Raw genomic sequence first — 57,207 nt, 5'->3', positions numbered from 1 at the left:
GCGGCAGCTCCCGGGCCGCGCCGGTGACGACCTTCTCCACGGCCAGGCCGGTGCCGCGCACGTTGTCGAGCAGCCGGTCGACGTCGGCGAGGGTGGGCTGGGGGGCGTCGGGGGCCTCGTAGTCCTCCGCCCGGACCACGCCGAGGACGCGGCGCAGCTCGGTCAGGGCGATCACCGCGTTCTCGCGGATCGTCGCGAAGGCCTGCTCCAGCTCCGGCGGCGGGTTCTCCACCCGGTACGGGGCGGCCTCCGCCTGGATCGCGACCACCGACATGTGGTGGGCGACCACGTCGTGCAGCTCGCGGGCGATGTTCGTGCGCTCCTCCAGGAGCGTGCGCCGGTCCCGCTCCACGGCGGTGACGGTGCGCTCCGCCACGACCTCGCGGCGGGTGTTGGAGTTCACGGCGATCAGGCTGACCAGGGCGACCGCGACGCCGCTGACCACGGCGAGGGCCCCGCTGTTGGAGGCGTAGTGCGACCCGCCGGCGTCCGCGACGAACGAGTACACGGTCGTGAGGATCCACATCCAGGCCGCCGTGCGGGGGCGGGTGCGGGCCGCGACCACCATCATCACCATCGTGTGCCCCGCGAAGGAGCCCGGCGACCAGGGATAGTCGACACCGCCGCCCACGGCCACGAGGAACGGGGTCACCGCCAGGGACAGCCACCACGCCAGGACCGGGCGCACCAGCGTCAGGGCCACCGTGGTCGCCGGGACCAGCGACGCGAGGACCTCGATCAGGTCGTTGCCGCCGTAGCCTCCGGACATCCCCGCGTACGTGATCATCACCGTGAACGCGGCCATCGCCAGGACCACGCCGTGCGGGAACCACACGGCGAACCTGCGTATCCGCCCCGGCAGCCACTGCACCAGCGCGGCGTCCGGGCTCAGCGGGGGCAGGGGGCGGTAGGCGAAGGCGTCGTGGAAGAGGTCCGTGCGCAGGCCCTGGAGGGCGTTCTGCGCGAGGTGGAACTCCGGGCTGCGCGTTTTCTCGGTCACGCTTCAGACGGTACGGGGCGGGGGGCACCCCGGGCGTCCCCTCCGGGACGGGTTCGGGGAGGTCCGTCGCAGGTACTACGCGGGGGTGGGCCGGGCTCCCTGCCGGGGGCGCCCATGCCGCAGACTTGTCCCATGGCCATTCACGAGAACCTGCTCGGGGGACCGCCCCCGACCCACCTGCCCGACGACCCGGAGCCGCGCGAACTGCTCGCGGGCGGCACCCCGGCCACGGAGGTGGCGGCGAAGTACCCGACGTCGTCCCTCGCCTGGGCCCGCCTCGCCGACGAGGCGTACGAGGCAGGCCGCGTCGTCGAGTCGTACGCGTACGCCCGTACGGGATACCACCGCGGCCTTGACTCCCTGCGCCGCAGCGGCTGGAAGGGCCACGGCCCGGTCCCCTGGGAGCACGAGCCGAACCGCGGCTTCCTGCGCGCCCTGCACGCCCTGGCCCGCGCCGCGGGCTCGATCGGCGAGCAGGCGGAGTACGAGCGCTGCTCGACGTTCCTGCGTGACTCCTCGCCCACGGCGGCGGACACGCTTGGCTAGCGTCCCGGCCCGGCCACCGCACCCCCGGGCCGGGCACGGCCTGCCTGGACACCCGGTGTGACCAGGCAGGTCTTGCCGTTTCCGGGGATGTTGCGGAGGATGCGGGTGGGGACCGGGGCCCCCGTGCCGGTACCGGCAGGGGCGGACCGCTACCCGGAGTACGCATCTAGGAGACAGCGATGTCCCACGAGGCGCACGCGGCGCACGAGTCCCGGCCGCAGTCCGCAGTGACGGACGACGAGAGCCCGGACAGCCCGAACCTCGACTTCGCAGGCACCACCCCTTACGAGGACTACGTCCAGGCGGACGTCCTCACCCACCTCCAGCACCTGCGGTCCGACGACCCCGGCGAGATGGTCTTCCTCGTCACCACTCAGGTGATGGAGCTGTGGTTCACCGTCATCGTCCACGAGTGGGAGACCGCCGCGCACGCCCTGCGCGAGGACGACGTGCCGGTGGCCGTCGCCGCGCTGAAGCGCTCGGTGCGGGAGCTGGAGGCCCTGAACCACTCGTGGAAGCCGCTCGGCCAGCTCACCCCCGCCCAGTTCAACTCCTACCGGGGCGCGCTCGGCGAGGGCTCCGGCTTCCAGTCGGCGATGTACCGGCGCATGGAGTTCCTGCTCGGTGAGAAGTCCGCGTCCATGCTGGTGCCGCACCGGGGCGCGCCGCGCGTCCACGCGGAGCTGGAGAAGGCGCTGCAGGAGCCGAGCCTGTACGACGAGGTGCTGCGGCTCCTCGCCCGCCGCGGGCACCCGATACCGGCCGCCGTCCTCGACCGCGACATCTCCCGCAGGTACGAACCCTCGCCCGAGGTCGAGGCCGTGTGGACGGCCCTGTACGCCGGGGACGAGGGCGCCGAACTCGCCCGGCTCGGCGAGGCGTTGACCGACGTCGGCGAGCTGGTCTGGCGATGGCGCAACGACCACCTGGTCGCCACCCGCCGCGCCATGGGCTCCAAGACCGGCACGGGCGGCTCCGCCGGGGTGGCCTGGCTGGAGAAACGGGCCACGAAGAACGTGTTCCCCGAGCTGTGGACGGCGCGCAGCCATGTCTGAGACACGGAGGTCGGAGATGGCAGAGGTGTCCGAGGTGGCCCCGGAGGCGGAGCGCGCGCGGCTCGTCGGCGCCGCCGCAGCACTGGACGGCAAGGACGAACTGGCCTACAAACGGGCCGAGTTCGTACTTGATGACACTGTTTACCTGGACGGGAACTCACTGGGCGCGCTGCCCCGGGGCGTCGAGGCCCGCGTCGTCGACGTCATCACCCGCGAGTGGGGGCAGATGCGCATCCGCTCCTGGGAGGAGAGCGGCTGGTGGACCGCGCCGGAGCGGATCGGCGACCGGCTCGCCCCGCTGATCGGCGCCGCCCCCGGCCAGGTCGTCGTCGCCGACTCGACGAGCGTCAACATCTTCAAGGCCCTCGTGGCGGCCGTGCGCATCGTGCGTCAGCGGGACGGGGACGCGACCACCCCGGATGAGGGGCGCGACGAACTCCTCGTTGACGCCACAACCTTCCCCACGGACGGGTACATCGCCGCGTCCGCCGCCCGCCTCACCGGCTGCCGCCTGGTCCCGGTGGCCCCGGCGGACGTCCCCGGCGCACTCGGTCCGCGTACCGCCGCCGTGCTGCTCAACCACGCCGACTACCAGTCGGGGCGCCTGCACGACCTGCCGGGACTGACCGAGGCCGTGCACGCGGCCGGTGCCCTCGTCGTGTGGGACCTGTGCCACACGGCGGGCGCGCTGCCCATCGCCCTCGACGAGCAGGGCGTGGACCTGGCCGTCGGCTGCACCTACAAGTACCTGAACGGCGGCCCCGGTTCGCCCGCGTACCTGTACGTGCGCCGGGAGCACCAGCCGCACTTCGACTCGCCGCTGCCCGGCTGGAACTCGCACGTCGAGCCCTTCGGGATGCGGTCCGCGTACGAACCGGCGCCCGACGCCGTACGCGGCCGCGTCGGCACCCCCGACATCCTGTCGCTGCTCGCCTTCGACGCCGCGCTCGACGTGTGGGAGGGCGTGTCGATGGCGGCCGTGCGCGCCAAGTCCCTCGCCCTGACGGACTTCTTCCTGGAGTGCGTCGCCGCGTACGTGCCCGCGGGTCGCGTCGAGTCGGTCACGCCCGCGGCGCACGCCGAGCGGGGCAGCCAGATCGCGCTGCGCTGCCCGGACGCCGCCGACGTCATGAAGCGGCTCATCGAGCGGGGCGTGGTCGGCGACTTCCGCGCGCCGGACGTGCTGCGCTTCGGGTTCACGCCGCTGTACGTGTCGTTCGCCGACGCGGAGCGGGCCGCGTGGGTCCTCGCGCGGACGCTGGCGGAGGCGCCCGGGGCGGTGTCGTAGCCCGGGGCGCCCTCCGCGTGCGTACCGTGGGGTCGCTGGATGGGGCGGTGCGGCGGGCCCTGCGGCGCGCCCCCCGGCCGGATCCTGATACCGTCCGGCAAATCTGGATCATGGTACGAACGCCCGTCGGCCGCCGGACAGTTGCCGCCGGTGGCCGACGGGCGGCCGCTGGCCGAGTTTGAGAGGGTTGCCGCATGCCGGACGACGCCGCCGTGGCCCGCGATGCCGCCGAGCAGGATTCCGCGTTCGCACATCCCGCGGTCCGGCCCGACGCCACCGCCGCGTACGGCGAGCACGCGGACCAGGTCGTGGACTTCTACGCCCCGCGCGGCGCCGCCGACCGGGCCGCGCCGCTCGTCGTGGTGCTGCACGGCGGCGCGTGGCGGGCTCCGTACGACCGCGCGCACGTGTCACCCTTCGCGGACTTCCTGTCCCGACGCGGCTTCGCCGTCGCGAGCGTCGAGTACCGACGGGGGGCTTCGGGGGGCCTGGTCCCGGTGCAGGGCGGCCCTGTTCCCGCGGAGGGTGGCGTCGGCTCCGCGGAAGGTGGCCCTGGCTCCGCGCAGGGGGGTCTCGGCTCCGCGGAAGGTGGCCCTGGCTCCGCGCAGGGGGGGCTCGGCTCCGCGGAAGGTGGCCCTGGCTCCGCGCAGGGGGGTGCCGGGCCCGTTGCCGGGCGCTGGCCCGACACCCTCGACGACGTGGCCGCCGCGCTCGACGCGCTGCCCGGGCTGGTCCGCACGGCCCTGCCCGCGGCCGACCCGCACCGGATCGTGCTGACCGGGCACTCGGCCGGGGGCCACCTCGCGCTGTGGGCGGCGGCCCGGCACGTCCTGCCGGAGAGCTCGCCGTGGCACCGGGAGCGGCCCGCCCCGCTGCGCGGCGTGGTGGCGCTGGCGCCGATCGGTGACCTGCGGGTGGCCGACGAGCTGGGGGTGTGTTCCGGTGCGGTGCGCCAGTTCCTCGGCGTCACCGGTCCCGGCGGGGACGCGGGCGACGCCGACGCGCTCTTCGAGGAGCGGCGCGCGCACGCGGATCCGGCGGTGCTGCTGCCCACCGGGATCGCCACCACCGTCGTCCAGGGGCGCACGGACATCGTCGTGCCGCAGGCCGTCTCCGAGGCGTACGCGGACGCGGCGGCCAAGGCCGGTGAGGTGGTCGGGCTCACGCTCCTTGAGGACGTCGGGCACTTTCCGTTGATCGATCCGGCGGCGGATGCGTGCGCGGTGGTCGCGGAGGAGATCGCACAGCTGGCGTTCTGAGCCGGGGGCGCCCCCGTTATCGGCGCTCCGCGCCTCGTCCTCAGTCGCCGGACGGGCTTTCTCCCACCCACCCGCCCAAACTTGCACCAGCAGACCAACAGCCCGGCACCTTCATCCCGCCCCGGCGAAGTTTCCAGCCCGTCCGGCGTTTGAGGACGAGGCGCGGAGCGCCGATTCGGCGGAGGACCGTCCCACCCGCACGGGACACCCACCCCCTGGGGTCCAGGGGCGAAGCCCCGGTTTCGGGAAAGGGGCGGGATTGGGGAAGGCCCCGCCAGGGCTCAGCCCCGGACCGCCCGAACGCCCCGCACCAGCGCCTCCACGCCCACCTCGACCTTCCCCCTGGGACACCCCACGTTCAGCCGCACGAACCCGGGCGCCCCATACGTCCCCCCGGCCATGACAGCCACCCCCTGCCGCTCCACCAGCTCCCGCTGAAGCACCTCGTCCCCGACACCGCCGAGGACACCCCGCAGATCGATCCAGGCGAGATACCCCGCCTGCGGGGGCACCCACCCCAGCCCGGGGAAGGCCTCGTTCAGCCGCTCCCCGACGTACCGCAGATTCGCGTACGTATAGGCACGCACGGCGTCCAACCACTCCGCCCCCTCCCGGTAGGCGGCGATGTGCGCGGTCAGGGAGAGCACCGCGGGCGAGGCGAGCCCCTCCCCCGTGTCCATCCGCCGCACGAAGGCGGCATGGTCGTCGGGATCCCCGACGAAGCCGTAACTCCCGCTGAGAGAGGGGAAGTTGAAGGCCTTCGTGCCGGAGGTGACGAGGGCCCACCGCCCCCGCGCGTACCGGGTCCACGGCAGATGCGTGGAGCCGTCGTGCGTGAGGTCGGCGTGGATCTCGTCGCTGATGACGGCGACCCCGTGGCGCTCGCAGAGCGCGGCCATCCCGGCGAGCTCGGCGTCGCTCCACACCCGCCCGGTGGGATTGTGCGGCGAACAGAGGAGAAGCACGCGCACGCCGGGCCGGGCCAACTCGGCTTCGAGGAGGGCGAGTCCGGGATCGTCGACGGGCACGGTCCGCAGCTCGCGGCCGAGCCCGCCGACCGCCTTACGGAACCCGTCGTAGGTGGGCGTGTGCACCACCACCCCGTCGCCGGGCTCCGTCCACATCCGCAGGAGCTGGGATATCTGGTTGAGCACGGACGGGGCGTAGACGAGCGAGCCGGGGTCGACGTCGGTGTCGTGGCGCTGCTTGAACCAGTCGCGTACGGCACCCCGGAAGTCGTCGTTGCGCCAGTCCGTGTAGCCGAAGACGCCGTGCGCGACCCGCCGCTGGAGCGCGTCGAGGACGGCGGGAGCGCAGGCGAAGTCCATGTCGGAGATGGTGAAGGGGAGCAGGTCGGGGACCGGGAACCGGTCGGCGACGCCGTCCCATTGGACGCACCAGGTGCCGTGCCGGTCGACGGGGGTGTCGAAGTCGTAGGGGGCTGTGGTCACGGGCGGATCCCTCCGGGCATGCCGGGGGCCCGGCACTCGCGCGCTGTGGCGGAGTGCCGGGCCCGGCCGGACGGTGTGGGTGGCGTTACTTGAGCTTCGTGCCGGTGGAGCGCAGGTTCGCGCAGGCCTCGGTGACGCGCTTGGCCATGCCGGCCTCGGCGGACTTGCCCCAGGTGCGCGGGTCGTAGGTCTTCTTGGAGCCGACCTCGCCGTCGACCTTCAGGACGCCGTCGTAGTTCTTGAACATGTGGTCGGCGACGGGACGCGTGAAGGCGTACTGCGTGTCCGTGTCGAGGTTCATCTTCACGACGCCGTTCTCCAGCGCCGTGGCGATCTCCTGCTCGGTGGAGCCGGAGCCGCCGTGGAACACGAAGTCGAAGGGGGACTGCTTGCCGTACTTGGCGCCGACGCCCTCCTGGAGGTCCTTCAGGAGCTCGGGGCGGAGCACGACGTTGCCCGGCTTGTAGACGCCGTGGACGTTGCCGAAGGAGGCGGCGAGCAGGTAGCGGCCCTTCTCGCCCAGGCCCAGGGCCTCGGCGGTGCGGATCGCGTCGTCGACCGTGGTGTACAGCTCGTCGTTGATCTCGTGGGTGACGCCGTCCTCCTCGCCGCCGGTCGGGGTGATCTCGACCTCGAGGATGATCTTCGCGGCGGCGGCCTGGGCGAGCAGCTCCTGGCCGATGGACAGGTTGTCGGCGAGGGTCTCGGCGGAGCCGTCCCACATGTGGGACTGGAAGAGGGGGTCGCGACCGGCCGCGACGCGCTCGGCGGAGACGGCCAGGAGCGGGCGGACGTAGCCGTCGAGCTTGTCCTTCGGGCAGTGGTCGGTGTGCAGCGCGACCGTGATGTCGTACTTCGCCGCGACGATGTGCGCGAACTCGGCGAGGGCCACCGCGCCCGTCACCATGTCCTTGCTGTACTGGCCGCCCAGGAACTCCGCGCCACCCGTGGAGATCTGGATGATGCCGTCGCTCTCCGCCTCCGCGAAGCCGCGCAGGGCAGCGTGCAGGGTCTGCGAGGACGTCACGTTGATGGCCGGGTAGGCGAACTTGCCTGCCTTCGCCCGGTCCAGCATCTCGTTGTAGACGTCGGGGGTTGCGATGGGCATGTGTCCGCTCCTTGTGATGTGCGGGGTGCTGACTGACCGGGGGGCGACGTCGTCGTCGCCCCCATCTTTCCAGACTCGCCGGATTGCTCCAGCCGTACGTCATGTACCGATCAGTCGAGGCCCAGCTCGTCCTTCGAGTACGCGAAGAGGTACGGGACCCCCGCGCCCTCGGTGATCTTCACGTCGGCGCCGGTGGCGCGGTCCACGATCGTCGCGACGCCCACGACCTCGGCGCCGGCCTCGCGGACCGCCTCCACGGCGGTCAGCGGGGAGCCGCCGGTGGTGGACGTGTCCTCCACCACGAGCACCCGGCGGCCCTTGATGTCCGGGCCCTCCACGCGGCGCTGCAGGCCGTGCGCCTTCGCGGCCTTGCGGACCACGAAGGCGTCCAGGCGGCGGCCCCGGCCCGCGGCGGCGTGCAGCATCGCGGCGGCCACCGGGTCGGCGCCCATCGTCAGGCCGCCCACGGCGTCGAACTCCAGGTCGGCGGTCAGGTCGAGGAGGACCTCGCCGACCAGCGGGGCGGCCTCGCCGTCGAGGGTCACGCGGCGCAGGTCGACGTAGTAGTCGGCCTCGATGCCCGAGGAGAGCGTCACCTTGCCGTGCACGACGGCCTTGTCCTTGATCTGCTGCAGCAGGTCGCCGCGTACGTCGTTCGTCATGGCTACGAGCTTAAAGGCGCCGCCAGGTCCACGTGGTCGACGTCTCCAGGGGCTCCAGCGGGGTGACGAGGCGCGGCAGGGTGTTCAGGCCGTTCGGCGGGCCCGTCTGCGGCTCCACGCACACCGCCTCCGCGGGCTCGTCGTACACCACGACCCACTGCTCGCGGCTCGCCACCTTCACCTCAAGGCGGCCCGGCCAGGTCAGGGTCACGTCCACGCCGTCGGGCATGCCGAAGCAGTCGTCCCAGGGGCCGGGGGTGGGGTCGACGCGGGTACCCGTGGGGAGGTGGTCGTCGCCTCGCAGCTCCTGCCAGGCGGCGTCGAAGCGCACCTGTACGCCCTCGGCGTCCGTGGGGTCGTCCGCCAGGTGGCGGTTGAACCAGGGGTGCCAGCCCGCCTGCGCCGGGAACGAGTCCTCGTACGTCTCGATCGCCATCCTCAGCGTCAGGGCGTCCTCGGTCAGCTCCACGATCTGCGTGACCCTGCCCGGGTACGGCCAGGGGTCCGTCAGGTCGTACGTGAACACCGCCTCGCGGTCGCTCACCCGGGCCGTCTTCCACTCGGCGTCGCGGGCGGTGCCGTGGATGGCGTGCGGTGGGGAGTTCACCGGGAGCTGGTGCAGAACGTCGCCGTTCCTGAACTTCCCCTCCCTCGTCCGCCCGCACCACGGCACCATCGGGAAGCTTCCGTACCGCTCGCCCTGCCGCAGCAGCTCGACTCCGTCGACCCGCAGGCTCCCCACCCGACAGCCGTTCCCCGGCCACACCGTCACATCCGCGCCACCCGCGGCCAGCCTGATCTCGTCGCTACTCACGAAGTCGACCTTACGACCCCGCTGCTCGCCGAGGGCTCCCCAATCCCACCCCTTCTCCGATCCCGGGGCTCCGCCCCTGGACCCCAGGGGTGGGTGTCCCCTTCGGGTGGGACGGTCCGCCCCCGAATCGGCGCTCCGCGCCTCGTCCTCAAACGCCGGACGGGCTGAGAAAACAACTTCACCGAGGCGGGCTGAAGGTGCCGGGCTGTCGGCCAGGCCGGTGCAAGTTCGGGCGGGCGGGTGGGAGAAAGCCTGTCCGGCGCTTGAGGACGAGGCGCGGAGCGCCGAAACGGGGGCCACCCCGGCACAGCCGGTCCGGGCGCCCCGCCAGGCTCAGCGCCGACGCCGCAGCACCCGCCCCACCACGATCGCCGAAGCCAACACCACCGCAGCGGCAGGCGCAGCCCACCGCAGCGTGGCGACCCCGCCAGACATCGCCTCGGGCACCGGCACGGGCGCGTACCGCCCCCGGGGCGGAGCGTGGTCGACCTCCTCCGCGCTGCGCCCGATCATCGTCCGCCGAGCGTGCGCGGCCTCCGCCGCGGTCCCGCCCCCGACGTCCAACGGCCGGTCGAAGTCATCGGCCAACGGGTCCAAGGACGGAGGCGGCACCTCGGCCTCGTAGATCCCCCCGACCTCATTGGCGGAGCCGTCGGGAGCGTCGGAGCCGTCGGCGGCACCGGACGCGTCGGAGGTGCCGGAGGCGTCGGAGGCGTCGGAGGCGTCAGAGGCGTCGGAGCCGTCCGCACCCGGCCCCCGGCCAGAACCCGCAGCGGCCCCCACCCCCAACCCCTCCCCGAACCGCCCGAGCAGCCTCCGTGCCGCCGCCTCCACAGCCTGTGGAGAACTTTCGGCGATCTCGGCGAGCCGCCCGTCGCCGGAGCCCGTGCCGGTGAAGGTGAGGCTGGTGCCGCCCTCGGCGGCGGGGGCGAGGCGCAGGGTGAGGGAGAACTTCACGGAGCCGCTGCCGCGCACCTCCGTGCCCTCGCCGTCGAGGGAGTAGGCACCCCCGGCCCGCGGGGCGAGCCGCAGGACGCCGCGGTAGGTGATCGTGTGGCCACCGACCCGCACCCGCAACCGCCCGGACAGGGGCGGCGACTGCGCGTCGGCATCACGCTGCCACCCCGGCACGGCACCGGCGACCCGCTCGGGGTCGGCCAGCGCTTCGCGGAGCGGCTCTTCCGGGACCGGTACGAACACCTCATGCTCCATGACAGTCGAGCGTACCGACGCCCACCGCGTGATGTACGCCACTTGCCCGCGCCAAGGGTCCGACGACCCGTCAGTCGGCGTACCGCGGATGCACGAGGGTGGACGGGGCCATGGGGTGCGGGGCGTCGGGACGGACGCGCTGGGCGGCGCGCGCGCCGGACCGCAGGATGGCGGAGTCCGCGGCGCCGACCAGGCCTTCGGGGCCGCGGGCGGCGAGGACGAAGCCCCAGTCGCGGGTCTTGACGGTGCTGTCGGCGGTCCGGTCGGGCCCGGCGGCGAAGCCGGAGTGACGGCCCGTCACGCGGTAGGGCGTGGTGGCGAGCCCGGCGGCGCGCACGGTGGCGTCGACGGTCCAGTAGGTGTGGGGGCGGGAGACGACGGGTCCGGCGTGCACGGCGAGGCGGCCGCCGTCGGTGAGGGCGCGGGCGACGAGGCCGTAGAACTCCTGGGAGTAGAGCTTGGTGCTCGCGGTGATGCCGGGGTCGGGCAGGTCGGCGACGACGACGTCGTAGGGGAGGCGGCGGCCGTGCGGCCCGCGCAGCCAGTGGAAGGCGTCGGCGTGCACGACCCGCACCCGCCGGTCGCGGTAGACGTGGCCGTTGAGCTCGCTGAGCGCGGGATCGCTGCGGGCGAGCTTCACTACGCCGGGGTCGATCTCGACGATGTCGACGCGGCGCACCCCGGAGTGGCGAAGGACCTCGCGGGCGGCGAGCCCGTCGCCGCCGCCGAGGACGAGGACGCGGGCGTGCGGCCCGCCGCGCATGGCGGGCTGGACGAGCGCCTGGTGGTAGCGGTGTTCGTCGCGGCCGCTGACGCGGAGCCTGCCGTCGAGGAAGAGGTCGAGGGACTCGCGGTGGCCGCCGGTGAGGACGACCTCCTGGACGCCGGTCTGGACGGCGACGCGGATGTCGGAGCCGTAGACGGCGCGGCGGGCGGCGCGCTCGAAGTCGTCGACGAGGACGGCGGCGGAGGCGAGGACGGCGAGGACGGTGACGTTGGTGGTGAGGAGTATCCAGCGGCCGCGGCCGCTCAGGTCGCGGCCGAACAGGCCGAAGACGAGGGCCCCGCCGGCGAGGACGTTGACGGCGCCGGTGAGCAGCGCCCCGGTGAGCTGTCCGAACCAGGGCAGCAGCAGGAAGGGGAAGGCGAGTCCGCCGACGAGCGCGCCGACGTAGTCCGCGGCGAACAGGTCGGCCACCGCGCCGCCCGCGTCCTGCCGCCGGACGCGCTGGATCAGCACCATCAGGAGGGGGACTTCGGCGCCGATGAGGACGCCGATGGCGAGCGAGAACACCACGAAGAGGTAGCGCGAGCCGCTGGCCCACATCTCGCCGCGGTCCCCGGCCCAGGCGAAGGCCGCGTACAGCGTCATGGCGCTGCACCCGCCGACGAGGGCGAGGGCGGCCTCGATGAGGCCGAACCCGGCGGCGGCCCGGCAGCGCAGCCGCTTGGCGAGCAGCGAGCCGATGCCCATCGCGAACACCATCACGGACAGGACGACGGAGGCCTGGGTGACGGAGTCGCCGATCAAGTACGAGGCGAGGGCGACGAGTTCGAGTTCGTACACGAGTCCGCAGGCGGCACAGACGAACACGCCCGCGAGGACGAGGAACCGGCCTGTCCGGGGCGTGACGGGCAGACGCTCGGGCGGCTCGATCACGCTGCGAACGCTACGTCACCGAACGCTTACGCCAAGTCCCCCACAAGGGTGGAGGTGCCCGTGTGGACGTGTAGGACGCACAAAGGCCCGCAGAGCGCGTCTTCGTGACACCCGTGCCGCGCCCGCGCACACGGGTCCGCCGTCACCTCGGGCGTCCCACCCACCACCGGGCGGGCGCAGGGGAGTTCCCGCACGTCACAGCGGTGCGGGCATCCGCACGCCGACCCGGGTCCTGGTCGCCACCAGCTGCCCGTCCTGCGGATAGGCGTGCCAGGTGCGCCACATGACCGAGCCTTCGTGACGCTGGGCGAGCATCGCGGTGAAGGCGTGCGGGATGCCGGGGAAGACTCCGGCGAGGCCGTGCGGGTGCTCGGTGACCAGGGCGAGCAACTCCTGGGCACGGCCCGCGAACTGACCTCGCGACAGGGTTTCGACGCAGGCCGCGAACTCGTACTCCCACTCGCCCACCCGCTTGGACACGCCGAGCGGCAGCGGGGTGCTGCTGCCGGGGATGCAGGCCACCGTCTCGGAGCAGCTGCCGCCGCGCTCCTCCTCCAGGAGCACTTGGTGGGACGCCCCGAGCAGTCTCAACTGCACGGTGGCGCCTGACAGTTCGAGGTCGAGCGTGGCAAGGGCGGGCAACGGCTCGCGGCCGAGGGCCCAGGCCAGGTCCCCGGCGCGCGTGTCGGTATAGACAGTCTTCAGGGTCGTGAGCATGGGTCGGCTCCGCTAAGCACGCAATGGAGGTGGGGCCGGCGCACCCGGTCGGACACCGGGTGGTCGGAATGCCGGCTCGTGCCCACGGAGAAGTCTCGATCGTTGATTGAACTGAGAACGTCCGAGGGCGGTGTGACGGTTAAGAGGGAATCATGAACTGCGACACTGCCACAGCGTTTTTACCCAACTTCGTAGGGTTTCCATCCCCTAGAGGGCCGAACAGTTCATCTGTTCACGTTTCTGCAAACTCAGACGATCCAGAAGAGTCCCGGTACGGTCGCCAATAGACCCATTTGGCCCCTGTCGCCCCGCGACGACCCGCTGCGCTGCGGTTTCTCCGCGCCGCGCGTCAACATGCGTCCACACGCCCCGACAACGACGAAGCGCCCGCCGGGAGTTGACTCCCGACGGACGCTCCGCCCAGTGGACCAGCTGCCCCGTGTCAGCTGCCTCCGCCGCATCCACCCCCGCCACCGCCACCGCAGGACGAACCGCCGCCGCAGGACGAGGAGCCACCGCCGCAGCTGGAACCGCCGCCGCAGGACGTCGCGCCGCTGTGGTTGCTGCCGCTGCTCGCACCGCCGGACGCCCACCAGCTGCCGCCGCCGGCCCCGGACGCCGTACGCCGTCCGCGGCCCCGCACGCGGGCGGCCCCGATCGTGAGCCCAGCGATCATCAGCACCACAAGCCCAAGGAAGAGGACGACAAGAATCATGTCCCTCACTCACCTTTCCGTTCCCCCGATGCGCCGACCGCTCCGTGTTCCCCCGGACCCACGAAGCGGCTTGCGCCCTGCGGTCGTTGTCCCGCGTCGTTGCGTGACAAGGGGATGCCCCCGGCCATTCGCGGCCAAAGCAGAGTTGAGGAAGTCCAGAGGTTCGGCGCAGGATGACGGCCATGACGTCCTCTTCCGGCTCAACCGGCACCACTTCCGGCTCATCCGGCACCACGGGCACCACCGGCGCCCCGGGCGCCTCGGCGAGCGGCCGCCCGCTGCTCAACCGCCGCCTGGCCGAGTTCGGCACGACGATCTTCGCCGAGATGTCCGCCCTCGCCGTGCGGACGGGGGCGATCAACCTGGGCCAGGGCTTCCCCGACACGGACGGCCCCGACGAGGTGCGGGAGGCGGCCGTGCGGGCGCTGCGCGACGGGCGCGGCAACCAGTATCCGCCGGGCCCCGGCGTGCCCGAGCTGCGCACGGCGATCGCGGAGCACCAGGCGCGGGTCTACGGCCTGGCCTACGACCCCGACCGGGAGGTCCTGGTCACGGCCGGCGCCACCGAGGCCATCGCGGCCTCGCTGCTCGCCCTGGTCGAGCCGGGCGACGAGGTCATCGCCCTGGAGCCGTACTACGACTCGTATGCCGCCTCGATCGCGCTCGCGGGCGGCACCCGGGTGCCCGTCACCCTGCGCCCCCGTGAGGGACCCCGCGGCGGAGCCGCTAATCGACGCTTCGTCCTCGACCTGGACGAGCTGCGCGACGCCGTCACCCCGCGCACCCGGCTGCTGCTCCTCAACACCCCGCACAACCCGACGGGCACCGTCCTCACCCGTGCGGAGCTGGCCGCGATCGCGGAGCTCGCCGTCGAGCGGGACCTGCTCGTGGTCACCGACGAGGTCTACGAACACCTGGTCTTCGCCGACGCCCCGGAACCCGACGGCTCCGGCTCGCCCGCGCACATCCCGCTGGCGTCCTTCCCCGGCATGCGGGAGCGGACCGTCACCATCGGCTCGGCGGGCAAGACGTTCTCGTTCACGGGCTGGAAGGTCGGCTGGGTGACGTCCACGCCGGAGCTGGTCACGGCGGTGCGCTCGGCGAAGCAGTATCTGACGTTCGTGGCGTCGGGCCCCTTCCAGTACGCCGTCGCGGAGGCCCTCGCGCTGCCCGACGCGTACTTCACGGGCATCCGCGAGGACCTGCGCGCCAAGCGGGACCTGCTGTCGGCGGGCCTGACGGCGGCGGGCTTCGAGGTCTACCAGCCGCAGGGCACGTACTTCATCACCACCGACATCCGCCCGCTCGGCGCGGACCGTTCGCACGGCGGCGACGGCTTCGCCTTCTGCCGTGCCCTGCCCGAGCGCGCCGGTGTCGTCGCCATCCCGAACGCCGTCTTCTACGACCACCGGGAGGCGGGCGCGCCCTTCGTGCGGTTCGCGTTCTGCAAGCGCACGGAGGTCCTCGCGGACGCGGTGGAGCGGCTCAAGGCGCTGTAGGTCGACGGCACCCACCCGCACCCACCCACACGGACCCACCCGGCTCGCGCCCGCCGCCACGACCCCGGAGGGTTCGGGTGTGACCCACCCGAGCCCCACCGTCCCGGCCCCGCTCACCAAACCGCCCCGCACCCGCTGCCTCGCCCTGGAACCGAAGGGGCCGACGGCGGTGCGCGCCCTCGGCGTGTTCGCCGCCGCCCGCCTCACCGGGCTGCTCGCGGTGACGGCCGTGGCGCACGCCACCGGGCAGGACACCTTCCGGCTCCTCGGCCGCTCCTGGGACTCGCGCTGGTACACCGGCATCGCCGCGCACGGCTACGGCCGCACCCTGCACTTCGAGCCCACCGTCATCCAGAGCGACCTGGCGTTCTTCCCGCTGTACCCGGGCCTGATCCGCGCGGTCACCACCGTCACGCCGCTGTCCCACGGGGCGGCCGGGCTGCTCGTCTCCTGGCTCGCCGCCGGGGCCGCCGCGCTCGGCATCTACGCGATCGCGGCCCGCCTGTACGACCGCCGCACCGCGACCGTCCTCGTGCTCCTGTGGGGTCTCATGCCCCACTCCGTCATCCTGTCGATGGCGTACACCGAGCCGGTCCTCACCGCCCTGGCCGCCTGGTCCCTGTACGCGCTGCTCACCGGGCGCTGGCTGTGGGCGGGCACGCTCGCGGCGCTCGCGGGCCTGGCCCGGCCGAACGGCTTCGCGGTGGCGGCCGCGGTCCTCGTCACCGCGGGCTGCGAGATCGTCCGGCGGCGCGGGCGCGGGGTTCCCCACAGGCTGTGGACGGGCGCGCTGCTCGCGCCGCTCGGCTGGGGGGCGTACGTCCTGTGGGTCGGGGCCCGTCGGGGCGACGTGCTCGGCGGCTACTTCGCGGTGCAGCGCGGCTGGGGCTCGCGCTTCGACTTCGGCGCGGGCTCGCTCGCCTTCGTCAAGCACCTGCTGCTCGACGGCGACAAGCTGGTCTTCTCCATGACGCTGGTGATCGTCGCGGTGGCCGTGCTCCTGTACGCGCTCCTGGTGGCCGAGCGGGCGCCGCTGCCGCTGCTCGTCTACGCCGGCGTGCTGCTCCTGATCACGGTCGGCGGCTCCGGCTTCTTCGAGTCCAAGCCGCGTTTCCTGCTGCCCGCCTTCCCGCTGCTCATCCCGCTCGCGTGCGCGGTCCTGCGGACGGCGAGAGCCCGGCCGCGGGCCGCCTTCCTGGTGGTCGGCGCCCTGGCCGGGCTCTCGGTGGCGTACGGGACGTATCTGGTGACGATCGCCCGCATGCCGTTGTAGTCACCGCCGCGCGGCGGGCCCTCAGGCCTCGTCGTCGGGCTTCTCCTCGCCCTCGGCGGAGTCGACGGCCTGCTCCAGGCCCAGCTGCTCGACGAGCCAGCGGTCGAACTCGATCGCGGCGCGCACCCAGCTGACGGTCGACGAGACGAAGTGCTCCAGGGAGACACCCGTGCCGATCAGCATCTGGGCCTCGCCGATGAGGCGGACCGTGCCGTCGTCGTGGGTGTGGCTGTAGACCTTCGGCCACAGCGTGCGGCGGTTCCAGTCGTCGATGGACTCCAGGAGCTGGAGCTTCTCCTCGATGCCGTGGGGCCGGTCGTAGAACGTCCGCACCGAGAAGACCGCCTGGTCGTCCTCGCCACGGAACATGAAGTACGTACGGAACTCCTCCCACGGCGCCGCGAGGTCACCCTCGTCGTCGACGACGTACTTGAGTTCCATCTGGTCCAGGAGCTGCTTGACCAGGTCCTGGTCAGGGACGACGGGGCCCGCCGGTCCTGCGCCCTGCTGCGGTTCGGGCTGGCCCCCGAAATTCGGAATCGAGGACGGGTCGATGCTCACCGTGTATTTCCCTTCGTACGGATTGAGCCATCCTCTCCCATGCCGGGCGGGGGCTCGCAACCCCCGCCCGCCCATGTGTCCGGTTACGGCGCCTTACAGCGACTTCCCCGCTGCCTCCGGGGCCGTCCCGGCCCCCGCGGGACCGACGATGAGCCCGTCCCCGAAGACGTCCACGCGGACCGTGTCCCCGTCCTTGACCTCGCCCGCGAGGATCTCCTTGGCGAGCCGGTCGCCGATGCTCGTCTGGATGAGGCGGCGCAGCGGCCGGGCGCCGTACGCCGGGTCGTTGCCCTCGTCCGCGAGCCAGGCGAGGGCCGCGGGCGTGACGTCGAGCGTGAGCCGCCGGTCGGCGAGGCGCTTGGCGAGGCGCTTGATCTGCAGTTCGGCGATGTGCGCCAGCTCGTCCTTGCCGAGCGCGGAGAAGACGACGAGGTCGTCGAGGCGGTTCAGGAACTCGGGCTTGAACGAGGCCCGCACCACTTCCATGACCTGCTGCTTCTTCTCCTCCTCGCTGCTCAGGGGCTCGACCAGGTACTGGCTTCCGAGGTTGGAGGTGAGGATCAGGATGGTGTTGCGGAAGTCCACCGTCCGCCCCTGCCCGTCGGTGAGACGGCCGTCGTCGAGGACCTGGAGCAGCACGTCGAAGACCTCCGGGTGCGCCTTCTCGACCTCGTCGAGCAGCACCACCGTGTACGGGCGCCTGCGCACGGCCTCGGTGAGCTGACCGCCCTCCTCGTACCCGACGTAACCGGGAGGAGCACCGACCAGCCTCGCCACGCTGTGCTTCTCGCCGTACTCGCTCATGTCGATGCGGACCATGGCCCGCTCGTCGTCGAAGAGGAAGTCGGCGAGCGCCTTGGCCAGCTCGGTCTTGCCGACGCCGGTCGGGCCGAGGAACAGGAACGAGCCGGTGGGGCGGTCGGGGTCGGCGATCCCGGCGCGGGTGCGGCGCACGGCGTCGGAGACGGCCTGGACGGCCTCGGTCTGGCCGATGAGTCGCTTGCCGAGCTCGCCCTCCATGCGCAGCAGCTTCTGCGTCTCGCCCTCCAGGAGCCGCCCTGCCGGGATGCCGGTCCAGGCGGCCACGACATCGGCGATGTCGTCGGGCCCGACCTCCTCCTTGACCATGGTGTCGGCCTCGGCTGCCTTCTCCTCCTCGGCCTCCGATGCGGCCTCCAGGTCCCGCTCCAGGTCGGGAATCTCGCCGTAGAGCAGCTTGGACGCGGTGTCGAAGTCGCCGTCGCGCTGCGCCCGCTCGGCCTGCCCGCGCAGCTCGTCGAGCTTCTCCTTCAGCTCGCCGACGCGGTTGAGGGACTCCTTCTCCTTCTCCCAGCGGGCGGTGAGCCCGCGCAGCTCCTCCTCCTTGTCGGCGAGGTCGCGCCGCAGCTTCTCAAGACGCTGCTTGCTCGCCGGGTCCGTCTCCTTGCTGAGCGCCAGCTCCTCCATCCGCAGCCGGTCGACGGCGCGCTGCAGCTCGTCGATCTCGACCGGCGAGGAGTCGATCTCCATCCGCAGCCGGGACGCGGCCTCGTCGACCAGGTCGATGGCCTTGTCGGGCAGGAAGCGCGAGGTGATGTACCGGTCGGAGAGGGTGGCGGCGGCGACCAGGGCGCTGTCCGCGATCTGCACCTTGTGGTGCGCCTCGTACCGCCCCTTGAGCCCGCGCAGGATGGCGATGGAGTCCTCGACACTCGGCTCGGCGACCAGCACCTGCTGGAACCGGCGCTCCAGGGCGGGATCCTTCTCGATCCGCTCCCGGTACTCGTCCAGGGTGGTGGCGCCGACCATGCGCAGCTCACCGCGCGCGAGCATGGGCTTGAGCATGTTGCCCGCGTCCATGGCGGAGTCCCCACCGGCCCCCGCACCGACGACCGTGTGCAACTCGTCGATGAACGTGATGATCTGCCCGTCGCTCTCCTTGATCTCGGAGAGCACCGTCTTGAGCCGCTCCTCGAACTCGCCCCGGTACTTGGCCCCGGCGACCATGGCGCCCAGGTCCAGCGAGACGAGCCGCTTGTTCTTCAGCGACTCGGGAACGTCCCCCTTCACGATGCGCTGCGCGAGCCCTTCGACGACGGCGGTCTTGCCGACGCCGGGCTCACCGATCAGCACCGGGTTGTTCTTGGTACGCCGCGACAGGACCTGGACGACCCGGCGGATCTCCTGGTCCCGCCCGATGACCGGGTCGAGCTTGCCCTCGCGGGCGGCGGCGGTGAAGTCCGTGCCGAACTTCTCCAGGGCCTTGTACTGCCCCTCGGGGTCAGGGGTGGTCACGCGACGCCCTCCACGGCTCGTCTCGAAGGCGTCGAGCAGCTTCTTCGCGCTCGCGCCGTTCTGGTTCAGTACCTCACCGGCCGCGCCGCCCTTCGCGGCCAGGCCGATGAGCAGATGCTCGGTGGAGAGGTAATCGTCGCCCAGCTCCTTGGCGCGCTGCGCCGCGTCGGCGACGACGGCGAGCAGCTCGCGGTCGGGCCCCGGCGGGGAGACCGTCGATCCGGTGACGCTGGGCAGCCCCGCGAGGACGCGCTCGGCACCGGCACGCACGGCCGCCTGGTCGGCGTCCACGGCGGCGAGCAGGTCGGTGATGTTCTCGTTGTCCTGCCCCTCCAAGAGCGCCAGCAGCAGATGCGCTGGCGTCAGGTCGGGGTTGCCACCGGACACGGCCCGGCTGGTGGCCGCGTTGATCGCGTCCCGGCTCCGGTTGGTCAGCTCGGCGTCCACGTGCGGGTTCTCCTCCTGGGTCGCGGTCTGTCGGGCCTTGCGGGCCCATGCTGACTTAGACAGCGTACATAAAGTTGAGTCTATTCCGCTCAAGGGTGGCGAAGGAACCCGGAGCTTGGCACTCCTGGGGCCCTGGGCTCGGATTCTCCGGGGCCCGCACCTCAGGAATCCCTGGGCCCGGAGTCAGGAGTCCCTGAGGTGCGGGCTAGGTTTCCTGCCCATGAGCATCGACCTGGGCGATCCGCCCGCCGCCTACCTCAGCTTCTGGCGCGAGCGGCACCTGTGCACCCTGACGACCCTGCGCCCGGACGGCACCCCGCACGTCGTCCCGGTCGGCGTGACCTTCGACGAGCGGGCGGGCGTCGCCCGGGTCCTGGCGAACAGGTTCAGCAGGAAGGTGGCCCACGTCATCGCGGGGTCGGCGGCGGCCGGGGCGGACGGCCCGGCCGGCTCCGGTGCGCGGGTCGCGGTCTGCCAGATGGCGGGGCGGCGCTGGGCGACCCTGGAAGGCCTGGCCGAGGTGTCGGCGGAGCCGGAGCGGGTGGCCGAGGGGGTGCGGCGGTACGAGGAGAGGTACGGGCGGGTGCCGTCGCCGAACCCGGACCGGGTGGTGATCGAGATCCGGGTGACGCGGGCGTTGGGGAAGGCGGGCTGAGGGGGCGCGCGGCGCGAGGGCGCGAGGGGCGCGAGGCGCTGGGGGTGCGCCTCGGTACCGGCACACACCACAGCGGCGCCACCGTGTTCAGGTCCACGGTGACGCCGCTGCTGGGGGAAGCACCTGCGCGATTTACAACGACGGGGGAATCGCGTCAGGCGCTGCGGGGGGTGGCTGCGAGGGAGTCTGCGGAAGCGGTCTGCCGCTCGACGGCCTGTCGGTCGGCTTCGCGCTTGCGCTTGTCGATCACTTGGTGGTCGCGCTGGTCGAGGTTCACGAAGACCATGCCGTAACGCACGGCGCAGCGGACCGGCTGCGGCGCGCCGCGGGGGCGGCGCAGGCAGCGGTAGGCGCGGATGTCCTCGTCGTCGTCGCGGACGATGACGACGGGCTCTCCGACCAGGGTGACCATCAACGAGTCGCCGGGGTGGGGGATCGCGGTGACGAGGTCGATGAAGTGCCAGCCGGAGCGGTAGGCGGTGGCCATTTCGCGGCGGAAGGTGCGGTCGTCGGGAGGAGTGGTCATGACTGGACGCCCCCCGCCGGAGCCGAGCCCCACCAGACATCGCTCTGCCCGGCCGCGCCGATCGGCGCGGACGCCCAGATGACGTCCGGCGGCGCAGCATTGGACGTCGACGCCTGCGCGCCGTCCTGGCCCGCATCGACAACGGCCAGAGCACTGATGGCCAGACCGGCCGAAAGGGCACCGATAAGCACTGAGCGAAGCATTCCCTTGCACATAGCGGGCTTCGTCCTCACTTCCATAGCGACTTCCCCCGGCCTCCCAAGACGATGGCTCATTCGGCCATGCACGCACCACAGGAGCGATGCATCATGTTCCTGCACGTTCAGGAGCCTGGGGGGTGGAGCTATGACAACAAAGGATCCAATTCGGGCACATCCTCATTCCGTAGCTGAGCTATGCGAAGAGGGCAAGCGGCTCTACGCCGACGCGCTGCGCTCGGGCCGCATCACCCGGGCCGAGGCCGCCATGGCCCCGTGCCTGGTCGAGTTCGCTCTGCTGCACCCGGATCCCGATGATCCGGAGTGGCTGCGTCCGGTGCCGCCGACCGCGGCCCTGGCGCAGCGGCTGCGCCCTATCGAGCGCGAGATCCAGGAACGCCGCACTCTCGCCGTGGAGCTGACCGACACCTTTGAGCCATTCCTGGCCATCAGCGCTCAGGACCGCTCGATGGTCCACGCGATCACGGTCCTCGAAGGCCCCGAGCGGATCAACGCGGCCATCCAACTAGCGATAGCCGAGTGCCAGTCGGAAATCCTGACGGTGCAGCCCGGAGGCGGGCGCAGCGAGGAGATCCTTCGGGAGGCGGTGAAACGCAGCCAAAGCATCATCGAGCGCGGCATCACCATGCGTACGCTCTACCAGCACACGGCGCGACACAGTCAGGGCACCATCGCCTACGCCGAATACATGAAGCAAGGCAAGGTCGAGGTCCGCACCCTCGAAGAGCTCGTGGACCGACTGATGGTCTTCGACCGCACGGTCGCGTACATCCCGGCGCAGGAGGACGGTCAAGTGGCCCTGGAGCTGAGGCACCCGGGGCTCGTCACGTACCTCGCGAACGTCTTCGAGCAACTCTGGCAGCGCGCGTCGCCGTTGCTCGAAGAGGCACCGTACGGACCGCCCACCGACGGCATCACCGGCGTCCAGCGCTCCATCGCCCGCCTCCTGATCGAAGGGCACGTCGACGAAGCCATCGCCCGCCGCCTCGGCATGAACGTGCGCACCTGCCGCGCCCACATCGCCAAAATCGCCGCCGCCCTGGGCAGCGGAAGCCGCGCCCAGCTCGGCTACCTCATCGCCCAGTCCGGCATCCTCGAGCAGGACAAACCAAGATGACCACCGAACCCCGCCCGCACCCTCACGGCCCCGACGAGTTGTGCGACGCGGGTTCGGCCCTCTACGCCCGCGCCCTGCGCGAGGGCCGCGTCCGCCACCGGGAGGCCGACACCGCCCCCTGCCTCATCGACTTCGGCCTCCTCCACCCCGACGTCGAGGACATGGCCTGGCTGCGCCCCACCGCGCCCGCCGTCGCCCTGCCCCAGCTCCTGCGCGGCATCGAGGACCACATCGCCCGCCACCGCGAGCGCGAGGAGCGCCTCACGGCGATGTTCGAGCCGCTCATGGCCCTGGACGCGCGGCAGGCGGCCGGCGGGGAGCCCCCCGAGATCACGGTCCTCGACGGCTTCGAGCGGATCAACGCGGCCATCGACCGGGCCATGGCCGACGCCACCGTCGAAGTCCTCACCGTCCAGCCCGGCGGCGTCCGCTCCCCCGAGGTCCTGGCCGACGCGCTCCCCCGCGAACAGGAACTGCTCGCCCGCGGCTGCCGCATGCGCACCCTCTACCAGCACACCACCCGTCACTCCCTCCCCGCGCTCGCCCATTACGAGCAACTGGACGGCGACGTAGAGGTACGCACGCTCAATGAGGTAACCGAACGCATGGTGGTCCTGGACCACTCGGTGGCTTTCATCCCCGCCAGCAAGGACCGCACGGTCGCCCTCGAAGTACGCCAACCGGCCATCGTCGACTACCTCATCACCACCTTCGAACGACTGTGGCGACTGGCCACCCCGATGTTCCCGCACGCCGCCCAGCTCCCCGCCGAGAACGGCATCACCACCCGTCAGCACGCCATCGCCGAACTCCTCGTGGAAGGCCTCACCGACACGGAGATAGCCACGCGCCTCGGCATGAACGTGCGTACCGCCCGCGAACACATCGCGAAACTCGCCGCGATCCTCGGCAGCAACAGCCGCGCCCAGCTCGGATATCTCATTGGTCAGTCAGGGATCCTCGACCAGAATCACTAGCTGTCGGACACCTGGGGCGGGGGGCTTCGGGCAGGTGCAAGGAGGGGCAGCGACGTGGTGGTGGAGCACAGATCGCACGCGGAAGGGCTGTTGTGCGAGGTGGGCAGGAACGCGTACCTGCGCGCCCTCCAGGAGAGTGGGATCCAAGCTCAAGAGGCCGACGGGATCCCGTGCCTCGCCGACCTCGGTCTTCTGCACCCGGACGCCGAGGACCCGCTGTGGCTCCGCCCCATGGCACCGTCCGTGGTCCTGCCCCAACTGCTCCACCGCGTGGAAGAACACGTCGCCCATCAGCGGTGGCTCGGAGCGCGGATAGCCGCCTCTTTCGAATCGCTCATGCCGCTCACTCGCCCGAGGGGCTCCACCTCGCCCTCGTCCTCCCTGACGGTCCTGGACGGCCTCCATCAAATTCAGTCGGCCATATTCCGGGCAGCCGCCAGGTCCTCCCAGGAAATCCTCGCCATTCAGCCCGGCGGCCAGCGGCCAGCCGAAAGGCTCCCTGGAGGTCTGCCCATGGAGCAGCGGGTACTCGACCTAGGCGGACGCATACGCACGCTGTATCAGCACACAACACGGCATTCCCAGCCGGCTCTGGCCCACTACGAACAGCTGGACGGCGACGTCGAAGTCCGCACATTGGACGAACTGCCCAAACGCCTCCTGGTCTTCGACCGCACATACGCCTTCGTCCCGGTCAGAAGGAGCCCCAGCCATGCGGCCCTCGAACTCCGGCAGCCCGCCATCATCAACTACCTGGCCGCCACCTTCGAAATCCTGTGGCGCCTGGGCACCCCCCTGTTCCCGCACGCGGAACCCCTCCCCACCTCAAACGGCATCACCCCCCGCCAACAAGCCATAGCCGCCCTCCTCACCGAAGGCCTCACGGACGCCGACATAGCCGCCCGCCTCGGCATGAACGTCCGCACCGCCCGCGTCCACATCGCGAAGATCGCCGCGATCCTCGGCAGCACCAGCCGTGCCCAGCTCGGATACCTCATTGGCCGGTCTGGGATCCTCGACCAGAAGCACTGGTCGGCGGGCGAACACTCACGGCGTCGGTGATGCGGGAGAGGGACGGCGAAGGCAGTGGTGGAGCACAGAGCCCACGAGGGCGGTGAGTTGTGCGAAGCGGGCAGAGGGCTGTACGTCCGCGCGCTGCGATCGGGGCGGATGCGCATCGAGGACGCCCGTGCGGCCCCCTGTCTGGAGGAGCTGGGGCTTCTCCAGCCGGACGGGGAGGGTGCGCGGTGGCTGCTGCCCGTCGCCCCGTCCGTGGCCCTGCCGCGGATCCTGCACGCCATCGACGTGAGCATCAGCACGCAGCGGCAGCGGGAGTCGCGCCTCGCCGACGCCTTCGCGCCGCTGATGGCCCTCGGCGGCGAGCGGGCGCGCAACCCGCATTCGTCCGGAACGACCCTGCACACGGGTGTGTCGCACATCAATGAGGCCATCGACCGGGCGGTGTCAGGGGCGAGGTCGGAGGCCCTCGCCATTCAGCCGGGAGGAAAGCGGTCCGCCGACGAACTGGTGCGCTCGCTGCCGCGGGTGAACCACATCCTCTCCCGTGGCGGCCGGATGCGGACGCTCTACCAGCACACGACGCGCTACTCCGGCCCGGCGCTCGCCCACTACGAACAGCTGGTGGGCGACGTGGAGGTCCGCACGCTCGACGAACTGCCGCACCGCATGATGGTGTTCGACCGCACCGTGGCCTTCATCCCCGTCGGTGACTCCCCCGACGTCGCGCTCGAGATACGCCAGCCGGCCATCGTGGACTACATGGTCGCGACCTTCGACCTGCTGTGGCACCTCGCCGTCCCCAGATGGCCCCAGCCCATCCCCAAGGCCGCCCCACACGGCCTCACCCCCCGCCAGCTCTCCATCGCCGCCCTCCTCACCGAAGGCCTCACCGACGCCGACATAGCCGCCCGCCTCGGCATGAACGTCCGGACCGCCCGCGTCCACATCGCCAAGCTCTCGGCGGTCCTGAAGAGCACCAGCCGCGCCCAGCTCGGCTATCTCATCGGCAAGTCGGGCATCCTCGACCGCGCACCCGGCTGACCCGCCCGCCCAGGGAGGGGCCCTAGTGGTAGACGGCCCGCTGCAGGGGCAGCCCCAACGCCCGCAGCGCCGAGCGCACCACGCACTCCGCGTCCAGGCCGTCCGCCCCGAGGTCGAGCACCGCGGACTGTTCCCACCGTACGGACGAGGGGCGGCCCATGCTGACCTGCCAGCTGGGGCCTCGGTCGTCCAGGGCGATGTTGAGGACGCGGACCACGGAGACCTTGGCGACGACCTGGAGGGGGAAGTCGCCGGCGAGCATCTGGCGGTCCACGACCCAGGTCACGGGGTAGCCGCGGCCGTTGAGGTCGGCGGCCATGGCGTGCAGCAGCGTGGCGAGGGAGGCGCGTTCCAGGACCGGGCCCACCGGATCGACCGGATCGACCGTGCCAGCCGTCAAGGGCCTCGCCTGGGCGGGCGCGTCGGCCGCCACGGGGACGTCGAACACCTCGGCGGCGTCCTCGCCTGCCCTGCCCGCCCTGCCCGCCCTCGCGGCCTTCTCCAGCCTCATGCCGATGTCGGGTTCTCGTCGAGCGGGTCGAAGAGCAGCACGACATGTCGCGCTCCCGGCGAACTCGCCGGTTCCGAGACGACCATCGTGATCTGCCCGGGGCCTTTTCGCGGGTGGTACAAGGGCCTGACGTCACCGTCCGGGTGGATGTACACCTCGGTGCCGCGCTCGTAGATGGGGCCCGCGTACTTGTCCCGTTTGACGTCCTCGTTCAGTTGGGCCAGGGAGCGGTTCTCGGGATGTTGAATGTGGGCGAGCCTGATCTGGTTGAGAATTCCCGGCGCCCAGCGGGTGTCCCAGTCGGTGAGAATGTGATCGCGGGCCTCGTCGGCGAGCGCCATCCACCGCATGGTGTTCTCCGGCGGTATGCGGTCCTCGAAGATGTCGGCGAACGGCTCGTTGTACGCGACGAGGTCCCATTGGACGTTGCTCACGTACGAGATCTCACGCTGCCCGGAGACCGCCCGCTGCCACGCCGCGGCGGCGGGCATGCGGACGCCGCCGCCGGGGTCGAGGGGGTGCGGCGGCCGCTGGCCGAGGCTGAGCAGATAGACCTGGGTGAACTCGTCCTCGCTCATGCGCAGGATCCGTCCGACCTCGCGCAGATAGCCGTCGCGCGGGGACATCTTTCCGCTCTCGAACCGGTGGTAGGTGCCCACCGACCGGTTCATGAGGATGTCCATGTCGGGCTGTGCGAGACCGTGCACGCGGGGCCCGGGGCGCCCCGTCGGCTTCGGCGTCAGACCCACTTCCGGGGGTGTGATTCTGGAACGCAGTTCTTTGAGTATGCGACGCAGCGCTTCCTCGTCCACTGCGTTTCCCCCTTTCCAGCTTCCCCGCTTCCCCGTTCCCCCGTAGCTGAGCGCACGGCAGGCCGTACGCACAGTGCCTGCACCATAAGCCCAAACGAGTTGCCGACCAACAGATCGTATTCAGCGGGCCGCAGCGGTGGCGTGGTGGTGCGTATGAGCCCAGCGTGCGGCGTGCGTGGCCAGGTCCACCATTTCGATGGGCGCCGCGGCTCCGCCGAGGTGGTGGTACTCGATGAACGTCAGCATCACGACGCGCTCCGGCGCGCCCAGGTGCGGGTGGAATCCGGCGGCGAGGATGTCCGCCGCGGCCTCGTACGCGCCGAGCCCCCGCCCGTGCCGCTCCTTGATCTCCCCTTCGAGCTCCCGCAGATAGCCGATGTACGCGCGCACCCCGTCGGGGCCGATGACCCGGCCGTGGCCCGGCACGATGTGCTCGGCGTCGAGCGCGAGCACCGCCTCGGCGGCCCGCACGACCTCGGCGAGCGGCCCTTCCCAGTGCACGGGGTGGTCGCCCTCGAAGACGACGTCGCCCGCCATCACGACGCCCTGCTCCGGCAGATGCGCGACCAGGTCCCCGGCGGTGTGCGCCGGACCCACCTCGACGAGGCGCACCTCGATGTCGCCGACGTGGAAGTCGTACGAGCCGTTGAAGGTGACGGTGGGCGGGACGACGGTGATGCCGGTGTAGTCGTACGCCCCGAAGCGTTCGCGCGCGTACCAGCCGAGCGGGTTGTCCGGGTCGCTCGCGTGCACCAGGTACTGCATCTGCTGCGGGGAGATCTCGCGGCAGTGGCGTTCCAGGCTGGCCTGGGAGCTGATGATCTCGGCGCCGGGGAAGAAGGCGTTGCCGAAGCAGTGGTCGCCGTTGGCATGGGTGTTGACGATCGTGCGGACCCGGGCGCCCGCGGGCAGAACGCGGTCGGCGGCGGCGATGAGCGCGCGGGTCATGCGCTCGTCGTAGGGGGTGTCGATGAGCGCGGTGTCGTCGCCCGAGGTGACGAGCAGGCAGTTGGCGAGGCCCCAGGCGCCCGCGGCGCCGCGCGGCGCCCAGAGGTACAGTCCGTCGCCGCTCAGGGCGGTGAGGTCCACAGGAAGGTCCATGGACGTATTTTCGTCGGGTTCGTGCCGGGAGTCGGAGGCCCCCCGGCTGTGGGGATGGACACACCCGGCACGAGCAGATGATTGAAGCTTGAATAATTGGTTCGTCATCGCAGGGGATAAACCCGCCATTGATATCAGTTGTCTCGTTGACAAGGATGACAAGTCACGAAGGATGACAGCTCACGAAGGATGACGGCCGGCCTCACAACTCACGGGCACCCGCCCGCGGGTGACGGCTCGTCGGTGCCAGGCGACCGCGGCGTCCGTCATTCGCGCGATCACTGCAATCCGAGCAGGGGGAGCATGTGCAGGACGTAGCGACGCAGGCAGCCCCCACCGTCCACGGCGGGACGCACGGCACGGCCGGGATCCGGATGACCGGACCCGTCCCGGCCGGCGAGCCCGCAGCCCGCCACCACGTGCCGCACGAGCCCGTGGACGTGTGCGAGGCCGGGCGGGCGCTGTACCTGCGAGCCCTTCAGGAACGCCGAGTTCCCGCCAAAGCCGCCGCCGCGACCCCGTGCCTCATCGACACCGGGCTCCTCCACCCCGACCCCGACGACGCCACCTGGCTGCGCCCCACCGCGGCCGCCGTCGCCCTCCCCCGGCTCCTGGAGGACATCGAGGGGCGCGTCGCCCGCCAGCGCGGCCGGGCGACCCGGCTCGCCGCCTCCTTCGAGCCGTTCCTGCGCCTCGGCGCCGACCGGGCCCCGGACCTCTCGGCTTCACCGGTCACCGTGCTCAAGGGGGTCCCGCGCATCCGCCTCGCCGTCCGGCAGGCGATGGCCGACGCCTCCGAGGAGATCCTCGGCATCCAGCCCGGCGACTCCCGGCCGCGACTCCTTCCGTACAACGAGCCCTGGCGGCTCGCGGAGTTCGCCGAGCGCGGCGGGCACATGCGGGTGCTCTCGCCGCCCCGGACGGCCCACGACGCGCTGCCCGGGCTGCGCCGGCCCGGGCCGACGAGCTCCGGCCACGTGCGGCCCGTCGGCCGTGAGCTGCGCACGCTCGACGAACTCCCGCCCTGCCTCCTGGTGTTCGACCGGGACGTCGCGTTCATCCCGGCCGTCGAGGACGGCTCGGTCGCCTTCGAACTGCGGTCCACCGCCCTCATCAGCTATCTCTCGACGGCCTTCGACATCCTGTGGCGCCTGGCCACACCCCTGTACCGCGAGGACACCCCGCCCCCGCCCGAGCAGGCGATCAGCGACGTCCAGCGCGCCATCGCGCACCTCCTCACCGAGGGCCACACCGACGCGGAGATCGCCCGCCACCTGGACATGAACGTCCGTACCGTCCGCCTGCACGTGGCCAGGCTCGCCGCCCTCCTCGGCAGCCGCAGCCGCACCCAACTCGGCTACCTCATCGGCCGTTCGGGGCTGGTCGAAGCCCACCCGTAGGCAAGGCCCGCGCTCCCGCGTGGTGTTGCGCTCCGTTGCGCAACGCACACGCTCCGGCACGCCGTCTCCGTGAACCCGTGTCCCCATGGCCTCATGGACGTGATGCCCGGCCGCGCACCGCCGAGCGCGGGCAGCGTCCATGGGGAGGGAGCACCACCATGTCCGAGGAGCGCGGACCGGGGAGGAAGGAAGACGGAGCGCCACCGCCCGAGCCACATCGGTCCCACGGCCCCGACACCCTCTGCGCGCCCGGCGCCGCCCTCTACCACCGCGCCCTGTGCGAAGGCCGCGTCCACACCCACGAGGCCGAACCGGCCCCGTGCCTCGTCGACTTCGGCCTCCTCCACCCGGACGTCGACGACATGCGGTGGCTGCTTCCGGGCGAGCCCACGACCACCCTGCTCGGTCTGCTGCGCGGCATCGAGGAGCAGGTCGGGCAGGAACGGCAGCGCGAGGCGGAGCTGTTGGCGGCCCTGACGCCGCTGCTCACCCGCATCCCCACCCAGCCCGAGAGACCCACCGCCCCCTCCGAGAGACCCCTGAGACCCACCGACCCCACCGACCCCACCGACCCCTCCGAGAGACCCACGAGACCCACCGACCCGCCCGAAGACCCCAGCAACCCCGAAAACCCCAGCAGCCGTGCCAGACCCACCAACCCCACCAGCCCCGCCATCACCCTCCACACCTCCCTCCCCCACACCACCCACGCCATCGAGGCGGCCGTGTCCCGCTGTGCGGAGGAGGTCCTGACGATCCAGCCGGGCGGCTTCCGGCCCATCGCGGATCTGGGCGCCGCGCCGCCGCGCGAGCAGGCGCTGCTGTCCCGGGGCTGCCGGATGCGCACGCTGTACCAGCACACGACCCGGCACGCCCTCCCCGTGATCGCGCACTTCGAGCGCCTCGACGGTGATGTGGAGGTGCGGACGCTGAGCGAAGTCACCGAGCAGCTGGTCGTGTTCGACCGCGCGGTCGCCTTCGTACCGGCCGACCGGGACTCCACCGGGGCCCTGGAGATCCGCGCGCCCGCCGTCGTCGGCTATCTGGTCGCGCTCTTCGAGAGGCTGTGGCGCCTTGCCACGCCGATGTTCCCGCACCCGGCGGCGCCGCAGCCCGCCAAGGACGGGGTCACCGCACGTCAGCGGGCCATCGCCGAACTCCTCGTCGAGGGCCTGACGGACGCCGGGATCGCCGACCGGCTCGGCATGAACGTGCGGACCGTACGCGTCCACATCGCGAAGCTCACCAGCACCCTGGGCGGCAGCAGCCGCACACAACTCGGATTCCTCATCAGTCGCTCAGGAATCCTGCGGCCCGGACACCACATGTGAATCACGATCGTCCGGATTTGCCGCCACTTGCCCCCACCTCCGCCCCTTGCACCGCAACAAGTTGACGGTAGCGGAGCGTGGCGGGCCGTTGCATCGTGGTGAGGGCGGCAGGGAGCGGCCAGAGCCCTTTCAGGTACTGGAACCGACCGCTCCCCGCGGCCGAGTGACTCTGTCGTGGTCTCCCCCCGCAGAGTCGCGCTTCCCTAAGGGGTTGCCCCGGTCCGGCTACGCCCCGTGGCCGACCGGGGCGCTCGCACTTCGGGGGGAGTGAGCGCCCCGTCCCACGGGCGGCCCGGGGCAGGCTGCTCAGGCGTGGGTCGCGTTGTCGTCGGCCCACTCCTGCAGCAGCCGCTCCCGCTCGTCCCTGCGCGGCGAACCGCCCTCGTGCGCGCGGCCCCACGCGGCCATCGCGGCCATCGTGGTCATCAGCGTGGCGGCGCCCTCGGTGAGGCGGGCGAGCAGGGCGCGCGAGAGGTCGTACTCCTTCTGGGAGTAGCCCGCGGCCGCGGCGACGTACGCCGTCAGCTCGATCTCCTCGTCGGCCGTCCCGACGCACACCGTCATCGTCGGGGCGTCGTCACCGCCGCCGAGGCCCATCGTGAGCGCCATGTCGACGACGGCGCCCACCTGCCGCTTGAGGGACCGCACGGGCACGTCCTCGACGGTGAGCGTCTGGATGTCGTCCCACAGCCAGAGGCCGGACTGTCCATGGCCGATACCGGCGATGCCCTCGGATGTGAGCCGCACCCCGGGGGCGAGCCCCGCCGGTTTCGAACCCACGTACACATCGCCTTCGGCGATCCAGAACAGCCCCACCATGGCCATGGTCTTCCAGCTCCCCCTGTGCCGAGCACAGCGCTTGAGTCGATTGCGCGATGGCGAGACGGGCTGGTCAGGGGCGCTCCGCGCCCGGCCCGCGGTCCTCGTGCCTCGCCCCGCCCACTATAAGGAGGCAAGCGACCGGGCCGGGAGTTCCCCGAAGGAGCTCCCGGCCCGGACAGAGCGCGGTGCGCACGCCGGCGCGCGTCTCACGCCTCCGGCGACCTCTTCGGCCGCCACACCACGAGCGCGCTGGTCTGCTGGACGTCCTGGTACGGCACGAGGTCGCGGCGGTACGAGGCGTGCACCGCGGCTTCGCGCTGCTGCATCGCCGCCGCGGCGCCCTCGACGGCCGCCGAGAGCTCGGCGACCCGGGACTGGAGCGCCGTGACCTGGTTCTCCAGCTCGATGATGCGCTTGATGCCCGCGAGGTTGATGCCCTCTTCCTGCGACAACTGCTGGACGGTGCGCAGCAGTTCGATGTCACGGGCGGAGTACCTGCGGCCCCGGCCCGCGGTGCGGTCGGGCGAGACCAGGCCCAGGCGGTCGTACTGCCTGAGGGTCTGCGGATGCAGGCCGGAGAGCTGGGCCGCCACCGAGATGACGTACACCGGGGTCTCGTCCGTCAGTTGATACGGGTTGCGTCGGCGGCCGTCCCGCTCCATGAGGTCACGCTCCCTTCGCGGCCTTGAACAGTTCTGCCCGCGGATCGGTGTCCGCAGTCGCCTTCCGGTACGCCTCCAGCGCTTCCTGCGCCGCGGGCGGCAGCGTGGTCGGCACGGCGACCTCCACGGTCACCAGGAGGTCCCCTCGGGTGCCGTCCTTGCGGACCGCGCCCTTGCCGCGGGCGCGCATGGTGCGGCCGTTGGGGGTGCCGGGGGGCAGTTTCAGGGTGACGGGCGGGCCGCCGAGCGTCGGCACCTTGACCTCGCCGCCGAGCGCCGCTTCCGCGTACGTCACCGGCACGGTCACCGTCAGGTTGTCGCCCTTGCGGCCGAAGACCGGGTGGGCGTCCACATGGACGACCACGTACAGGTCACCGGCGGGGCCGCCGCGCTCGCCCGGCGCGCCCTTGCCGCGCAGGCGGATGCGCTGGCCGTCGCTGACGCCCGGCGGGACACGGACCTGCATGGTCCGCGAGGACTTGGCGCGGCCGCTGCCGTGGCAGACCTCGCAGGGGTCCTGCGCGATCAGGCCGCGGCCCTTGCAGTCCACGCACGGGTCGGTCAGCGAGAAGCCGCCGCCCCCGCCGCGCGAGACCTGCCCCGTGCCCACGCACGTCGGGCAGACGCGCGGGGTGCCGTTCTTGTCGCCCGTGCCCGAACAGGCCTTGCACGGGGCCTGGGACGACATGCGCAGCGGAACCGTCGCGCCGTCCACCGCCTCCGTGAAGCTCAGCGTGACCTCGGACTCGATGTCCTGGCCGCGCCGCGGCTGCGTCCGTGTGCCGGCGGTCGCGCCGCCGCGGTTGAACAAGCCCCCGAAGACGTCACCGAGGCCGCCCCCGAATCCGCCGGCGCCCGTCGCCCCGCCCCCGCCCGGGGCGCCGCCTCCGAAGAGGTCGCCCAGGTCGAAGTTGAACGATCCGCCGCCGGGGCCTCCGGGGCCCGGCCTGAATCCTCCGCCGTTGCCGAAGAGCGCGCGGGCCTCGTCGTACTCCTTGCGCTTCTTGGGGTCGCCGAGGACGTCGTTCGCCTCGGAGATCTCCTTGAAGCGCTCCTCGGCCTTGGCGTTGCCCTTGTTGGCGTCCGGGTGGTTCTCGCGAGCCAGCTTCCGGTACGCCTTCTTGATCTCGGCTTCGGTGGCGTCCTTGGGGACGCCGAGGACCTTGTAGTAGTCCTTCTCGATGAAGTCCTTGGTGCTCATCCCCGACGTCCCTCCTTCCCTGTCATCCGGCGGGCCCCGGCGCCGAGGTCACCCTCGGCGCCGAAGCCGCCGTCCGTGTCGGCGTCAGCCCTCGTCCGGGCCACCGCTCTCCTTGCCCTTGGCGTCCGCGGTGTCCGCGGCGCCGTCGGCCTTGCTCTCCGCGTCCGCGGGCGCGCTGTCGTCGCCCTCGGCCGCGCCGGACTCCGCCGACTCCGCCGACTTCACCGTCTGCGCGCCGGGCTGCGGCTCGGCCACCGCCACGCGCGCGGGGCGCACGACCCGCTCGCCGATGCGATACCCCGGCTGGAGGATCGCGACGCAGGTCGTCTCCGTGACGTCCGGTGCGTAGCTGTGCATCAGCGCTTCGTGGATCGTCGGGTCGAAGGGCTCGCCCTCCTTGCCGAACTGCTGCAGACCCATCTTGGCGACGACGGTCTCAAGCGCCTCGGCGACGGACTTGAAGCCGCCGACCAGTTCGCCGTGTTCCCTCGCCCGGCCGACGTCGTCGAGCGTCGGGAGCAGTTCCGTCAGGAGGTTCGCCGCGGCGATCTCCTTGACCGTCACCTTGTCCCGCTCCACCCGGCGGCGGTAGTTCTGATACTCGGCCTGCAGCCGCTGGAGATCCGCGGTGCGCTCGGTGAGCGCGGTGCGGACCTGGTCCAGCTGGGCGGTCAGGCCCACGATCTGGCTTGCGTCCCCGGCCGGGGCCGCCGGGCCCTCCTCGGTGGAGGGCCCGTCGGCCTGCGGCGCCTTCTCTTCAGGGGTGGCGCCGGAGGGGACGTCGGGCTGCTCGGCGTTCTCGCCGAAGCCCGGGGTCTCCTCCGTCATCAGGCAGCGCCGCCCTTCGCGTCACCGGGCTTCTCGTCGTCGACGATCTCGGCGTCCACGACGTCGTCTTCCTTGGACATGTTCGGAGCGTCGGCGCCGGGAGCGGCACCCTCCGGTCCGCCCGCGGCCTGCGCGGCCTGGGCGTCGGCGTACATGGCCTGGCCCAGCTTCTGGGAGACGGCGGCGACCTTCTCGGCGGCCGTGCGGATCTCGGCCGTGTCCTCGCCCTTGAGCTTCTCCTTCAGCTCGGTGACGGCTTCCTCGACCTCGGTCTTGACGTCGCCGGGGACCTTGTCCTCGTTGTCCTTGAGGAACTTCTCGGTCTGGTAGACGAGCTGCTCGCCCTGGTTGCGGGACTCGGCGGCCTCGCGGCGCGACTGGTCCTCCTCGGCGTACTTCTCGGCCTCTTCGCGCATCCGGTTGACCTCGTCCTTCGGCAGCGAGGAGCCACCGGTGACGGTCATCTTCTGCTCCTTGCCCGTGCCGAGGTCCTTCGCGGTCACGTGCATGATGCCGTTGGCGTCGATGTCGAAGGCGACCTCGATCTGCGGGACGCCGCGGGGCGCCGGGGGCAGACCGGTCAGCTCGAACATGCCGAGCTTCTTGTTGTACGCCGCGATCTCGCGCTCGCCCTGGTAGACCTGGATCTGCACCGACGGCTGGTTGTCCTCCGCCGTCGTGAAGATCTCGGAGCGCTTCGTCGGGATCGTGGTGTTGCGCTCGATCAGCTTGGTCATGATGCCGCCCTTGGTCTCGATGCCGAGGGACAGCGGGGTGACGTCGAGGAGCAGGACGTCCTTGACCTCGCCCTTGAGGACACCGGCCTGGAGCGCGGCGCCGATGGCGACGACCTCGTCCGGGTTCACGCCCTTGTTGGCGTCCTTGCCGCCGGTCAGCTCCTTGACGAGCTCGGCGACGGCGGGCATGCGGGTGGAGCCACCGACGAGAACGACGTGGTCGATCTCGGAGAGCTGGATGCCCGCGTCCTTGATGACGTTGTGGAACGGCGTCTTGCAGCGCTCCAGGAGGTCGGACGTGAGCTGCTGGAACTGGGCGCGGGTGAGCTTCTCGTCCAGGTGCAGCGGGCCCTCGGCGGAGGCCGTGATGTACGGCAGGTTGATCGTGGTCTCCGTGGAGGAGGACAGCTCGATCTTCGCCTTCTCGGCGGCCTCGCGCAGGCGCTGGAGCGCCATCTTGTCCTTGGAGAGGTCCACGCCGTGGCCGTTGTTGAACTGCTTGACCAGGTAGTCGACGACGCGCTGGTCCCAGTCGTCACCACCGAGGTGGTTGTCGCCGTTGGTGGCCTTCACCTCGACGACGCCGTCGCCGATCTCCAGGAGGGACACGTCGAAGGTGCCGCCACCGAGGTCGAAGACGAGGATCGTCTGGTCGTCCTTGTCCAGGCCGTAGGCCAGGGCGGCCGCGGTCGGCTCGTTCACGATGCGCAGGACGTTCAGGCCCGCGATCTCGCCGGCTTCCTTGGTGGCCTGGCGCTCGGAGTCGTTGAAGTACGCCGGGACGGTGATCACGGCGTCCGTGACCTTCTCGCCCAGGTACGACTCGGCGTCGCGCTTCAGCTTCTGCAGGATGAAGGCGCTGATCTGCTGCGGGTTGAAGTTCTTGTCGTCGATCCCGACCTTCCAGTCAGTGCCCATGTGGCGCTTGACGGAGCGGATGGTCCTGTCGACGTTGGTGACCGCCTGGCGCTTCGCAACCTCGCCGACCAGCACTTCACCGTTCTTCGCGAAGGCGACGACGGACGGCGTGGTCCTGGCACCCTCGGCGTTGGTGATGACGGTGGGCTCGCCGCCCTCCAGAACGCTGACGACGGAGTTAGTCGTGCCCAGGTCGATGCCGACCGCACGTGCCATTTCAATGCCTCCAGATAACTTCTTGAGTGGAACTGACTCAAGGATGCATCAGGGGTTCGCAGGAGTCAACAGACCTGAGTCGGGTCGACTCAACTCTTATCTCTTCCTTACGCGCAACCCGGGACTGCTGTGCGAGGAGACGCCACACCCGGGGGACACGGTTGCGCGACGCCGTGGATAGGGCAGCCTGAGCGACGCAGATCACCGCCTGGCTGGCTACAGTGCGGCGATGTAAGTGGGTAGTCTCAGACGGACTGCATAAGTTACCGCTTAGTAATACGTTGGATTGCCCACCCTCGCAGGCCCGAGGAGCCCCGAAATGCAACTCGCCGCGATCATCGTGTCGCTGGTCCTCATCGCAGTCGGCGTCGCCCTGTTCGGCCGTGCCATCCTGCAGATCTACCAGTTCATGCGGCTCGGCCAGCCCGTGCCCGCAGGGACGAGGACCGACGCGCCGACCGAGCGCACCCTCACCGTGGCCAAGGAGTTCCTCGGCCACACGCGCATGAACAGGTGGGGCGTCGTCGGTGTGGCGCACTGGTTCGTCGCGGTGGGCTTCTTCTCGCTGCTCCTGACGATCGTCAACGCCGTCGGCCAGCTCTTCAAGGCCGACTGGATGCTGCCGATCATCGGCGACTGGGCCCCGTACAACATGTTCGTCGAGTTCCTCGGCACCATGACCGTGCTCGGCATCCTGACCCTGATCGTCGTCCGGCAGCTGAGCCGCCCGGACCGGCCGGGCCGCAAGTCCCGGTTCGCGGGCTCCAACACCGGCCAGGCGTACTTCGTCGAGACCGTCATCCTCATCGTCGGCGTCTGCATCTTCATGCTGCACGCCCTGGAGGGCGCCCAGCACCACGTGGACGGCTACGAGGCCTCGTTCTTCATCTCGTACCCGTTCGTCTCGTGGTTCGGGGGCATGGACGTCTCGACGCTCCAGAACCTCACGTACTTCTTCGCGGGTCTGAAGATCGCGACCTCCTTCATCTGGATGATCACGGTCGCCCTGAAGACCGACATGGGCGTCGCCTGGCACCGCTTCCTGGCCTTCCCCAACATCTGGTTCAAGCGCGAGGCCGACGGCTCCACCGCCCTCGGCGAGCTGCTTCCCATGACGTCCGGCGGCAAGGAGATCGACTGGGAGGACCCGGACGAGGACACCGTCTTCGGCGTCAGCCAGGTCGAGCAGTTCTCCTGGAAGGGCCTGCTGGACTTCTCCACCTGCACCGAGTGCGGCCGCTGCCAGTCGCAGTGCCCCGCCTGGAACACCGGCAAGCCGCTCTCCCCCAAGCTCCTCATCATGTCGCTGCGCGACCACGCGCACGCCAAGGCCCCGTACCTGCTCGCGGGCGGCGGCAAGACGATGGAGGGCGAGGAGAAGGCGTCCGAGGAGCAGCTGAAGGACGTCCCCGCCGCCGCCCTCGCCGAGGCCGAGCGCCCCCTCATCGGCACCCTCGAAGAGAACGGCGTCATCGACCCCGACGTCCTGTGGTCCTGCACCACCTGCGGCGCCTGCGTCGAGCAGTGCCCGGTGGACATCGAGCACATCGACCACATCGTCGACATGCGCCGCTACCAGGTCATGATCGAGAGCGCGTTCCCGTCCGAGGCCGGGACAATGCTCAAGAACCTGGAGAAGAAGGGCAACCCCTGGGGGCTCGCCAAGAAGCAGCGCGTGGAGTGGACCAAGGAGGTCGACTTCGAGGTCCCGATCGTCGGCAAGGACATCGAGGACCTCACCGAGGTCGACTACCTGTACTGGGTCGGCTGCGCGGGCGCCCTTGAGGACCGGGCCAAGAAGACCACCAAGGCCTTCGCGGAGCTCCTGCACATGGCGGGCGTCAAGTTCGCGATCATGGGCGGCGACGAGAAGTGCACCGGTGACTCGGCCCGCCGTCTCGGCAACGAGCCGCTGTTCCAGCAGCTGGGCGCCGAGAACGTCGCGATGCTGAACATGGCGTACGGCGAGGACGACGACGATCCGGGGACCAAGAAGCCGAAGTCGGCGAAGAAGATCGTCGCCACCTGCCCGCACTGCTTCAACACGATCGCCAACGAGTATCCGCAGCTCGGCGGCGAGTTCGAGGTCATCCACCACACGCAGCTGCTCCAGCACCTCATCGACGAGGGCAAGCTGATCCCGGTCACGCCGGTCGAGGGCCTCATCACCTACCACGACCCCTGCTACCTGGGCCGTCACAACAAGGTCTACACGCCGCCGCGCGAGATCATGGACAAGGTCCCGGGCCTGCGCCAGCAGGAGATGCACCGCCACAAGGAGCGCGGCTTCTGCTGCGGCGCCGGTGGCGCGCGGATGTGGATGGAGGAGCGGATCGGCAAGCGCATCAACACGGAGCGCGTGGACGAGGCGCTCAGCCTCAACCCCGACATCGTGTCGACGGCCTGCCCGTTCTGCCTCGTCATGCTCACGGACTCCGTGAACGGCAAGAAGAACGACGGCAAGGCCAAGGAGTCGCTCCAGGTCGTGGACGTCGCCCAGCTCCTGCTCGACTCCGTGAAGACGCCGGTGGACCCGGCGGGCGAGGAGGAGTCGGCGGACGCGCCGGAACCGGAGCCGGTGAAGTAGCTAACCAGGACAGGTTCTGTCCTGGACTCGGACAGGTTCTGTCCTGGACTGTGTGTGGGGAGGGGCCGGTTTCGCCTGGGGGCGGGGCCGGCCCCTCGTCGTTCGTGTAAACCTGTGGTGCGGCTGATGCTGTCGTGAGCATGAAGAAGTCATCGGGTGACGCAGGGGTGGGTGCGGCATGAGGGGTTCCGGAAGACGTCTGCTGGCCGTCGTCGTGGGCGGCGTCCTGGTCCTCGCGGGCTGCGGGGGCGGCGGCGAGTCCCACGCGCGCCCCGAGAACACCGGTGCCGCCGGCCTCGCGAACAAGAGCGCGCCCCAGCAGCCCGTCCCGCGCGGCAAGGGCAGCAAGGTCGACGACGACTTCAACGGCGACGGCGCCAGGGACCTCGTGCTCGACGCGCTCGCCCATCGCGGGCACGGCGACGACCCCGGCATCGGCGTCGTCTACGGAAGCCGTCGCGGACTGGTCCCGGGCGCCCGCCAGTTGCTCACCGCGCGCGCCAACGGCGCCCGTACGAAGGGCCAGTTGCCCGCCGCCTTCGAGTCCGAGGCGTCCTGCGACCTGAACGAGGACGGCTTCACCGACCTCGTCGTGTCGACGGACCCGCCCTACGACGGCCAGGGCCGCCCCCCGGTCCCCCTCCAGCTCCTCTACGGCTCCCCCGCGGGCCTCACCGGCAAGGCCGTCAAGCTCCAGGTGCCCGAGCGGGCCCGCCTCGGCAACGACTGGGCCGACCAGCCGGTCTGCGGCGACTTCGACGGCGACGGAGCCCACGACCTCGTCCTCCACGCCAGCGGCGCCCATCTCACGTACCTGCGCGGCCCGTTCACACGCAAGGGCGCCCCCCACGCGGCGGGCAAGCCGATCACCGCCCCCGGCAACGACCTCGCCACCGGCGCGCCCGCCGTCGACGTCAACGACGACGGCTACGACGACCTGGTCGTCCGCGAGGAGGCCCGCTCCTCCAAGAGCAGCCTCGTCCTCGGCGGCCCCAAGGGCCCCAACCGCACCGGCGTCCTCTTCCCCGCCTCGACCGACGTGGCCTTCGGCGCCTTCGGCCGCGCCAAGGGCATGGACGCGGCGCTCGCGGCCCCGGGCGGCATCGCCCTGCGCTACGACGTGCCGGGCACGGCGCGCGCGAAGATCGGCGTACGGAACGCCACCGTGTACGCGGGCGACCTCGACGGCGACGGCCGCAGCGAGCTGGTCGTGGGCGGGGGCGGGCCCGGCGAGGTGTGGGTGTACCGGGGCCGCGCGTCCGGTCTCGCCGCCAACGCGACGGCGACGCTGGTGCCCTCCCGGGGCCGGGACGGGGTCGTCCAGGTCCTGAAGGTGGCCGACTTCGACGGGGACCGGCGCGCGGACCTGGTCGTGCGGACCGCCTGGGGGCAGGGGCGGGACCGGGTGGAGGTGTATCCCGGCAGGGCCGGGGCGGACGGGCCGGTGTCCCGGAAGCCGGGGGTCACGTTCTCCACGGTGGGGTTCGGGTAGTCGGACGGGGGTGCGTCCCGTAGTCGGACGGGGGTGCGTCGCTGGTCAGGCGCGGGTGCGCGCTAGTCAGGCCGGGGTGCGTCCGGCCCGCAGGGAGCGGTTCCTTGCCGCCTTCCACGTCTCGCGCAGACGGGCGCCCGTGGCGCACTCGTCCTCGTCCTGGCAGGGGCGGCAGCCGTACAGGTGGCCCAAGTAGACGGCGTACGCCTCCGTGGCCCGTGCGTCGAGTTCCGTGGTGGCGTTCACGGCTCGACCGCCTTCAGGGTCTCGGCCGTCATGAGCAGCGCGCTCAGGTGTGCGGGGTCGCAGAGTTCGCCGGGGGCGGTGGGCTGGACCACCCAGCGGGTGAGGGTCGACACGGGGTGGCCCAGGCGGGGGACGCCGAGGAAGGTGTGGGTGCTGAGCCGTTCCTCCGTGCCGTGCCAGGTGGAGTGCGGGGCGATGAGGACGTAGTACGGGCCGGGGGCGCCGCGGGTGTCGCGGATGACGGGGCCCGCGAGCCAGTCGCGCAGGAAGGCGGCAACGGTGTGCGGGTCGTCGCTGTGGACGGCGGCGTGGACGCGGGCGGCGGGTACGCGGATGGCGTCGAAGCGGTGGCCCAGGGGGAGCAGGGCGAGGCCACGTTCGGCCCAGGCGGTGTGGACGGCGCCGGGGTGGGGGTCGGCTCCGGCGAGCCAGGCGCTGATCCGTTGTTTGTCGTGGCCGAGCGGGGGCGTCGGAGGTCCCGGGGGCGGGGGGATTCGGGTCACACCTTGGACCGTAGGCGCACCCGCGCCCCGTCGATGACCGGAATCCGGTCACCTCGTGTCAGGCGCCCAACAGGCCGATGCCCATGGCCAGATCGGCTGCGCGGTGCCGACGGCCGGACTGCTTCGACTCGGTCTCCTCAAGGATGATGCGGCGGGCGTAGCCGTTGTAGCGGATCGTTTCGGGGGCGGCCTCGTACGCCTTCTGGAGCGTGGCGATCGCCACGTCCGGCTGCCCGTCGAGCTGGAAGCCGCGGGCCTCCTCGATCCGGTGCCGGGCCCGGCGCGGCCGCGACTTGATGACGGCCTTGTCCGCGCGGGCCGCCTGGCGCACCGACTCGCCGCCCTGGCGCAGCTCGACCGCCACGGTGACGGCGTGCGCGCCCATGATCGCCCGGCCGAAGCTGGTCACGGGGTGGAAGTAGTCGGCGGGCAGCCGCGCCGCCATGTCCTTCGCCTTGTCCCAGTGCCGCCACGCCGTACCGGTGTCCCGGCGCCGGGCCGCGGTGTAGCCGAGCTCGAACTCCAGGGCGCCCGCGATGGCGAGTACGTCGTCGGCGGCGTCGGGCAGGAGGGGTTCGAGGAAGCGGATGGCTTCGAGGTTGATCGTGTCGGCGGCGTCGAAGTGGCGGGGCCCGCTGTCGCGGTGGGCCTGCGCCAGGAGCCAGGCGGCCACGCCGATGGCGTGCGGGTCGCCCGAGTCCTGGGCGGCGACCATGCCGCGCTCCGCGACGCGCCACAGCAGGGCGGTGTCGGGCTGATAGGCGAGGAAGAACTGCGACAGCGAGTACGTCTCGGCGAGGTGGGCCTGGGCCGCCCGGCGCTCGGCGGCCGTCTCGGCGTGCCGTGCGATCGCCCGCGCGTCGCGGATCAGGTCGGGCAGCAACTTGCCGATGGCCTCGCGGTGGTTGGGCGACTGGTGCCGTGCCTTCCACGCCGCGTGCAGGCGGGCTTCCAGGTGCGCGACGGGGGGCGGTTCGACGACCGTCGCCAGGGCGAAGTCGTCGACGGCCGCCTGGACGGCGGCGAGGCGGGGATGGCCGGGCCCGGCGAACAGGTCCACGTGCGCGTCCGCGCGGCCGGTCAGCTCGGCCAGGTCGCGCACGCGCAGCGCCTCGGCGATGCGCAGCACCATGTCGAGGGCCGGGGCCCGTTGCTGGCCGTTCTCGATCTTGCGGAGGGTGTGCACCGACACCCCGATGAAGTCCGCGAGTTGGGCGCGGGTCATGCCACGGCGCTCGCGGAGGATCTGCACGCGCTGACCGAACCGCAGCGGGTCGGCGTACGGGTCCGGAGTGTCACCTGAGGACATCACGGCCTTGCCCCTCTCTGAACGGCTCACCACCAGCCAGCGTATGGGCAGGGCCGGACGCGCGTGAGCCTTCTGCGAACTCCGGGACGCGTGTGAACGCGGCCACGCCAGGGGCCCGGGGCGCGCCGGGGCAGGGGCGCCCCTGCCCCCCACCAACCCCCGACTCGCACAACCTTTCCCTCCCCCCGCCTGTCACACCCCCGGAACCCCACACCACCGTTCACCCAAGGTCCACCCCCTGGTGACCCCCCGTGAACCCACAAGCCCGGGAGCCCCACGTGCGCGCAAGAAGCCTGGCCGTCGCGGTCACCACCGCAGCCCTCGCTGCCGGAGGCCTGACCCTGCCCCTCGCCGGGACGGCCACCGCGGCCCCCGCCGCCCTGAAGGACGACTTCAACGGCGACGGCTACCGCGACCTCGCGGTGGGCGCGCCGAACGGCAACTCGGTGACGGTGACGTACGGTTCGGCGTCCGGCGTGAAGCCGGGCCGCGGCACGACCGTCACACAGAACACCGCAGGAGTCCCCGGCACCACCGAGCCCGGCGACGAGTTCGGCGAGAACGTCACCAGCGGCGACGTGAACAGCGACGGCTACGCCGACCTGATCGTGGGCGCCCCCGGCGAGACGACGCCCGGAAAGCCCGGCGGCACCGTCACCATCGTCTGGGGCGGCAAGAGCGGCTTCAAGACGGGCGGCAAGACCCTCACCGCGCCGAGCGCCGACGACCACCGCTTCGGCGAGGCGGCCAGCTTCGTCGACATCGACGGCGACGAGGTGGCCAACCTCGCGGTGATCAGCGGCAACCACTGGTGGTACTACGCCGACGGCACCCCGCAGGACGGCCGCGCGATCCCCCTCGAAGTCGACTTCCTGCCGAAGAACGTCCGCCTGGACGACATGATCGCGGGCCACTTCACGAACAAGGGCGGCTACACGTACATCCTCGCGGGCGAGCGGGAGGACGGCGGCGCCTACACCGCGTACATGAAGGGCGGTGCGGGCGACCTCGGCTACTGGTCGGGCGTCCTGGCCGAGGGCGACGACCGGACGGCGACGCGTGGCCCGCTCGCCGGGGGCGACGTCAACGGCGACGGCTACGACGACCTGATCACCGGCAACCCGCGCGCGGGCAAGGGCGGTTCGGTCAGCGTACGCCTCGGGGCCGACTCCGAGCTCGGCGCTCCCGTGACGTACACGCAGGACACCGCGGGCGTACCGGGCGCGGACGAGGCGGGCGACGCGTTCGGCGCGGCGGTGGCCGCGGGTGACGTGACCGGCGACGGCCGCGCGGACGTCGCGGTGGGCGCGCTCGGCGAACAGGTCGGAACCGTTCCGGGCACGGGGAGCGTGACCCTGTTCAAGGGCGCGGCGAACGGCCTGACCGGTGGCAGGTCCTGGCACCAGGAGACGACGGGCGTCCCTGGAGTCGCCGAGAAGAACGACCAGTTCGGATCTTCCGTGCGCCTGAAGGACATCAACAGGAACGGCAAGGCCGACCTGTCGATCGGCGCGCGCGGCGAAGACATCGGCACGGCGGCGGACGCGGGCGCGGTGTGGGTGCTTCGCGGTACGACGACGGGTGCCACGACGTCGTACGCAACCTCCTTCAACGGCTCGGACTTCGGCGCGGGCGGGGCCGGAAGGGGCTTCGGCGAGACGCTGCGCTGAGTGCTGCCGCCACTGACCTTCAACTCACCTACGTACATTGCAGGTTGGAGCTACCTTGCGTAAGAAGACTCTCTCCGCCGCCGTGCTGTGCGCGGCGACCGTACTCGGCGTCGCGGGCCTTTCCGCGACCCCCGCCGTCGCGGCCGGGCCCGCGCCGAAGCCGAAGTCGGACTTCAACGGCGACGGCTACGCGGACCTCGCGGTCGGCGTTCCCGGCGCCACGGTCGGCGGCAAGGCCAAGGCGGGCTACGTGAACGTGGTCTGGGGCGGCAAGAAGGGCCTCGGCGGCCACGGCTCGACGACCGTCAGCCAGGGCACCGCCGGGGTTCCCGGCACCGTCGAGAAGGACGACGGCTTCGGGTCCGCGGTGGCGACCGGCGACATGAACGGCGACGGCCGCACGGACATCGTCGTCGGCACGCCCGGCGAGGACAACGCGGCAGGGGGCGCCGCGGGCACCCTCACCGTCCTCTGGGGCGCCAAGTCCGGCATCAAGGGCGGCTTCACGGCCGCCAACGGCGCGTACGCGGACAACCAGATCGGCGGGATCGTCACCACCGGTGACTACGACGGCGACGGCGACCAGGACATCGCGCTCAGCACGGCGAACGACGAGATCCGCGCGATGGAGATGCGCCCGGGACCGTTCAAGGCCGGGTCCCCCGCGACCCTGAAACGCGTCGACAGCTGGCACTTCAGCGGTCCCCGCGCGGTGACGTCCGGCGACTTCGACGCGAACGGCCGCGACGACCTCGCGGTGACGTACGGGGGCATGGAGATCGCGGGCACGGCGGTGTACGGCACGGAGTCCGGGGCGTGGAAGAGGAACTGGCGCACCGGCGACACCGCGACGTCCCTCGCCACCGGCGACTTCGACGGCGACGGCACCGCCGACCTCGCCCTCGGGCAGGTCCAGCCCAACCCCGAGGCCGAGGAGGGCGACCACGGCTACTGCGAGGACCGCCTCGGCGGTGCCATCGCCACCGTGTACGGCAAGTCCGGCACCACGCTCGGCGGCGACGTGTCCTGCACCACCCAGAACACGCCCCGCGTCGACGGCAACTCCGAGGCCGAGGACAACTTCGGCGCGGCGCTCGCCGTGGGCGACCTCGACGGCGAGGACGGCGACGAGCTGATCGCGGGCGCCAGTGCCGAGGCGGTGGGCAGCGACCAGGCCGCCGGCGCGTACTGGATCCTGGAGTCCACCGGCACCGGCAAGGAGCTCTACGGCAGCGGCCTCAACCAGACCTCCCCGGGTGTCCCCGGTACGTCCGAGGCCGGCGACCGCTTCGGTGCGGCGGTCGCCGTGGACGACTACAACGCGGACGGCTCCCCCGACTCGGCCGTCGCCGCGCCCGGTGAGAACGCCTCGTCCGGCGGGGTCTGGTACGGCACCCCCAAGGACCGGCCTGCGCCTCAGGTGTCGGTGACACCGGCCAAGCTTGGTCTCGCGGGGGCGCGGTCGTACGGGGCGATCCTGGGCCACTAGCGCCCACCGAGGCGCGGGGCACCACCACTGCGGCACCCCGCGCCTCTCCCCCCCCCACAACTCGGCCAACTCGGCACCCTCAGCCCGAACCAAGCCCCCCCGATCGCGCTCCGCGCTCGTCCTCAAACGCCGGACGGGCTCTCCCCCACCCACCCGCCCAAACTTGCACCGGCCAGCCCAACAGCCCGGCACCTTCAGCCCGCCCGCGTCAGCGAAGTTCTCAGCCCAGCCGGCGAAGTCCTCGGCCCAGCCGGCGAAGTCCTCAGCCCACCCAGCGAAACCTTCAGCCCACCTGGCGAACTCTTCGGTCCACGGCGGAATTTTCAGCCCGTCCGGCGTTTGAGGACGAGGCGCGGAGCGCCGATCCGGCGGCGGACCGTCCCACCCGCACGGGACACCCACCCCCGGGGTCCAGGGGCGCAGCCCATGGTTTCGGAGAAGGGGTGGGACTGGGGCGCCCCCGCGAGGGCTCCGCCCCCCCTGCCCCCAACTCCCCATAACGACAACGTAACTTCACGCCAGCACCACACAACCCCCACACCTCACCGCAGGTCTCTCCTAGGCCAAGGTCCAGGCCAACGCATACGCAAACGCGCAGCCAACCCCTGGCAAACGCAACCGCGATCACACCGCAGGAGAGAACCCCGCATGTCCCAGAGCAAGCGCACCACCTCCCGCGACACCGACCTCCCCCACAGACCCGGCACCCGCCACCTGCGCCTGACCACCGCCACCGCGGCCACCGCCGCCACCCTGGCGCTCACAGGCGGCCTCCTCACGGCCACCGCACAGACGGCAACAGCGGCCCCCCGCCCTGAACTCACCACCCCCGACGCGGACTTCAACCACGACGGCCGAGCGGACGTCGCCACATCCGCCTCGGGCACGTACGTCGGCGGCAAGGCCGCGGCGGGCGCCGTCACCGTGACGTACGGCAAAGAGGGCGGCGTCGGCCGAAGCGTGGCGTACACGCAGAACGGCCCCGGCGTCCCCGGCTCCGCGGAGAAGGGCGACGGGTTCGGCGCCGACCTGGCGTACGGGGACTTCGACGACGACGGCTACGACGACCTCGCCGTCGGGGTGCCGGGCGAGGACGTGGGCGGCGACAAGGACGGCGGCTCCGTCCAGATCCTGTGGGGCTCGCCGAGCGGCCTGAAGGGCGGCACCACCCTGAAGGACCCGCGCCCCACGCGCCACGACCGCTTCGGCGGCTCCCTGGAGGCTGCGGACTTCAACGGCGACAAGAAGACCGACCTGGCGGTCGGCACCGGCACCACCGCGGTCGTCGACATCCTGCGCGGCGGCTTCAGGCGCGGCGGCGCGACGGGCGGCCACTCCACCGTCAAGGCCCGCATCCACGGCAACGGCGAGGTCGGCGTCCTCAACCTGCACTCGGGCGACGCCGACGGCGACGGCTTCGAGGACCTGATCGTCAACGGCTACGAGACGACAGCCGAGGCCCCCAACGCCAACTTCTGGATCCCCGGCTCCCGTTCGGGCCTGAAGGCGTCCGCCGCCAAGAAGCTCCTGCCGGGCATCATCACGGACCTGGGCGACGTCAACAAGGACGGCTACGACGACGTCGTCATCGGCACCTCGTGGGACGACGGCGTCGCGGGCGCGGCCAAGGGCGGCGCGGTGAACGTACTGTTCGGCAACGGCGGCGGCCCGGACAACGACGAGCGCGACAAGATCACCCAGAACACCTCGGGCGTCCCCGGCAGCGGCGAGAAGGGCGACTCCTTCGGCAACGAGCTGGACCTCGGCGACATCAACGGCGACGGCAACCTGGACCTGGTGGTCGGCGCCCCCGGCGAGACCGTCGACGGCGTCGCGGACTCCGGCGCGGTGACGGTCCTCTACGGCAAGGCCGACGGCTCCGGCCTCACCGGACGCGGCGCGAAGCTCCTCACCCAGAACACGCCCGGCGTCCCCGACGACGACGAGAAGCACGACTTCCTCGGCTCGGACGTCCACGTCGACGACCTGAACGGCGACCTCCGCGCCGACGTGATCCTGGGCGCCGTCGGCGAGAACGGCGGCAACGGCGCCGTGTACCCGCTCCTGTCCCAGCAGAACGGCAGCCTCAAGGGCACGTCCGGGATCTACCCGGGGACGGCACACCTCTCCGGCACGGGCACCCCGCGCCTGGGCGCCAACTTCGCCGACTGACCCCCACCCCCACCTCACCGGCCGGGCCCCACCCAGAGGCCCGGCCCCTCCCCAAGGAGCCCCCGTGCGCCTGCGCACCACCGCCCTGCTCACCACGACCCTGACCGCCGCCGCGCTGGTCCCCCTGGCCTCGCCCACGACGGCGACGGCCGCCCCCTCCGCTCCCGCCAAGTTCGGCGACGACTTCAACGGGGACGGGTACCGGGACTACGCCACCGCGGAGTACGGCGAGAGCAAGGGCGGCGCCGTCCGCGTCACCTTCGGAACGCCGTCCGGTCCCGGCCGCGAGTACCAGATCATCCATCAGGGCAGCCCCGGGATCCCTGGTGCCGACGAGACCGGCGACAGGTGGGGCGAAGAGGTCCGGGTCGCCGCGGACTTCAACCGGGACGGGTACGGGGACCTGGCCGTCGCCGCCCCCACCGAACGGGTGGGCCGCGACTCGAACCAAGGGGGCGCCACGGTCCTGTGGGGTTCGCCCGACGGCTTGTCCCGGGGCACCGCGATCCCCAACAAGGCCCCCAAGGCGCACCACTGGTTCGGCAGCGACCTCGCCACCGGCGACTTCAACGGCGACGGTACCCCGGATCTCGCCGCGGTCAACGGCCGCTCCGTCCACGTCTACACCGGGGGCATCTCCCCGTCCGGCGTGGGCCGTTCGGTCGTGCGCCTCACCAAGGGGAACCGCTTCACCCCGCAGACCCTGATCGCGGGCCGGGTCACGAAGGACGCCGCGACCGATCTGGTCATCGCGGGCGAAGGCGTCACCGCGTCGGCCGAGCGGTCCGACGCGTGGTTCATCAAGGGCGGCAGCACCCTGAGGCCGGGCAGCACCCTGCGCGTCAGCCCGTACTCGCCGAGCGACACCGAAGGTGTGGTCGCCGACTTCGACAAGGACGGCTACGGCGACATCGCCGTCAGCGCCCCGCAGGACTCGCGGCACTCCCGGTCGGCGGGTGCCGTGACCGTCTGGCGCGGCGGCTCCTCCGGTCCCGGCTCCGCCACCCGTCTCACCCAGGCCACCTCCGGCATCGCCGGTACCCCGGAGAAGTCCGACTGGTTCGGCAGCGACATCTCCGCGGGCGACGTCAACGGCGACGGCTACCAGGACCTGGCGATCGGCGTACGCGGGGAGACCGTCGACGGAAAGGCGAAAGCCGGTGGCGTACACGTCCTGCGCGGCGGCCGAGGCGGCCTGAAGGGCACCGGCTCGCAGTGGTTCGCCCGCAACACCCGAGGCGTGCCGGGCGCCCTCACGGAGTGGGACGTGTTCGGCCGCACCGTACGTCTGCGGGACACCGACCGCGACGGCTACGCCGACCTCTACGTGAACGGGGACCAGGACGACGTCCGCCTCCTCGGCTCGCCGTCCGGCGTCACGACCACCGGTGCGCGGTCCCTGGGGCGTGACGACCTCACCTCCGGCATCCTCCAGTAACCCTTCCCACCCCCACAACCGTTCCCCAACCCCACGTGTCACACAGGTGAATCCAAGCCACCACCAACGAGTTGGAGCCCCTGTGCGCACACGCACCCTCGCCCTGGCCGCCGCCACGGCGCTCGCGGCGACCGGCCTCACCCTGCCGCTCGCCGCGGGCGCCGCCGCGGACGAGCCGACGCCGCCCGCGGCCAAGAGCGACTTCAACGGGGACGGCTACGCGGACCTCGCCGTGGGCGTGCCCGCCGCCACGGTGGGCGGCAAGGCCAAGGCCGGGTACGTGAACGTCGTCTGGGGCGGCCCCAAGGGGCTGCGCGCCGACCGCAACGTACGCGTCACGCAGGCCACCGCACACGTCCCCGGCACCCCGGAGGCCGGGGACGGGTTCGGGACGTCCGTCGCCGTCACCGACGTGGACAACGACGGGTACACCGACCTCGCGATCGGCGCGCCCGGCGAGGACATCGACGGGCGGACGGACACCGGCAGCGTCACCGTCGTGTACGGCGACGCGGGCGGCTTCGCCGGCTCCCACACGGCCGCGCGCGGCGAGAAGGCCGGGGACCGGTACGGCAACGCCCTCGTCGCCGGGGACTTCACCGGCGACACGGACATGGACCTGGCCATCGGCGGCACCGACAAGGTCGTCGTCAACTACAACCCCCGCGCCGACCACACCCAGCCCGGCACGGGCGACCGCATGGGCGGCCGCGCCCCCGTCCTGTCCACGGGCGACTACGACGGCGACGGCCGCACCGACCTCGCCGTCGCGTACTACACGAAGCAGCAGCCGTACACGCAGTCCCACATCAAGCTCCTGCGCTACGACAGCCGCGAGGGCCGCCTCGTCCTCGACTGGGTCAACGACAACGGCGCCACCTCCGCCATCGCCACCGGCGACTTCAACGGCGACGGCCACGACGACCTCGCCTTCGGCAACTGCCGCGAGATCGCCGACGAGAACATCGACGACCCGTGCGGCCCCGAGGAGCTGACGAAGGGCGGCGGCGTCCACATCCGTTACGGCGGCGACCGCCCCAACAGCTTCGGCCTGCGCAAGCAGACCCTCAACCAGGACACCCCCGGCGTCCCCGGGGTCGCCGAGACCGGCGACGGCTTCGGTGAGGCCGTCACCGCCGCGGACGTCAACGGCGACGGCCGCGACGACCTGATCGTGGGCGCGCCCGGTGAGGCCATCGGGGCGAAGAAGAACGCGGGCAGCGCCACCGTCCTGCTCGGCGGCAAGAAGGGCATCCTCGACGCGGACGACGAGCTCGGGGACGGCGAGGCCAAGGGCTACGCGTTCCAGCAGGACACGTATCAGATCCCCGGCACCGCCGAGTCCGGCGACCGGTTCGGCGCGGCGCTCGCCGTCGGCGACCACGACAAGGACGGCACGCCCGACCTGACCGTCTCCGCCCCCGGCGAGAACGCCTCGGCGGGCGGCGTCTGGTCCGCCCCGGGCGCGCTCCCGCCCGGCACCACCGCCCTCACGCCCAACTCCCTCTCCCTTCCGGCGACTTCCACCGCACTGGCGTACGGGAGCGTCCTCGGGCGCTGACCCGAGCCCCTGACCTGGGGTTGTCCCCTCAGGGTCCCCCTAGGGGTTGTCACAGCTCAGCCGCAAACCCGCTCTCCTCCACAGGACGGACGACCGCACCCCTCCAGACCAGGTACGTTCGATTCCGTGGCTGGATTCAGGAGCGGACGCGGCGGCCGGGACAACCGCGCACAGCAAGGACCCCGACAGGGCACGCCCCAAGGCGGGCACCCCGGTCAGGGCGGTCACCCGGGGCCGCACCAAGGACCGCGGCAGGACCCGTACGGACAGCAGGCCCCCCAGGGCGGCCAGGCACCGTACGGGTACCCGCCCGCGCCCGGCGGCGGCCGCCCGGCCCCGCAGCCGTACGGCGGCCAGCCGCCCTACGGCGGCCCGGGCCCCGGTCAGTACGGCGGCGGCCAGCGCGGCCCGCAGCACGGCGGCCCCCAGGGCGGCGGCCAGCACCACGGCGGCGCCCAGCAGTGGCCGCAGCCTCCGGGCGGCCACGGCGGCGAGCCCGAGTACTTCGGCGGCCAGGGCGGGCACGGTGGTCCTGGCGGCCAGGGCGGACACGGCGGGCAGGGCGGGCACGGCGGCGGCCACGACCCGTACGCCGCCAACAACGCCGGGCACACCCAGGCCTTCTCCCTCGGCGAGGACCCGTACGGCGCGGACCCGTACAACGACGGCAACAGCTACCGCGCCGGCCAGGCCCCGCCCGGCCCCATCGGCCCGAAGCTCCCCTGGAAGGACCTGCTGCGCGGCATCGTCTTCCGCCCGGCCCCGACCTTCCTCCAGATGCGGGACTACGCGATGTGGGCTCCGGCCGTCATCGTCACGTTCCTCTACGGCCTGCTCGCCGTCTTCGGCTTCGACGAGGCCCGCGAGGACGTGCTGAACGCCACGCTGTCCACGGCGATCCCGTACGTCATCACGACCGGCGTGGCGATCTCCCTCAGCGCCTTCATCCTCGGCATCGTCACGCACTCCCTGGCCCGCCAGTTCGGCGGCGACGGCGCCTGGCAGCCGACGGTCGGCCTCTCCATGCTGATCATGGCGATCACGGACGCCCCGCGCGTCATCGTCGCCCTGTTCCTCGGCGGCGGCAACGGCTTCGTCCAGCTCCTCGGCTGGGCCACCTGGCTGGCGGCGGGCGCGCTCCTGACCCTCATGGTGAGCAAGTCCCACGACCTGCCGTGGCCGCGGGCGCTGGGCGCGTCGGCGATCCAGCTCCTGGCGATCCTGTCGATCGTCAAGCTGGGTACGTTCTGAGCTTCCGTACGCGGCGAAGGGCCCCGGCGAGCACAAGCTCACCGGGGCCCTTCGCTGCGTACAAGAACCGCTGACCGCTACGCGTCGAGAACCTGCCCCTGCCGCCTCACGACGGGCGGCTCGACACTCCACGGGAAGTTGATCCACTCGTCGGTGCGCTTCCACACGTACTCGCACTTCACGAGCGAGTGGGACTTCTCATAGATGACGGCGGAGCGCACCTCGGCGACGGTGTCGAGGCAGAAGTCGTGGACGAGCTTCAGCGTCTTCCCGGTGTCGGCGACGTCGTCGGTGATGAGGACCTTCTTGTCGGAGAAGTCGATGGCGTTGGGGACGGGAGCCAGCATGACCGGCATCTCCAAGGTCGTCCCCACCCCCGTATAGAACTCCACGTTCACCAGGTGGATGTTCTTGCAGTCGAGGGCGTACGCGAGCCCTCCGGCGACGAACACGCCACCGCGGGCGATGCTGAGCACGATGTCGGGCTCGTACCCGTCGTCGGCGATGGTCTGCGCCAGCTCGCGCACGGCGACGCCGAACTTCTCGTACGTAAGGTTTTCGCGAACGTCACTCATGCTGGGGCTCACACCTGGGTCCGATGGAAATTGAGGAAGGAACGGGAGGCGGTGGGTCCGCGCTGGTTCTGGTAGCGCGACCCGTAGCGCTCGGACCCGTAGGGGGACTCGGCGGCGGAGGTCAGCCGGAACATGCACAGCTGGCCGATCTTCATGCCCGGCCACAGCTTGATGGGGAGCGTCGCGAGGTTGGACAGCTCCAGGGTCACGTGACCGCTGAACCCCGGGTCGATGAACCCGGCGGTGGAGTGGGTGACGAGCCCGAGCCGCCCGAGGCTGGACTTGCCCTCGAGGCGCGACGCGAGGTCGTCGGGGAGGGTGATGACCTCGTACGTGGAGGCGAGCACGAACTCCCCGGGGTGGAGGATGAACGGCTCGTCCCCCTCCGGCTCGACGAGCCGGGTCAGATCCGCCTGCTCGACGGACGGGTCGATGTGCGGGTAGCGGTGATTCTCGAACACCCGGAAGAAGCGGTCGAGGCGCACGTCGATGCTCGACGGCTGCACCATGGATTCGTCGTAAGGATCGATCCGGACCCGCCCGGCGTCGATCTCGGCCCGGATGTCCTTGTCTGAGAGAAGCACGCACCGAGGATACGCAGAGCGCGCGGGACCGCCCCAATCGGACAGACCCGCGCGCCTCGGGTGAGGGGTCCCCAAGGGTTCCCCCCTCCCTCCACCTACCGCTTCTGCAACTCCACCGGAACCGCGTGCCGGAGCCGGGCACAGCGAGGACATCGGATCAGCCGACCGGGGCCGAGCCGGTCGGCCTGCTGCATCGGGAACGAAGCGGTGCTGAACACGTGCCCTTCGGCACAACGGACGACGGTGCGCTCCATCAAGTCCTCGGGTCCCTTCCCCAGAGCCGTTTTGCAAGTGCCGTCCACCCACGAACGGAGGCCGTTCCCGGCCTTCCGATCCGACCTTCCGGCCGACGGCGAAAGCCACATTACGGGATGAAAGGGACGCCACTCCAGGCGGCACTCCGTCTCCGACGGACCCCCGCACGACGCCCTCACGGAACCCACACGGCCGCACTCCGGCCACCCGCCGGAACCCCCCGGACACACCCCGGCCGACACCCCGACCACGACCGGCCCACGACCCGCCCACGACCCGGACAGGACCTGACCGGAACTCCGATCACACCCCGAAGCACCCCTGAGGCGGCCCCTACCGTACGCCCCAACTCCCTTCGCCCGCAGTCACGCAGAGCCCACACAGCGCAGCGAGACCCCGGCGCGTCGGCGCCCGGGGCCTGGAATGGGGTAGAGTGTGCGACAGTACGAAACCGGTTCAACCGGTGCGTCGCGCGGGTGTAGTTTAGTGGTAGAACATCAGCTTCCCAAGCTGAGAGTGCGAGTTCGATTCTCGTCACCCGCTCTTATCGAAGCCCCCAGGTCATCGACCCGGGGGTTCTTTGCTGTCCGGCCCGAGTGGGACCAGGCCGCACCCGACGCACTCTCAGCTCACGTGGCCGGGAGTCGGTAGGACAAGACGTACGCGTCGGCGGCCATGACGGTGTCGCAGACCTCCACGGCCCGCCCCTCCGTGTCATACGCGGTCCGGATCAGACAGACCACGGGCACGCCGGGCGCGAGCCGCAAGGTCTTGGCCTCGGCGGGCGAGGGCATACGGGCACGGATCTCCTCCTCGAAGTGGTCGAGGCGGTGGCCGAGTTCTTCGAGGCGGGCGTAGATGCCGCCGGGGCCGGGGTTGGGTTCGGCGATCTGCGTGCCGCGGGCAATGTCGAGCGGGAGGTACGAGGTGGCGTACTCGACGGGTCGCCCGTCCAGCAGATACCGCCGCCTCCGCACGAGCACCTTGCGGGCCGCCCCGAGCCGGGTGGAGATGTCCTGGCCGGCCTTCTCCTCCTTCACCTCCAGGCTGTCCACCTGGGGGTGACCGCCGGCGGCGTCGGCCTCGACGATGAACGCGGCCTTCCCTTCGTCGCGGTGCCGCCGGGCGAACCGGTCGGAGGCGAGGCGTCGCACAGGAGGCCGGGGACGCACGAAGACCCCCTTGCCGTGCTCGGCACGCACGAGCCCTTCCCCTTGAAGGACGGAGAAGGAGTTCCGCACCGTCATCCGGGAGACCCCGTAATGCTCGACGAGCTCGGCCTCGGAGGGCAGCTTCTCGCCCTCCCGGAACCGCCCACGGTCGATGGCCTCGCGCAGTTGGTCGGCGATCTGCCGGAAGACCGCACGATCACTCGTGGGGTCGACGGCGCCGAGGTGCCCGGCAGGGAGCGAGGTCACGTGTGTACCCCTTTAGATATCTAGACGAGTGGGCGAGTTGCGTTGCTACGGTGGAGAGCCTAGCCATCCCAGAGGTCACCGAGAGGGCCGAGGAACGTGAGCACTGACCGCCCCCATTCCGTGAGCGTCGCCGGAGTCATCGTCGACGACCAGGGGCGGGCTCTGCTGATCCAGCGCCGCGACAACGGCCAGTGGGAGCCTCCGGGCGGCGTCCTCGAACGCGAGGAAACCATCCCCGAAGCCCTCCAGCGCGAGGTCCTCGAAGAAACCGGCGTCAAGATCGCACTTCCCGCGACCCTGACCGGCGTCTACAAGAACATGACGGGCCTGATCGTCTCCCTGGTCTTCCGTTGCGAGGCCGCCGACGGCACGCCCACCACCGGCGAGGAGACCCGCGCCCTGCGCTGGGCCACCCGCGAAGAGGTCACCGAACTCGCCGACGAGGCGTACGCGATCCGCGTCCTGGACGCGCTCGACGCAGCGACTCCACCGGCCATCCGCGCCCACGACGGCGTGAAACTCGTCTAGCCCGAACCCGCTGCACATGGCGGCCTAGCAGCACAAAGGAACTTGTATGCACGAGTATACGAGCACTGCCAGCACCGCCCGCGTCTGGGGCCTCACATGCCCAGGCCTCCCCGAAGAGGTCAGCCGCGCCCGCCGCTGGACCCGCGACATCCTCGGCGCCTCGCCCCTCGCGGAGGACGCCGAACTCATCGCGAGCGAGCTGAGCGCAAACGCGATCCTGCACACGGCCAGCGGGCGGCCCGCGGGCAGCTTCCACCTGGCTCTGGCGGTGTCGGCCCAGGTCATCGCCCTGTCGGTCACGGACGGCGGGAGCGCGGGTGGGACGGCCCCGAAGGTCGAGCACCCCGACGACGAGGCGGTGCACGGCAGAGGCCTGGGGATGGTCAGCGCGCTGGCCCACCGGGTGGCGGTGCGGAACAGCGACGGGGCGCACACGGTGACGGCGGAGCTCTTCACTTCGCCATGGCCGGGGCCAGGGGGTCACCCATGCTGAACGACGACCTAGCCCGCGGCTTCTGGTGCGAGTGCTGGGCGGAGGACCTGAGGGCACCGGGCGGGCCGACCGTGACGACATCCTTCGGCGCGTACTCCGCGACCCAGGCGGACGGCTGGCTCCCCACAGCGCTCCGAGCCATCACAGCGGAGCTGAACCCAGTTGCACCGAAAGAGACTTGGGACTGGCTCTACGAGAGCCGCATCGACACGCGACTGGCCCTTCTCCGCTCGGAGCCCTGCACGGCGTCGGTGACCTACGCCAGCACGCGCATCACGTGGACGGTGCACCCGGTGCTCTTCCTGCCCCTCGCAGACAGCCACAAGGCACCTGAACTCCCAGCGGGCGTAAGCGACTCCACACCCCAGGCGACCGACTGAATTACAACTTTCTCTACTGGTTCAAGCCCCGGCTGCGCTCCGCTCCGCCGGGCGGGCTCCCGACTCCGCTCGGGGCGCCGCTCCTGCCTTCGGCCCGCTCCGCCCCCGGCTGCGCCGACGCCCGCCCACAGGTGGATAGGCCCGGAGGTCATGAGTCGAGAACCCGACGTTCATGGCCCACGGTCACGACGATGCCTCCGGCGGGGGATCGGCCAGCACCGGGATGGAGAGGGCGCCGTCCCCGGCCGCGGGCACATCGTGGCGAGCGTGGTGGGCTCCCATCCCGTCCACCGTCGCCCCAGGCAGAGCCGAGCAGTCGCGGCCCAGGGCGTCAAGGTCGTTCGTACAGTGGCGCGCTCCACCTTGACGCCCTGAACCACGCCCGCTCCACGGTGTGTGGGTCGACGGCGGACGGGATGGGAGCCGGGGTAGGTGCGTGGTTGAGCTGGTCAGGCGGGGGACGCCCGGATCCGATCGATGGCGCGCAGAACCTCATCTCTGTTCTTCGCGCTCTTGATCCAGGTTGGTAGCCGCGCGACGAGCGTCATCTTTTTTACTTGCGCATCCCATGGGGCTCGCTCACGCAACGGTGCCTGTACGAACTTCCGGATCAGCTCCAGGTGTTCCGGGTTGTAGGCCCACAGCCAGCCGTGTCGCACCTCTGTCTGCAACCACAACGGCAGACCAAAGTAAGGATCTGTCGCCTCGCCCTCGGAAGAGGCGGAACCCTCCCCAAGCAGCCTCTCGTGACAGACCGCACGGCCTACAGACGAGACGGCGGTGCGCGAACACGGAAGGAACCTCGTCCTCAGCCGCCGACGCCACCGGGGCAACGTGTGCAATCCCAGCGCACTTCGGACAGCTCACGAGCACATGCTCAATGAAGTGGTACTTCGTGTGCTGGGCATCTCGGAACCGCTGTGGCGAGAGCATGACGCCAGTATGCGATCCCCCTGCCTGATCATGCTCATGCACGGAAGAACCGTGCCCCTTCCGTGCCCGATCAGGCAGGGAATCGCGGGGAACCACGGTCGCTCGCAGCGAGCGGGGAAAGGGAGAGCCCCCGACCGATTCGCCCGGTCAGGGGCCGTTCACCTGCGGTGGGTGTGGGATTTGAACCCACGGTGACATCGCTGCCACGACCGTTTTCAAGACCGTCGTGGCATCACGGCGGGTACCCGCTTTGACCTGCACCGCGCTCTCGGCAGCACCGTCCACACTCAGGGTTCGGCCTTTGATGCGTCTCCGACTGGGCCCAAGCCAGCGGACTTACAGTCGAACCGCTTGGCGGTGTCCGGTTTGCGTAACAGTGCAGCACCCGCGACGACTGCTTCAGCCGTCCGCTGCCCGTCCACACCCAGCGCATACATCTGTCGATCGGTGGAGGCTCAGACCATCCTGAGCGCCCCTTCCCCGGCTCACGTCAGCCCGCCTGCGCTTCAGTCGGATGCCTAGCCTCGCCAGGAAGACGATCCCGCGGCCCACCCTCCAAGCAAGCGACACATCGTCCGCGTGTTCGATAGCTGTACGTATGAGTTCCACCGTCTCCTCCTCCTGCCGGCCGCTTGACGAAGGCCGACAGGACCCTTGGTAGGCACTTGGTGGGATCTTCGACAGCAACC

Annotated in this window: 49 protein-coding genes and 2 tRNA genes (1 of these 51 cut by a window edge); 25 read left to right on the top strand and 26 right to left on the bottom strand. The window is 71.4% G+C overall.

Features of this window, described 5'->3' with window-relative positions; translation table 11 throughout:
* A protein-coding gene (locus ACFVHO_RS04400) for a sensor histidine kinase (protein WP_385709984.1) crosses the window boundary here: on the bottom strand, positions 1–1,000 show its 5' portion. The gene continues 392 nt to the left of window position 1, outside the view; only the first 1,000 of its 1,392 coding nucleotides appear in the window; it begins with the start codon at positions 998–1,000; its stop codon lies off the left edge, out of view.
* A gap of 132 nt (positions 1,001–1,132) precedes the next feature.
* Here ACFVHO_RS04400 and ACFVHO_RS04395 point away from each other — a divergent pair, with 132 nt between their 5' ends.
* The 4 genes from ACFVHO_RS04395 to ACFVHO_RS04380 all read left to right on the top strand — a co-directional run bounded on the left by ACFVHO_RS04395 (position 1,133) and on the right by ACFVHO_RS04380 (position 5,148).
* On the top strand, positions 1,133–1,546 hold the full coding sequence (locus ACFVHO_RS04395) for a DUF3151 domain-containing protein (RefSeq protein ID WP_385709982.1): 414 nt from the start codon (positions 1,133–1,135) through the stop codon (positions 1,544–1,546).
* 179 nt (positions 1,547–1,725) lie between these two features.
* Positions 1,726–2,601, top strand: coding sequence for a tryptophan 2,3-dioxygenase family protein (locus ACFVHO_RS04390; RefSeq protein WP_385709979.1), 876 nt, complete (start codon positions 1,726–1,728; stop codon positions 2,599–2,601).
* A gap of 16 nt (positions 2,602–2,617) precedes the next feature.
* Positions 2,618–3,889 (top strand): kynureninase, encoded by a 1,272-nt coding sequence (gene kynU, locus ACFVHO_RS04385; protein WP_385709976.1) that lies wholly within the window; start codon positions 2,618–2,620, stop codon positions 3,887–3,889.
* Positions 3,890–4,083: 194 nt separating this feature from the next.
* Entirely contained in the window at positions 4,084–5,148 is a 1,065-nt protein-coding gene (locus ACFVHO_RS04380; RefSeq protein WP_385709973.1) for an alpha/beta hydrolase family protein, read from the top strand.
* 281 nt (positions 5,149–5,429) lie between these two features.
* On the opposite strand, the gene ACFVHO_RS04375 is transcribed toward ACFVHO_RS04380, so the two are convergent.
* From ACFVHO_RS04375 to ACFVHO_RS04345, 7 genes are all read right to left on the bottom strand, one after another.
* Positions 5,430–6,599, bottom strand: coding sequence for a MalY/PatB family protein (locus ACFVHO_RS04375; RefSeq protein ID WP_385709970.1), 1,170 nt, complete (start codon positions 6,597–6,599; stop codon positions 5,430–5,432).
* Positions 6,600–6,684: 85 nt separating this feature from the next.
* Entirely contained in the window at positions 6,685–7,707 is a 1,023-nt protein-coding gene (fbaA, locus tag ACFVHO_RS04370) for a class II fructose-bisphosphate aldolase (protein ID WP_385709967.1), read from the bottom strand.
* 110 nt (positions 7,708–7,817) lie between these two features.
* Positions 7,818–8,369, bottom strand: a complete 552-nt coding sequence (pyrE, locus tag ACFVHO_RS04365; RefSeq protein WP_385709964.1) for an orotate phosphoribosyltransferase — start codon at positions 8,367–8,369, stop codon at positions 7,818–7,820.
* Positions 8,370–8,379: 10 nt separating this feature from the next.
* On the bottom strand, positions 8,380–9,183 hold the full coding sequence (locus ACFVHO_RS04360; RefSeq protein WP_385709961.1) for an aldose 1-epimerase: 804 nt from the start codon (positions 9,181–9,183) through the stop codon (positions 8,380–8,382).
* A 333-nt stretch (positions 9,184–9,516) separates the two neighbouring features.
* Positions 9,517–10,395, bottom strand: coding sequence for a carbon monoxide dehydrogenase subunit G (locus ACFVHO_RS04355; RefSeq protein WP_385709959.1), 879 nt, complete (start codon positions 10,393–10,395; stop codon positions 9,517–9,519).
* 70 nt (positions 10,396–10,465) lie between these two features.
* On the bottom strand, positions 10,466–12,055 hold the full coding sequence (locus ACFVHO_RS04350; RefSeq protein WP_385709956.1) for a polyamine aminopropyltransferase: 1,590 nt from the start codon (positions 12,053–12,055) through the stop codon (positions 10,466–10,468).
* A gap of 195 nt (positions 12,056–12,250) precedes the next feature.
* Positions 12,251–12,772 carry a DUF2617 family protein gene (locus ACFVHO_RS04345; protein ID WP_030362063.1) on the bottom strand — a complete coding sequence of 174 codons (522 nt, stop codon included), beginning with the start codon at positions 12,770–12,772 and terminating at the stop codon, positions 12,251–12,253.
* Between the two features lie 897 nt (positions 12,773–13,669).
* Between ACFVHO_RS04345 and ACFVHO_RS04340 the strand changes: the two genes are divergently transcribed.
* A complete protein-coding gene (locus ACFVHO_RS04340; RefSeq protein ID WP_385709954.1) occupies positions 13,670–14,986 on the top strand; it encodes a pyridoxal phosphate-dependent aminotransferase in 1,317 nt (438 codons plus the stop codon).
* Between the two features lie 79 nt (positions 14,987–15,065).
* The gene (locus ACFVHO_RS04335; RefSeq protein ID WP_385709951.1) at positions 15,066–16,259 is read left to right on the top strand and encodes a hypothetical protein; all 1,194 of its coding nucleotides are present in this window, start codon (positions 15,066–15,068) and stop codon (positions 16,257–16,259) included.
* A 21-nt stretch (positions 16,260–16,280) separates the two neighbouring features.
* Here ACFVHO_RS04335 and ACFVHO_RS04330 read toward each other — a convergent pair whose 3' ends face one another.
* Both ACFVHO_RS04330 and clpB read right to left on the bottom strand, forming a co-directional pair.
* Entirely contained in the window at positions 16,281–16,820 is a 540-nt protein-coding gene (locus ACFVHO_RS04330) for a YbjN domain-containing protein (RefSeq protein WP_385709948.1), read from the bottom strand.
* A gap of 93 nt (positions 16,821–16,913) precedes the next feature.
* The gene (gene clpB, locus ACFVHO_RS04325; protein ID WP_385709946.1) at positions 16,914–19,541 is read right to left on the bottom strand and encodes an ATP-dependent chaperone ClpB; all 2,628 of its coding nucleotides are present in this window, start codon (positions 19,539–19,541) and stop codon (positions 16,914–16,916) included.
* A 220-nt stretch (positions 19,542–19,761) separates the two neighbouring features.
* Here clpB and ACFVHO_RS04320 point away from each other — a divergent pair, with 220 nt between their 5' ends.
* Positions 19,762–20,196, top strand: a complete 435-nt coding sequence (locus ACFVHO_RS04320) for a pyridoxamine 5'-phosphate oxidase family protein (RefSeq protein WP_385709943.1) — start codon at positions 19,762–19,764, stop codon at positions 20,194–20,196.
* Between the two features lie 154 nt (positions 20,197–20,350).
* Here the strand turns inward: ACFVHO_RS04320 and ACFVHO_RS04315 are convergent, their stop codons facing one another.
* Positions 20,351–20,722 carry a hypothetical protein gene (locus ACFVHO_RS04315; RefSeq protein WP_087885128.1) on the bottom strand — a complete coding sequence of 124 codons (372 nt, stop codon included), beginning with the start codon at positions 20,720–20,722 and terminating at the stop codon, positions 20,351–20,353.
* A gap of 345 nt (positions 20,723–21,067) precedes the next feature.
* On the opposite strand from ACFVHO_RS04315, the gene ACFVHO_RS04310 reads away from it, so the two are divergent.
* The 4 genes from ACFVHO_RS04310 (at position 21,068) to ACFVHO_RS04295 (ending at position 25,095) form a co-directional block, all read left to right on the top strand.
* Positions 21,068–22,057: a helix-turn-helix transcriptional regulator gene (locus tag ACFVHO_RS04310; RefSeq protein WP_385709940.1), complete on the top strand. Its 990-nt coding sequence runs from the start codon at positions 21,068–21,070 to the stop codon at positions 22,055–22,057.
* Positions 22,054–23,034 (top strand): helix-turn-helix transcriptional regulator, encoded by a 981-nt coding sequence (locus tag ACFVHO_RS04305; RefSeq protein WP_385709938.1) that lies wholly within the window; start codon positions 22,054–22,056, stop codon positions 23,032–23,034. The genes ACFVHO_RS04310 and ACFVHO_RS04305 overlap by 4 nt, the downstream gene beginning before the upstream one ends.
* A gap of 513 nt (positions 23,035–23,547) precedes the next feature.
* Positions 23,548–24,096 carry a LuxR C-terminal-related transcriptional regulator gene (locus ACFVHO_RS04300; RefSeq protein WP_385709935.1) on the top strand — a complete coding sequence of 183 codons (549 nt, stop codon included), beginning with the start codon at positions 23,548–23,550 and terminating at the stop codon, positions 24,094–24,096.
* Between the two features lie 24 nt (positions 24,097–24,120).
* Positions 24,121–25,095, top strand: a complete 975-nt coding sequence (locus tag ACFVHO_RS04295; protein WP_385709932.1) for a LuxR C-terminal-related transcriptional regulator — start codon at positions 24,121–24,123, stop codon at positions 25,093–25,095.
* 22 nt (positions 25,096–25,117) lie between these two features.
* Here the strand turns inward: ACFVHO_RS04295 and ACFVHO_RS04290 are convergent, their stop codons facing one another.
* From ACFVHO_RS04290 to ACFVHO_RS04280, 3 genes are all read right to left on the bottom strand, one after another.
* Positions 25,118–25,606, bottom strand: coding sequence for a hypothetical protein (locus ACFVHO_RS04290; RefSeq protein WP_385709929.1), 489 nt, complete (start codon positions 25,604–25,606; stop codon positions 25,118–25,120).
* Positions 25,603–26,277 carry an XRE family transcriptional regulator gene (locus tag ACFVHO_RS04285; RefSeq protein WP_385709927.1) on the bottom strand — a complete coding sequence of 225 codons (675 nt, stop codon included), beginning with the start codon at positions 26,275–26,277 and terminating at the stop codon, positions 25,603–25,605. The genes ACFVHO_RS04290 and ACFVHO_RS04285 overlap by 4 nt, the downstream gene beginning before the upstream one ends.
* Positions 26,278–26,538: 261 nt before the next feature.
* Entirely contained in the window at positions 26,539–27,519 is a 981-nt protein-coding gene (locus ACFVHO_RS04280) for an MBL fold metallo-hydrolase (RefSeq protein ID WP_385709924.1), read from the bottom strand.
* 305 nt (positions 27,520–27,824) lie between these two features.
* Here ACFVHO_RS04280 and ACFVHO_RS04275 point away from each other — a divergent pair, with 305 nt between their 5' ends.
* Together ACFVHO_RS04275 and ACFVHO_RS04270 are read left to right on the top strand one after the other, a co-directional pair.
* Positions 27,825–28,919, top strand: coding sequence for a LuxR C-terminal-related transcriptional regulator (locus tag ACFVHO_RS04275; RefSeq protein ID WP_385709921.1), 1,095 nt, complete (start codon positions 27,825–27,827; stop codon positions 28,917–28,919).
* Between the two features lie 158 nt (positions 28,920–29,077).
* Complete coding sequence (locus ACFVHO_RS04270; RefSeq protein WP_385709918.1) at positions 29,078–30,250, top strand: LuxR C-terminal-related transcriptional regulator; 1,173 nt, start codon at positions 29,078–29,080, stop codon at positions 30,248–30,250.
* A gap of 306 nt (positions 30,251–30,556) precedes the next feature.
* On the opposite strand, the gene ACFVHO_RS04265 is transcribed toward ACFVHO_RS04270, so the two are convergent.
* The 5 genes from ACFVHO_RS04265 to dnaK form a co-directional block, all read right to left on the bottom strand.
* Complete coding sequence (locus ACFVHO_RS04265; RefSeq protein WP_385709915.1) at positions 30,557–31,075, bottom strand: hypothetical protein; 519 nt, start codon at positions 31,073–31,075, stop codon at positions 30,557–30,559.
* Between the two features lie 203 nt (positions 31,076–31,278).
* Positions 31,279–31,734 carry a heat shock protein transcriptional repressor HspR gene (locus tag ACFVHO_RS04260; RefSeq protein ID WP_030362079.1) on the bottom strand — a complete coding sequence of 152 codons (456 nt, stop codon included), beginning with the start codon at positions 31,732–31,734 and terminating at the stop codon, positions 31,279–31,281.
* Between the two features lie 4 nt (positions 31,735–31,738).
* A complete protein-coding gene (gene dnaJ, locus ACFVHO_RS04255; protein ID WP_385709911.1) occupies positions 31,739–32,935 on the bottom strand; it encodes a molecular chaperone DnaJ in 1,197 nt (398 codons plus the stop codon).
* Positions 32,936–33,019: 84 nt separating this feature from the next.
* A complete protein-coding gene (gene grpE / locus ACFVHO_RS04250) occupies positions 33,020–33,763 on the bottom strand; it encodes a nucleotide exchange factor GrpE (RefSeq protein WP_385709909.1) in 744 nt (247 codons plus the stop codon).
* Complete coding sequence (gene dnaK / locus ACFVHO_RS04245; protein WP_385709906.1) at positions 33,763–35,634, bottom strand: molecular chaperone DnaK; 1,872 nt, start codon at positions 35,632–35,634, stop codon at positions 33,763–33,765. Before dnaK ends, grpE begins: the two co-directional genes overlap by 1 nt.
* A 319-nt stretch (positions 35,635–35,953) precedes the next feature.
* Here dnaK and ACFVHO_RS04240 point away from each other — a divergent pair, with 319 nt between their 5' ends.
* Positions 35,954–38,221, top strand: coding sequence for a (Fe-S)-binding protein (locus ACFVHO_RS04240; protein WP_385709903.1), 2,268 nt, complete (start codon positions 35,954–35,956; stop codon positions 38,219–38,221).
* A 178-nt stretch (positions 38,222–38,399) separates the two neighbouring features.
* On the top strand, positions 38,400–39,713 hold the full coding sequence (locus ACFVHO_RS04235; RefSeq protein ID WP_385709900.1) for an FG-GAP repeat domain-containing protein: 1,314 nt from the start codon (positions 38,400–38,402) through the stop codon (positions 39,711–39,713).
* Between the two features lie 66 nt (positions 39,714–39,779).
* Here the strand turns inward: ACFVHO_RS04235 and ACFVHO_RS04230 are convergent, their stop codons facing one another.
* Genes ACFVHO_RS04230 through ACFVHO_RS04220 form a run of 3 tightly spaced genes read right to left on the bottom strand, consistent with a single transcriptional unit; the run spans position 39,780 to position 41,771 of the window.
* Positions 39,780–39,959, bottom strand: a complete 180-nt coding sequence (locus tag ACFVHO_RS04230) for a hypothetical protein (protein ID WP_385709898.1) — start codon at positions 39,957–39,959, stop codon at positions 39,780–39,782.
* Positions 39,956–40,462, bottom strand: coding sequence for a hypothetical protein (locus ACFVHO_RS04225; protein ID WP_385709895.1), 507 nt, complete (start codon positions 40,460–40,462; stop codon positions 39,956–39,958). The genes ACFVHO_RS04230 and ACFVHO_RS04225 overlap by 4 nt, the downstream gene beginning before the upstream one ends.
* Before the next feature lie 58 nt (positions 40,463–40,520).
* Positions 40,521–41,771, bottom strand: coding sequence for a helix-turn-helix domain-containing protein (locus tag ACFVHO_RS04220; RefSeq protein WP_385709893.1), 1,251 nt, complete (start codon positions 41,769–41,771; stop codon positions 40,521–40,523).
* Positions 41,772–42,049: 278 nt separating this feature from the next.
* Between ACFVHO_RS04220 and ACFVHO_RS04215 the strand changes: the two genes are divergently transcribed.
* The 6 genes from ACFVHO_RS04215 (at position 42,050) to ACFVHO_RS04190 (ending at position 51,352) form a co-directional block, all read left to right on the top strand.
* Entirely contained in the window at positions 42,050–43,441 is a 1,392-nt protein-coding gene (locus ACFVHO_RS04215) for an FG-GAP-like repeat-containing protein (RefSeq protein ID WP_385709890.1), read from the top strand.
* A gap of 55 nt (positions 43,442–43,496) precedes the next feature.
* Positions 43,497–44,930, top strand: coding sequence for an FG-GAP-like repeat-containing protein (locus ACFVHO_RS04210; RefSeq protein WP_385709887.1), 1,434 nt, complete (start codon positions 43,497–43,499; stop codon positions 44,928–44,930).
* A 648-nt stretch (positions 44,931–45,578) separates the two neighbouring features.
* Positions 45,579–47,102, top strand: coding sequence for an FG-GAP repeat protein (locus ACFVHO_RS04205; protein ID WP_385709884.1), 1,524 nt, complete (start codon positions 45,579–45,581; stop codon positions 47,100–47,102).
* A 64-nt stretch (positions 47,103–47,166) separates the two neighbouring features.
* Positions 47,167–48,540 carry an FG-GAP and VCBS repeat-containing protein gene (locus tag ACFVHO_RS04200; protein WP_385709883.1) on the top strand — a complete coding sequence of 458 codons (1,374 nt, stop codon included), beginning with the start codon at positions 47,167–47,169 and terminating at the stop codon, positions 48,538–48,540.
* Between the two features lie 82 nt (positions 48,541–48,622).
* Positions 48,623–50,101 carry an FG-GAP-like repeat-containing protein gene (locus ACFVHO_RS04195; protein WP_385709880.1) on the top strand — a complete coding sequence of 493 codons (1,479 nt, stop codon included), beginning with the start codon at positions 48,623–48,625 and terminating at the stop codon, positions 50,099–50,101.
* A 126-nt stretch (positions 50,102–50,227) separates the two neighbouring features.
* A complete protein-coding gene (locus ACFVHO_RS04190; protein WP_385709877.1) occupies positions 50,228–51,352 on the top strand; it encodes a Yip1 family protein in 1,125 nt (374 codons plus the stop codon).
* A 77-nt stretch (positions 51,353–51,429) separates the two neighbouring features.
* Here the strand turns inward: ACFVHO_RS04190 and ACFVHO_RS04185 are convergent, their stop codons facing one another.
* The gene (locus tag ACFVHO_RS04185) at positions 51,430–51,927 is read right to left on the bottom strand and encodes a phosphoribosyltransferase (RefSeq protein ID WP_385709875.1); all 498 of its coding nucleotides are present in this window, start codon (positions 51,925–51,927) and stop codon (positions 51,430–51,432) included.
* A gap of 8 nt (positions 51,928–51,935) precedes the next feature.
* Positions 51,936–52,511, bottom strand: a complete 576-nt coding sequence (gene dcd / locus ACFVHO_RS04180) for a dCTP deaminase (RefSeq protein WP_385709872.1) — start codon at positions 52,509–52,511, stop codon at positions 51,936–51,938.
* Between the two features lie 727 nt (positions 52,512–53,238).
* Between dcd and ACFVHO_RS04175 the strand changes: the two genes are divergently transcribed.
* Positions 53,239–53,309, top strand: a tRNA-Gly gene (locus ACFVHO_RS04175).
* An 86-nt stretch (positions 53,310–53,395) separates the two neighbouring features.
* Here ACFVHO_RS04175 and ACFVHO_RS04170 read toward each other — a convergent pair.
* Entirely contained in the window at positions 53,396–54,184 is a 789-nt protein-coding gene (locus tag ACFVHO_RS04170; RefSeq protein ID WP_385709870.1) for a GntR family transcriptional regulator, read from the bottom strand.
* Between the two features lie 120 nt (positions 54,185–54,304).
* On the opposite strand from ACFVHO_RS04170, the gene ACFVHO_RS04165 reads away from it, so the two are divergent.
* From ACFVHO_RS04165 to ACFVHO_RS04155, 3 genes are read left to right on the top strand one after another with little or no spacing between them, the layout of a single operon-like run.
* Positions 54,305–54,712, top strand: coding sequence for an NUDIX hydrolase (locus tag ACFVHO_RS04165; RefSeq protein WP_385710106.1), 408 nt, complete (start codon positions 54,305–54,307; stop codon positions 54,710–54,712).
* Between the two features lie 46 nt (positions 54,713–54,758).
* The gene (locus tag ACFVHO_RS04160; RefSeq protein ID WP_385709867.1) at positions 54,759–55,205 is read left to right on the top strand and encodes an ATP-binding protein; all 447 of its coding nucleotides are present in this window, start codon (positions 54,759–54,761) and stop codon (positions 55,203–55,205) included.
* Complete coding sequence (locus tag ACFVHO_RS04155) at positions 55,199–55,585, top strand: hypothetical protein (RefSeq protein ID WP_385709865.1); 387 nt, start codon at positions 55,199–55,201, stop codon at positions 55,583–55,585. The genes ACFVHO_RS04160 and ACFVHO_RS04155 overlap by 7 nt, the downstream gene beginning before the upstream one ends.
* A gap of 1,096 nt (positions 55,586–56,681) precedes the next feature.
* On the opposite strand, the gene ACFVHO_RS04150 is transcribed toward ACFVHO_RS04155, so the two are convergent.
* A tRNA-OTHER gene (locus ACFVHO_RS04150) sits at positions 56,682–56,782 on the bottom strand.
* Between the last annotated feature and the right edge of the window lie 425 nt (positions 56,783–57,207).

The sequence above is a fragment of the Streptomyces sp. NPDC127108 genome (assembly GCF_042677545.1).
Lineage (GTDB): Bacteria > Actinomycetota > Actinomycetes > Streptomycetales > Streptomycetaceae > Streptomyces.
The sequence above is the reverse complement of the archived record's forward strand: the minus strand, read 5'-3'. Positions and strand labels throughout refer to the sequence as shown.

Bases quoted from the DNA above. Each gene is read 5' to 3' on its own strand.
- ACFVHO_RS04395 (WP_385709982.1), top strand. From the start codon at position 1,133: ATGGCCATTCACGAGAACCTGCTCGGGGGACCGCCCCCGACCCACCTG.
- ACFVHO_RS04390 (WP_385709979.1), top strand. From the start codon at position 1,726: ATGTCCCACGAGGCGCACGCGGCGCACGAGTCCCGGCCGCAGTCCGCA.
- kynU (WP_385709976.1), top strand. From the start codon at position 2,618: ATGGCAGAGGTGTCCGAGGTGGCCCCGGAGGCGGAGCGCGCGCGGCTC.
- ACFVHO_RS04380 (WP_385709973.1), top strand. From the start codon at position 4,084: ATGCCGGACGACGCCGCCGTGGCCCGCGATGCCGCCGAGCAGGATTCC.
- fbaA (WP_385709967.1), bottom strand. From the start codon at position 7,707: ATGCCCATCGCAACCCCCGACGTCTACAACGAGATGCTGGACCGGGCG.
- pyrE (WP_385709964.1), bottom strand. From the start codon at position 8,369: ATGACGAACGACGTACGCGGCGACCTGCTGCAGCAGATCAAGGACAAG.
- ACFVHO_RS04355 (WP_385709959.1), bottom strand. From the start codon at position 10,395: ATGGAGCATGAGGTGTTCGTACCGGTCCCGGAAGAGCCGCTCCGCGAA.
- ACFVHO_RS04345 (WP_030362063.1), bottom strand. From the start codon at position 12,772: ATGCTCACGACCCTGAAGACTGTCTATACCGACACGCGCGCCGGGGAC.
- ACFVHO_RS04340 (WP_385709954.1), top strand. From the start codon at position 13,670: ATGACGTCCTCTTCCGGCTCAACCGGCACCACTTCCGGCTCATCCGGC.
- ACFVHO_RS04320 (WP_385709943.1), top strand. From the start codon at position 19,762: ATGAGCATCGACCTGGGCGATCCGCCCGCCGCCTACCTCAGCTTCTGG.
- ACFVHO_RS04315 (WP_087885128.1), bottom strand. From the start codon at position 20,722: ATGACCACTCCTCCCGACGACCGCACCTTCCGCCGCGAAATGGCCACC.
- ACFVHO_RS04310 (WP_385709940.1), top strand. From the start codon at position 21,068: ATGACAACAAAGGATCCAATTCGGGCACATCCTCATTCCGTAGCTGAG.
- ACFVHO_RS04305 (WP_385709938.1), top strand. From the start codon at position 22,054: ATGACCACCGAACCCCGCCCGCACCCTCACGGCCCCGACGAGTTGTGC.
- ACFVHO_RS04300 (WP_385709935.1), top strand. From the start codon at position 23,548: ATGGAGCAGCGGGTACTCGACCTAGGCGGACGCATACGCACGCTGTAT.
- ACFVHO_RS04290 (WP_385709929.1), bottom strand. From the start codon at position 25,606: ATGAGGCTGGAGAAGGCCGCGAGGGCGGGCAGGGCGGGCAGGGCAGGC.
- ACFVHO_RS04285 (WP_385709927.1), bottom strand. From the start codon at position 26,277: ATGAACCGGTCGGTGGGCACCTACCACCGGTTCGAGAGCGGAAAGATG.
- ACFVHO_RS04280 (WP_385709924.1), bottom strand. From the start codon at position 27,519: ATGGACCTTCCTGTGGACCTCACCGCCCTGAGCGGCGACGGACTGTAC.
- ACFVHO_RS04270 (WP_385709918.1), top strand. From the start codon at position 29,078: ATGTCCGAGGAGCGCGGACCGGGGAGGAAGGAAGACGGAGCGCCACCG.
- ACFVHO_RS04265 (WP_385709915.1), bottom strand. From the start codon at position 31,075: ATGGCCATGGTGGGGCTGTTCTGGATCGCCGAAGGCGATGTGTACGTG.
- ACFVHO_RS04260 (WP_030362079.1), bottom strand. From the start codon at position 31,734: ATGGAGCGGGACGGCCGCCGACGCAACCCGTATCAACTGACGGACGAG.
- dnaJ (WP_385709911.1), bottom strand. From the start codon at position 32,935: ATGAGCACCAAGGACTTCATCGAGAAGGACTACTACAAGGTCCTCGGC.
- grpE (WP_385709909.1), bottom strand. From the start codon at position 33,763: ATGACGGAGGAGACCCCGGGCTTCGGCGAGAACGCCGAGCAGCCCGAC.
- dnaK (WP_385709906.1), bottom strand. From the start codon at position 35,634: ATGGCACGTGCGGTCGGCATCGACCTGGGCACGACTAACTCCGTCGTC.
- ACFVHO_RS04240 (WP_385709903.1), top strand. From the start codon at position 35,954: ATGCAACTCGCCGCGATCATCGTGTCGCTGGTCCTCATCGCAGTCGGC.
- ACFVHO_RS04235 (WP_385709900.1), top strand. From the start codon at position 38,400: ATGAGGGGTTCCGGAAGACGTCTGCTGGCCGTCGTCGTGGGCGGCGTC.
- ACFVHO_RS04220 (WP_385709893.1), bottom strand. From the start codon at position 41,771: ATGTCCTCAGGTGACACTCCGGACCCGTACGCCGACCCGCTGCGGTTC.
- ACFVHO_RS04205 (WP_385709884.1), top strand. From the start codon at position 45,579: ATGTCCCAGAGCAAGCGCACCACCTCCCGCGACACCGACCTCCCCCAC.
- ACFVHO_RS04185 (WP_385709875.1), bottom strand. From the start codon at position 51,927: ATGAGTGACGTTCGCGAAAACCTTACGTACGAGAAGTTCGGCGTCGCC.
- ACFVHO_RS04160 (WP_385709867.1), top strand. From the start codon at position 54,759: ATGCACGAGTATACGAGCACTGCCAGCACCGCCCGCGTCTGGGGCCTC.
- ACFVHO_RS04155 (WP_385709865.1), top strand. From the start codon at position 55,199: ATGCTGAACGACGACCTAGCCCGCGGCTTCTGGTGCGAGTGCTGGGCG.